The organism is Bacteroides sp. B1-V-101 (genome assembly GCF_023656585.1).
Lineage (GTDB): Bacteria > Bacteroidota > Bacteroidia > Bacteroidales > Bacteroidaceae > Bacteroides > Bacteroides thetaiotaomicron.
In genome coordinates this window covers 1-55919 of record NZ_JAMOKH010000022.1, presented here as the reverse complement: position 1 = coordinate 55919, position 55919 = coordinate 1, and the positions used below count along the sequence as shown (strand labels likewise).

At 41.3% G+C, this 55919-nt stretch carries 63 protein-coding genes and 5 tRNA genes (1 of these 68 running past the window's edge); 61 read left to right on the top strand and 7 right to left on the bottom strand.

Going from position 1 to position 55919, the window contains the following annotated elements:
* The 6 genes from NBH01_RS16475 to NBH01_RS16450 all read left to right on the top strand — a co-directional run.
* Positions 1 to 755, top strand: partial view of an FAD-dependent oxidoreductase gene (locus tag NBH01_RS16475; protein WP_225679192.1) — the 3' portion only. Its footprint begins 616 nt before the window's first position; the window shows 755 of its 1371 coding nt (coding positions 617–1371); the start codon falls outside the window, past its left edge; its stop codon occupies positions 753 to 755.
* Positions 756 to 891: 136 nt separating this feature from the next.
* Complete coding sequence (locus tag NBH01_RS16470) at positions 892 to 1872, top strand: SMI1/KNR4 family protein (RefSeq protein ID WP_011108459.1); 981 nt, start codon at positions 892 to 894, stop codon at positions 1870 to 1872.
* A gap of 58 nt (positions 1873 to 1930) precedes the next feature.
* Positions 1931 to 2521, top strand: a complete 591-nt coding sequence (locus tag NBH01_RS16465; protein WP_008765414.1) for a porin family protein — start codon at positions 1931 to 1933, stop codon at positions 2519 to 2521.
* A 201-nt stretch (positions 2522 to 2722) separates the two neighbouring features.
* On the top strand, positions 2723 to 5179 hold the full coding sequence (gene priA, locus NBH01_RS16460; RefSeq protein ID WP_225679194.1) for a replication restart helicase PriA: 2457 nt from the start codon (positions 2723 to 2725) through the stop codon (positions 5177 to 5179).
* Between the two features lie 55 nt (positions 5180 to 5234).
* Complete coding sequence (locus tag NBH01_RS16455; protein WP_225679206.1) at positions 5235 to 7031, top strand: DUF4091 domain-containing protein; 1797 nt, start codon at positions 5235 to 5237, stop codon at positions 7029 to 7031.
* 42 nt (positions 7032 to 7073) lie between these two features.
* Positions 7074 to 7544 (top strand): low molecular weight protein-tyrosine-phosphatase, encoded by a 471-nt coding sequence (locus NBH01_RS16450; RefSeq protein WP_008765417.1) that lies wholly within the window; start codon positions 7074 to 7076, stop codon positions 7542 to 7544.
* Here the strand turns inward: NBH01_RS16450 and NBH01_RS16445 are convergent.
* On the bottom strand, positions 7519 to 9591 hold the full coding sequence (locus NBH01_RS16445) for an HD family phosphohydrolase (RefSeq protein WP_113748871.1): 2073 nt from the start codon (positions 9589 to 9591) through the stop codon (positions 7519 to 7521). The genes NBH01_RS16450 and NBH01_RS16445 overlap by 26 nt on opposite strands.
* A 94-nt stretch (positions 9592 to 9685) precedes the next feature.
* On the opposite strand from NBH01_RS16445, the gene gltX reads away from it, so the two are divergent.
* Positions 9686 to 11200, top strand: a complete 1515-nt coding sequence (gltX, locus tag NBH01_RS16440; protein WP_113748106.1) for a glutamate--tRNA ligase — start codon at positions 9686 to 9688, stop codon at positions 11198 to 11200.
* Positions 11201 to 11216: 16 nt separating this feature from the next.
* Positions 11217 to 12440: a 3-deoxy-D-manno-octulosonic acid transferase gene (locus tag NBH01_RS16435; protein ID WP_113748107.1), complete on the top strand. Its 1224-nt coding sequence runs from the start codon at positions 11217 to 11219 to the stop codon at positions 12438 to 12440.
* A gap of 272 nt (positions 12441 to 12712) precedes the next feature.
* Here the strand turns inward: NBH01_RS16435 and NBH01_RS16430 are convergent, their stop codons facing one another.
* From NBH01_RS16430 to NBH01_RS16415, 5 genes are all read right to left on the bottom strand, one after another.
* Positions 12713 to 14341, bottom strand: coding sequence for a TlpA family protein disulfide reductase (locus tag NBH01_RS16430; protein ID WP_113748108.1), 1629 nt, complete (start codon positions 14339 to 14341; stop codon positions 12713 to 12715).
* Positions 14338 to 15552, bottom strand: coding sequence for a peroxiredoxin family protein (locus tag NBH01_RS16425; protein ID WP_225679208.1), 1215 nt, complete (start codon positions 15550 to 15552; stop codon positions 14338 to 14340). Before NBH01_RS16425 ends, NBH01_RS16430 begins: the two co-directional genes overlap by 4 nt.
* A gap of 426 nt (positions 15553 to 15978) precedes the next feature.
* The gene (locus NBH01_RS26585; protein WP_256365422.1) at positions 15979 to 16113 is read right to left on the bottom strand and encodes a hypothetical protein; all 135 of its coding nucleotides are present in this window, start codon (positions 16111 to 16113) and stop codon (positions 15979 to 15981) included.
* Between the two features lie 34 nt (positions 16114 to 16147).
* The gene (locus NBH01_RS16420) at positions 16148 to 16660 is read right to left on the bottom strand and encodes a gamma carbonic anhydrase family protein (RefSeq protein ID WP_118307142.1); all 513 of its coding nucleotides are present in this window, start codon (positions 16658 to 16660) and stop codon (positions 16148 to 16150) included.
* A 149-nt stretch (positions 16661 to 16809) separates the two neighbouring features.
* The gene (locus tag NBH01_RS16415) at positions 16810 to 18591 is read right to left on the bottom strand and encodes an aminopeptidase P family protein (protein ID WP_225679210.1); all 1782 of its coding nucleotides are present in this window, start codon (positions 18589 to 18591) and stop codon (positions 16810 to 16812) included.
* Between the two features lie 191 nt (positions 18592 to 18782).
* Here NBH01_RS16415 and rpsU point away from each other — a divergent pair, with 191 nt between their 5' ends.
* The 53 genes from rpsU (at position 18783) to NBH01_RS16150 (ending at position 53317) form a co-directional block, all read left to right on the top strand.
* Positions 18783 to 18974 (top strand): 30S ribosomal protein S21, encoded by a 192-nt coding sequence (gene rpsU, locus NBH01_RS16410; protein ID WP_002558090.1) that lies wholly within the window; start codon positions 18783 to 18785, stop codon positions 18972 to 18974.
* 73 nt (positions 18975 to 19047) lie between these two features.
* Complete coding sequence (gene xerC, locus NBH01_RS16405) at positions 19048 to 19929, top strand: tyrosine recombinase XerC (protein ID WP_225679213.1); 882 nt, start codon at positions 19048 to 19050, stop codon at positions 19927 to 19929.
* 17 nt (positions 19930 to 19946) lie between these two features.
* Positions 19947 to 20246, top strand: a complete 300-nt coding sequence (gene hpf / locus NBH01_RS16400; protein WP_008762025.1) for a ribosome hibernation-promoting factor, HPF/YfiA family — start codon at positions 19947 to 19949, stop codon at positions 20244 to 20246.
* Positions 20247 to 20343: 97 nt separating this feature from the next.
* Positions 20344 to 20420 (top strand) — tRNA-Thr (locus tag NBH01_RS16395).
* Positions 20421 to 20577: 157 nt separating this feature from the next.
* A tRNA-Tyr gene (locus NBH01_RS16390) sits at positions 20578 to 20660 on the top strand.
* Between the two features lie 28 nt (positions 20661 to 20688).
* Positions 20689 to 20761 (top strand) — tRNA-Gly (locus NBH01_RS16385).
* Between the two features lie 12 nt (positions 20762 to 20773).
* Positions 20774 to 20845: transfer RNA gene (locus NBH01_RS16380), tRNA-Thr, on the top strand.
* Between the two features lie 50 nt (positions 20846 to 20895).
* Positions 20896 to 22080 (top strand): elongation factor Tu, encoded by a 1185-nt coding sequence (gene tuf / locus NBH01_RS16375; RefSeq protein WP_008762026.1) that lies wholly within the window; start codon positions 20896 to 20898, stop codon positions 22078 to 22080.
* 54 nt (positions 22081 to 22134) lie between these two features.
* A tRNA-Trp gene (locus tag NBH01_RS16370) sits at positions 22135 to 22207 on the top strand.
* A gap of 14 nt (positions 22208 to 22221) precedes the next feature.
* Positions 22222 to 22413, top strand: a complete 192-nt coding sequence (secE, locus tag NBH01_RS16365; protein ID WP_004296363.1) for a preprotein translocase subunit SecE — start codon at positions 22222 to 22224, stop codon at positions 22411 to 22413.
* A gap of 17 nt (positions 22414 to 22430) precedes the next feature.
* Positions 22431 to 22973, top strand: a complete 543-nt coding sequence (nusG, locus tag NBH01_RS16360; protein WP_004296362.1) for a transcription termination/antitermination protein NusG — start codon at positions 22431 to 22433, stop codon at positions 22971 to 22973.
* Positions 22974 to 23034: 61 nt separating this feature from the next.
* On the top strand, positions 23035 to 23478 hold the full coding sequence (gene rplK, locus NBH01_RS16355) for a 50S ribosomal protein L11 (protein WP_008762027.1): 444 nt from the start codon (positions 23035 to 23037) through the stop codon (positions 23476 to 23478).
* 15 nt (positions 23479 to 23493) lie between these two features.
* A complete protein-coding gene (rplA, locus tag NBH01_RS16350) occupies positions 23494 to 24192 on the top strand; it encodes a 50S ribosomal protein L1 (protein WP_004310894.1) in 699 nt (232 codons plus the stop codon).
* Positions 24193 to 24207: 15 nt separating this feature from the next.
* Positions 24208 to 24726 carry a 50S ribosomal protein L10 gene (gene rplJ / locus NBH01_RS16345; RefSeq protein ID WP_008762028.1) on the top strand — a complete coding sequence of 173 codons (519 nt, stop codon included), beginning with the start codon at positions 24208 to 24210 and terminating at the stop codon, positions 24724 to 24726.
* A 47-nt stretch (positions 24727 to 24773) separates the two neighbouring features.
* Positions 24774 to 25148 (top strand): 50S ribosomal protein L7/L12, encoded by a 375-nt coding sequence (rplL, locus tag NBH01_RS16340; protein ID WP_002558082.1) that lies wholly within the window; start codon positions 24774 to 24776, stop codon positions 25146 to 25148.
* A 104-nt stretch (positions 25149 to 25252) separates the two neighbouring features.
* Complete coding sequence (gene rpoB, locus NBH01_RS16335) at positions 25253 to 29065, top strand: DNA-directed RNA polymerase subunit beta (protein ID WP_008762029.1); 3813 nt, start codon at positions 25253 to 25255, stop codon at positions 29063 to 29065.
* A gap of 106 nt (positions 29066 to 29171) precedes the next feature.
* The gene (gene rpoC / locus NBH01_RS16330) at positions 29172 to 33455 is read left to right on the top strand and encodes a DNA-directed RNA polymerase subunit beta' (protein ID WP_008762030.1); all 4284 of its coding nucleotides are present in this window, start codon (positions 29172 to 29174) and stop codon (positions 33453 to 33455) included.
* Positions 33456 to 33598: 143 nt separating this feature from the next.
* Positions 33599 to 33904: a DUF3467 domain-containing protein gene (locus NBH01_RS16325; RefSeq protein WP_008762031.1), complete on the top strand. Its 306-nt coding sequence runs from the start codon at positions 33599 to 33601 to the stop codon at positions 33902 to 33904.
* Positions 33905 to 34040: 136 nt separating this feature from the next.
* Positions 34041 to 34442, top strand: coding sequence for a 30S ribosomal protein S12 (gene rpsL, locus NBH01_RS16320; protein WP_055221655.1), 402 nt, complete (start codon positions 34041 to 34043; stop codon positions 34440 to 34442).
* 143 nt (positions 34443 to 34585) lie between these two features.
* On the top strand, positions 34586 to 35062 hold the full coding sequence (gene rpsG / locus NBH01_RS16315; RefSeq protein ID WP_008762032.1) for a 30S ribosomal protein S7: 477 nt from the start codon (positions 34586 to 34588) through the stop codon (positions 35060 to 35062).
* Between the two features lie 55 nt (positions 35063 to 35117).
* Entirely contained in the window at positions 35118 to 37235 is a 2118-nt protein-coding gene (gene fusA, locus NBH01_RS16310; protein ID WP_008762033.1) for an elongation factor G, read from the top strand.
* 84 nt (positions 37236 to 37319) lie between these two features.
* Positions 37320 to 37625 carry a 30S ribosomal protein S10 gene (gene rpsJ / locus NBH01_RS16305; RefSeq protein ID WP_002558075.1) on the top strand — a complete coding sequence of 102 codons (306 nt, stop codon included), beginning with the start codon at positions 37320 to 37322 and terminating at the stop codon, positions 37623 to 37625.
* An 18-nt stretch (positions 37626 to 37643) separates the two neighbouring features.
* A complete protein-coding gene (rplC, locus tag NBH01_RS16300; protein ID WP_008762034.1) occupies positions 37644 to 38261 on the top strand; it encodes a 50S ribosomal protein L3 in 618 nt (205 codons plus the stop codon).
* On the top strand, positions 38261 to 38887 hold the full coding sequence (rplD, locus tag NBH01_RS16295) for a 50S ribosomal protein L4 (RefSeq protein ID WP_008762035.1): 627 nt from the start codon (positions 38261 to 38263) through the stop codon (positions 38885 to 38887). Before rplC ends, rplD begins: the two co-directional genes overlap by 1 nt.
* A 16-nt stretch (positions 38888 to 38903) precedes the next feature.
* The gene (gene rplW, locus NBH01_RS16290) at positions 38904 to 39194 is read left to right on the top strand and encodes a 50S ribosomal protein L23 (RefSeq protein WP_234141660.1); all 291 of its coding nucleotides are present in this window, start codon (positions 38904 to 38906) and stop codon (positions 39192 to 39194) included.
* 5 nt (positions 39195 to 39199) lie between these two features.
* Positions 39200 to 40024, top strand: a complete 825-nt coding sequence (gene rplB, locus NBH01_RS16285; RefSeq protein ID WP_008765427.1) for a 50S ribosomal protein L2 — start codon at positions 39200 to 39202, stop codon at positions 40022 to 40024.
* Between the two features lie 20 nt (positions 40025 to 40044).
* Positions 40045 to 40314 carry a 30S ribosomal protein S19 gene (gene rpsS, locus NBH01_RS16280; protein ID WP_008762037.1) on the top strand — a complete coding sequence of 90 codons (270 nt, stop codon included), beginning with the start codon at positions 40045 to 40047 and terminating at the stop codon, positions 40312 to 40314.
* Positions 40315 to 40349: 35 nt separating this feature from the next.
* Positions 40350 to 40760, top strand: a complete 411-nt coding sequence (rplV, locus tag NBH01_RS16275; protein ID WP_004296344.1) for a 50S ribosomal protein L22 — start codon at positions 40350 to 40352, stop codon at positions 40758 to 40760.
* Positions 40761 to 40765: 5 nt separating this feature from the next.
* Positions 40766 to 41497, top strand: a complete 732-nt coding sequence (gene rpsC, locus NBH01_RS16270) for a 30S ribosomal protein S3 (RefSeq protein WP_008762038.1) — start codon at positions 40766 to 40768, stop codon at positions 41495 to 41497.
* A 23-nt stretch (positions 41498 to 41520) separates the two neighbouring features.
* Complete coding sequence (gene rplP, locus NBH01_RS16265; protein ID WP_002558067.1) at positions 41521 to 41955, top strand: 50S ribosomal protein L16; 435 nt, start codon at positions 41521 to 41523, stop codon at positions 41953 to 41955.
* Positions 41956 to 41960: 5 nt separating this feature from the next.
* Positions 41961 to 42158, top strand: coding sequence for a 50S ribosomal protein L29 (rpmC, locus tag NBH01_RS16260; RefSeq protein ID WP_008762039.1), 198 nt, complete (start codon positions 41961 to 41963; stop codon positions 42156 to 42158).
* Complete coding sequence (gene rpsQ / locus NBH01_RS16255) at positions 42155 to 42424, top strand: 30S ribosomal protein S17 (protein ID WP_008762040.1); 270 nt, start codon at positions 42155 to 42157, stop codon at positions 42422 to 42424. Before rpmC ends, rpsQ begins: the two co-directional genes overlap by 4 nt.
* Before the next feature lie 2 nt (positions 42425 to 42426).
* Positions 42427 to 42792, top strand: coding sequence for a 50S ribosomal protein L14 (gene rplN / locus NBH01_RS16250; RefSeq protein ID WP_004296340.1), 366 nt, complete (start codon positions 42427 to 42429; stop codon positions 42790 to 42792).
* 20 nt (positions 42793 to 42812) lie between these two features.
* Entirely contained in the window at positions 42813 to 43130 is a 318-nt protein-coding gene (gene rplX, locus NBH01_RS16245) for a 50S ribosomal protein L24 (RefSeq protein WP_008762041.1), read from the top strand.
* Between the two features lie 2 nt (positions 43131 to 43132).
* Complete coding sequence (gene rplE / locus NBH01_RS16240) at positions 43133 to 43690, top strand: 50S ribosomal protein L5 (RefSeq protein WP_005675434.1); 558 nt, start codon at positions 43133 to 43135, stop codon at positions 43688 to 43690.
* Between the two features lie 6 nt (positions 43691 to 43696).
* Entirely contained in the window at positions 43697 to 43996 is a 300-nt protein-coding gene (gene rpsN, locus NBH01_RS16235; RefSeq protein ID WP_008762042.1) for a 30S ribosomal protein S14, read from the top strand.
* A 52-nt stretch (positions 43997 to 44048) separates the two neighbouring features.
* Positions 44049 to 44444 carry a 30S ribosomal protein S8 gene (gene rpsH / locus NBH01_RS16230; RefSeq protein ID WP_008762043.1) on the top strand — a complete coding sequence of 132 codons (396 nt, stop codon included), beginning with the start codon at positions 44049 to 44051 and terminating at the stop codon, positions 44442 to 44444.
* Between the two features lie 17 nt (positions 44445 to 44461).
* Positions 44462 to 45031 (top strand): 50S ribosomal protein L6, encoded by a 570-nt coding sequence (gene rplF, locus NBH01_RS16225; RefSeq protein ID WP_008765429.1) that lies wholly within the window; start codon positions 44462 to 44464, stop codon positions 45029 to 45031.
* Positions 45032 to 45052: 21 nt separating this feature from the next.
* On the top strand, positions 45053 to 45397 hold the full coding sequence (gene rplR, locus NBH01_RS16220) for a 50S ribosomal protein L18 (protein WP_008765430.1): 345 nt from the start codon (positions 45053 to 45055) through the stop codon (positions 45395 to 45397).
* A 5-nt stretch (positions 45398 to 45402) separates the two neighbouring features.
* Positions 45403 to 45921, top strand: a complete 519-nt coding sequence (gene rpsE / locus NBH01_RS16215) for a 30S ribosomal protein S5 (protein ID WP_008762045.1) — start codon at positions 45403 to 45405, stop codon at positions 45919 to 45921.
* Between the two features lie 9 nt (positions 45922 to 45930).
* The gene (gene rpmD, locus NBH01_RS16210) at positions 45931 to 46107 is read left to right on the top strand and encodes a 50S ribosomal protein L30 (protein ID WP_004296332.1); all 177 of its coding nucleotides are present in this window, start codon (positions 45931 to 45933) and stop codon (positions 46105 to 46107) included.
* 31 nt (positions 46108 to 46138) lie between these two features.
* Positions 46139 to 46585 carry a 50S ribosomal protein L15 gene (gene rplO / locus NBH01_RS16205; RefSeq protein ID WP_008762046.1) on the top strand — a complete coding sequence of 149 codons (447 nt, stop codon included), beginning with the start codon at positions 46139 to 46141 and terminating at the stop codon, positions 46583 to 46585.
* Between the two features lie 4 nt (positions 46586 to 46589).
* A complete protein-coding gene (gene secY, locus NBH01_RS16200; protein ID WP_008762047.1) occupies positions 46590 to 47933 on the top strand; it encodes a preprotein translocase subunit SecY in 1344 nt (447 codons plus the stop codon).
* Positions 47934 to 47948: 15 nt separating this feature from the next.
* Positions 47949 to 48746, top strand: a complete 798-nt coding sequence (gene map / locus NBH01_RS16195; protein ID WP_011108453.1) for a type I methionyl aminopeptidase — start codon at positions 47949 to 47951, stop codon at positions 48744 to 48746.
* A 1-nt stretch (position 48747) separates the two neighbouring features.
* Positions 48748 to 48966, top strand: a complete 219-nt coding sequence (infA, locus tag NBH01_RS16190; RefSeq protein WP_002558052.1) for a translation initiation factor IF-1 — start codon at positions 48748 to 48750, stop codon at positions 48964 to 48966.
* A 9-nt stretch (positions 48967 to 48975) separates the two neighbouring features.
* Complete coding sequence (gene ykgO / locus NBH01_RS16185) at positions 48976 to 49092, top strand: type B 50S ribosomal protein L36 (protein WP_002558051.1); 117 nt, start codon at positions 48976 to 48978, stop codon at positions 49090 to 49092.
* Positions 49093 to 49125: 33 nt separating this feature from the next.
* On the top strand, positions 49126 to 49506 hold the full coding sequence (gene rpsM / locus NBH01_RS16180) for a 30S ribosomal protein S13 (RefSeq protein ID WP_004296328.1): 381 nt from the start codon (positions 49126 to 49128) through the stop codon (positions 49504 to 49506).
* Between the two features lie 11 nt (positions 49507 to 49517).
* Positions 49518 to 49907, top strand: a complete 390-nt coding sequence (rpsK, locus tag NBH01_RS16175; RefSeq protein ID WP_004296327.1) for a 30S ribosomal protein S11 — start codon at positions 49518 to 49520, stop codon at positions 49905 to 49907.
* 116 nt (positions 49908 to 50023) lie between these two features.
* Positions 50024 to 50629, top strand: coding sequence for a 30S ribosomal protein S4 (gene rpsD / locus NBH01_RS16170; RefSeq protein ID WP_008762050.1), 606 nt, complete (start codon positions 50024 to 50026; stop codon positions 50627 to 50629).
* Between the two features lie 11 nt (positions 50630 to 50640).
* Positions 50641 to 51633 (top strand): DNA-directed RNA polymerase subunit alpha, encoded by a 993-nt coding sequence (locus NBH01_RS16165; RefSeq protein WP_008762051.1) that lies wholly within the window; start codon positions 50641 to 50643, stop codon positions 51631 to 51633.
* Between the two features lie 3 nt (positions 51634 to 51636).
* On the top strand, positions 51637 to 52128 hold the full coding sequence (rplQ, locus tag NBH01_RS16160; protein WP_008762052.1) for a 50S ribosomal protein L17: 492 nt from the start codon (positions 51637 to 51639) through the stop codon (positions 52126 to 52128).
* A 147-nt stretch (positions 52129 to 52275) separates the two neighbouring features.
* Positions 52276 to 52671: a DUF8440 family protein gene (locus tag NBH01_RS16155; protein WP_250700194.1), complete on the top strand. Its 396-nt coding sequence runs from the start codon at positions 52276 to 52278 to the stop codon at positions 52669 to 52671.
* 106 nt (positions 52672 to 52777) lie between these two features.
* Positions 52778 to 53317 (top strand): DUF8460 domain-containing protein, encoded by a 540-nt coding sequence (locus NBH01_RS16150; protein ID WP_008765432.1) that lies wholly within the window; start codon positions 52778 to 52780, stop codon positions 53315 to 53317.
* A 190-nt stretch (positions 53318 to 53507) separates the two neighbouring features.
* Here NBH01_RS16150 and NBH01_RS16145 read toward each other — a convergent pair whose 3' ends face one another.
* Entirely contained in the window at positions 53508 to 55322 is a 1815-nt protein-coding gene (locus NBH01_RS16145) for a MutS family DNA mismatch repair protein (RefSeq protein WP_070750136.1), read from the bottom strand.
* Positions 55323 to 55919 lie beyond the last annotated feature (597 nt).

Genomic DNA, 55919 nt, shown 5'->3' with positions numbered 1-55919 from the left:
TTGCGCGCGAAGATCGTGACATTGCTGCCAGCGTAAAGGAAACATTGGAGAAGAAAGGCATTGTTTTCCGGATGAACGCCAAGGTGCAGTCCGTAAACCATACATCAGAAAAAGCAATTGTTGCTTTCACGGACTCGCAAATGAACGAGGCATTTGAATTGGAAGCCGATGCCGTGCTGTTGGCTACAGGACGCAGACCAAATACGCAAGGTCTTCATTTGGAAGCTGCCGGAGTAGAGGTGGATGCACGTGGAGCCATCATCGTAGATGAATATCTGAAAACAACGAATCCCGCTATCCGTGCGGTGGGTGATGTGAAAGGTGGTTTGCAGTTTACGTATATCTCATTGGATGACTATCGGATTATCAGAGAAGACTTATTCGGAGACGCGGAGCGGAAGACAAGCGACCGTAATCCGGTCAGCTATTCTGTATTTATTGACCCGCCTTTGGCTCGCATCGGTCTGAATGAAGAGGAAGCACGCAAGCAGGACCTCGATATTATCGTGAAGAAATTGCCCGTTATGTCAATACCGAGAGCTAAGACTTTGGGAGAAACAGACGGGCTGTTAAAGGCGATTATTGACAAGAAGACAGGACTGATTTTGGGATGTATGCTGTTTGCACCCGATTCAAGCGAGGTGATAAATACTGTTGCACTCGCTATGAAGACAGGGCAGGACTATACTTTTCTTCGCGACTTCATTTTTACTCACCCCAGCATGAGCGAAGCATTAAATAATTTGTTTGCGTAGTAGCATTTTTCCATATACTCGTAAAAAAAATAAATAAAGGAAACAAATTGATCATGTCTGTTTTTTAGTATATTCGTGAAAAGTAGTATATACATACAAAGCAAAACTAAAAGAATACAAATTAAAAACAGCGATTATGAAAAACAAACCTTTTGAGAATTTTGACTTTATAGACTTCTGGGATGATGATGAATATGCTATGAATGAATATATTGGCGCACCTCCTACAGAAGAGATGATAGAAGAAACAGAACGTGAACTGGGATACAAACTCCCCGAATCTTATATTTGGCTGATGAAGCAGCATAACGGTGGAATACCTTTCAATGTTTGTTTTCCTTGCGACGAACCTACCAGTTGGGCGGACGACCATGTGGCTATCACTGGCATTATGGGAGTCGATAAGGATAAGATTTATTCTCTTTGCGGACAGCTCGGCAGCCGTTTCATGATTGAAGAATGGGGGTATCCGGACATTGGAGTGGCTATCTGCGACTGTCCTTCTGTGGGACATGATATGATTTTCCTTGATTATCGGGAGTGTGGTCCGCAGGGCGAACCGAAAGTCGTTCATGTCGATCAGGAAGATGATTATTATGTTACTTTCCTTGCCGATAACTTTGAAGAATTTATTCGGGGACTTGTCAACGAAGAAGTCTTTGATACGTCGGAAGAAGATGAAAGAATGGAGCTGGAAAAAGTTCGGAACGCAGCTTTCTCACCGCTCTTGTCCGATTTGTGCGCAAAGTGTGATCATCCCGTGGATACGGAGCGATGGATTCGGAAGATATCGGAAGAGATAGTAACCGATAAAGGATTCTTTGCGCTTCATGCCGACGAACGTTCTTATCTGCTTTACGACATCCAGTTGTGGCTTTACACCAACGTTTATCCCGATACGACGGAAGAAGATTACCTGTCTGCTTATAAAAAGATAATAGCGCTGGACGGTGAGTTCAGTACGGGAGGATATGCTTCGGACTTTGTTACCGATTGGCTGACACGACGCAAGGAGAGCGGTATGGTTACGTGTAATGACGGTATTCTTTCGATGGCAGCGGGAACTAAGGAGGCCTTGCTGGCAAATCGGGAGTTGATTTCGAACAAAGAGCAATAATTTGTGTTTATTTATTATAAATATATATCTTTGTCCCGAATTATAAACACGTAGATTTATGAAAAAGATTTTTGGTGCTTTAATGATTGCCGTATGTATCGGTATGGCGATGCCTGCCCAGGCACAATTACATTTTGGTGTAAAGGGTGGTTTAAACTTGTCTAAAGCAAGCTTTTCTGATGTGAAAGAAAACTTTAAAAAGGATAATTTTACAGGTTTCTTTATCGGTCCGATGGCGGAATTCAATATTCCGGTTGTGGGATTAGGAGTCGATGCGTCTTTGCTTTTTGCTCAAAGAGGTATAAAAATCTCTGATGGAGGTGAAGAAGCTACTGTCAAGCAGAATGGCTTGGATATTCCGGTCAATTTGAAATATAACATCGGTCTGGGAAGTCTGGTAGGTCTTTATGTGGCTGCCGGTCCTGATTTTTACTTTGATTTTGCCGGTAATAAGACAATAGACGGAGTAAAAACCGATAAAAAGAAAGCTGAAGTCGGTATCAATGTCGGTGCAGGTGTGAAGTTGCTGAATCATCTGCAAGTAGGAGCTAATTATAATATTCCGTTGGGCAAGACTGCCAGCTTTGAAGACATTGAAGGCTCATACAAAACCAAGACTTGGCAAGTATCCGTTGCTTATATTTTCTAAGCCATCCGTTACATTCAATCATACAAAGAAAGAGCTTCCGATAAAGGAGGCTCTTTTTTTATTCAAGGTATTTTGTTTAAGGTACTGGTCTGTAAACCTGAATCTATTTTATCAGATTCCGGTGTGCAGACTATTTTTCTTATCAGTGTTCCCTCTTCCTCTTTTAAATCCCCATTTTTTTATTGTACTTTTGTGCTTGCAATGAAAAAGTATGTAGATGTCATATTACCATTACCGCTTCCGAAGTACTTTACCTATTCCCTGCCGGATGAATGTGCGGAAGAGGTTGAGATTGGATGCCGTGTGATAGTTCCTTTCGGACGGAAGAAATTTTATACAGCTATCGTTCGTAATGTTCATTATTGTGCTCCGACGGAGTATGAGGTGAAGGATATATCTGCATTGCTGGATGCTTCTCCTATTTTATTGTCCACTCAATTTAAGTTTTGGGAGTGGCTGGCGGATTACTATCTCTGTACACAAGGAGACGTTTATAAAGCGGCACTTCCTTCTGGTTTGAAGTTGGAGAGTGAAACGATTGTAGAATATAATCCCGATTTTGAGGCGGATGCACCATTATCGGAAAGAGAGCAGCGTATTCTTGATTTGCTTTCAGTAGATTCTCAGCAATGTGTCACGAAACTGGAGAAGGAGAGTGGCATGAAAAATATCCTCACAGTCATCAAATCTCTGCTGGATAAAGAAGCCATCTTTGTGAAAGAGGAATTGCGCCGTACTTACAAGCCGAAAACAGAGGCGAGAGTACGATTAGCCGGTTCTGCTGATGAAAAGCGGCTTCATATCTTATTTGATATCCTGTCCCGTGCTCCGAAGCAGTTGGCGTTGCTGATGAAATATGTCGAGTGTTCGGGAATCCTTGGAAGAGAAACACCGAAAGAAGTTTCGAAAAAAGAGCTGTTGCAACGTGCAGGGGTGTCTCCTTCTATTCTGAATGGCTTGGTGGAGAAAAAGATATTTGAGATTTACTTTCATGAAGTCGGCCGGCTGAATCAGGAAATGAAGGAGGTCGTAGAGTTGAATGCCTTGAACGAGTTTCAGCAGCGGGCGCACGATGAGATCGTGCAATCCTTTCAGGAAAAAAATGTCTGCCTGCTTCATGGAGTTACATCCAGTGGAAAGACAGAAGTATACATTCATCTGATAGAAGAAACGATTCGTCAAGGGAAACAAGTATTGTATCTCTTGCCTGAAATAGCATTAACCACTCAAATCACAGAGCGCCTGCAACGGGTATTCGGTTCTCGTTTGGGGATTTATCATTCCAAGTTTCCGGATGCCGAGAGGGTAGAGATATGGCGGAAGCAACTGGGAGATAAAGGATATGATATCATCCTTGGAGTCCGTTCTTCCGTATTTCTTCCTTTCCGTGATCTGGGCCTGGTGATTGTAGATGAAGAGCATGAGAACACCTATAAGCAACGGGACCCTGCTCCTCGCTATCATGCACGGAATGCGGCTATTGTACTGGCTGCCATGTATGGAGCAAAAACGCTTCTCGGCACTGCTACCCCCTCCATAGAAACATGGCAGAACGCAAGGAATGGAAAATATGGATTTGTACAACTGAAAGAACGATATAAAGAAATTCAGCTGCCGGAGATTATTCCGGTGGATATCAAAGAACTGCATCGCAAGAGGCGGATGGTCGGACAGTTCTCGCCGTTACTGATACAATATATGAAAGAAGCACTGGAACAGAAAGAACAAGTCATTCTCTTCCAGAACCGTCGCGGATTTGCACCGATGATAGAATGCCGTACTTGCGGCTGGGTACCGAAATGTAAGAACTGCGATGTGAGTCTGACTTATCATAAAGGTATCAACCAACTGACCTGCCATTATTGCGGCTATACCTATCAACTGCCGAAGTTCTGTCCCGCCTGTGAAGGAACAGAACTGGTCAATCGTGGCTTTGGTACGGAAAAGATTGAAGATGACATCAAAGTCCTTTTCCCGGAAGCGGCTGTTGCCCGAATGGATTTAGACACTACCCGTACCCGCGCTGCCTACGAGAAGATTATCGCTGATTTTGAGCAGGGAAAGACGGACATACTGATCGGTACGCAAATGGTATCGAAAGGTCTGGACTTTGACCACGTAAGTATAGTGGGCATCTTGAACGCGGACACCATGCTCAATTATCCGGATTTCCGTTCTTACGAACGTGCTTTCCAACTGATGGCACAAGTAGCAGGACGAGCCGGGCGTAAAAATAAACGCGGGCGGGTGGTACTGCAAACGAAAAGCATTGATCACCCCATTATCCATCAGGTTATCGGTAATAACTATGAAGAAATGGTAGACGGTCAACTCGCTGAACGACAAATGTTTCATTATCCCCCTTACTATCGGTTGGTGTATGTCTATCTGAAAAACCATAATGAAGCATTGCTGGACCAGATGGCTGCGGTCATGGCAGAGAAACTAAGAACTGTGTTCGGAAACCGGGTATTGGGGCCGGACAAACCTCCCGTTGCTCGTATCCAGACATTATTCATCAAAAAGATAGTGTTGAAGATCGAACAGAATGCCCCGATGGGACGTGCGCGGGAATTGCTACAACGTATCCAGAAAGAGATGCTGGAAGATGAGCGCTATAAATCCTTGATTGTCTATTATGATGTAGACCCGATGTAGCACTTGATACAGACCTAATATTTTCCTTATAATAACCTTTATAAATTAACTAACCATGAAACGACTTACGATTTATTGCTTAACATGTCTTATTGGTGTGAGTCCTCTTTTTGCCCAGCAAGGAGTGACGCAGTGTGGAACCCCTACGGGGCAACCGAAATTTCCAATTGAAACTTATCAGGAACTGCCCGATCCTTCTTCCCCCTCTGATAAAGACTGGGCAGCAGTTACCATCCCTCAGATTTCCTGGGGAACAATTGACACCCGCTATGCGAAGCATCGGCTTCCCCAGCTGAAAAAGCAGCAGCTTACCACTTTAAAAGGCTGGCGTGGCGAACGTGTAAACGCGCAGGCTGTTGTCTGGACCGGCACTGAGGTGAAAGATCTGAACTTCAGCTTTACCGATTTTAGAGATAAAAAAGGAAATAGTCTTTCGGATGAGGCGTTTAAAGCCGGTTTCATCCGTTATGTAATGACCGATGAACTGAATAAAGATGGCAGAGGCGCGTGCGGTCACCGTCAAGCAGTGGATTACGATTCGTTGTTGGTAGCCGACCCGATTGATACGAACTTGAAATCAATGTCTGTTCCGGCACGTACCGTTCAGCCTATCTGGGTGCAATGCTGGATTCCTCAATCGGCTACTCCCGGAAGCTACAAGGGTGCTTTGCTGGTAAAAGACGGTTCCCGTCTGTTGCAGCAGCTTAATCTCGAAATCCTCGTTTCTTCCCGTGAACTTCCTGCACCGTCCGAATGGGCTTATCATCTGGATTTGTGGCAGAGCCCGTTTGCCGTAGCCCGTTATTATCAGGTTCCCTTGTGGAGCCAGGAGCATCTGGACGCTATGCGCCCGCTGATGAAAATGCTGGCAGATGCCGGTCAAAAGATTATCACAGCCACTTTGACACATAAACCCTGGAACGGTCAGACTGAAGATTATTTCGAGACGATGGTTACATGGATGAAACGTGCCGACGGTACTTGGGCTTTCGACTATACGGTTTTTGATCGCTGGGTAGAGTTTATGATGAGTGTCGGTATCGATCAGCAGATTAACTGTTACTCTATGGTTCCCTGGGAATTATCTTTCCAGTATTTTGATCAGGCAACAAATTCATTGAAGTTTGTAAAGACAGCACCGGGAGAACCTGCTTATGAAGAAATGTGGGTTGCGATGCTTACTTCTTTTTCCAAGCATCTGAGAGAAAAAGGATGGTTTGATATTTGTGCGATTGCGATGGATGAGCGTCCGATGGATGTAATGCAGAAAACGTTGAAAGTAATCCGTAAGGCAGATCCGGAGTTTAAAGTTTCACTGGCCGGTAATTATCATGCTGAGATAGAGCCGGACTTGTACGATTATTGCATTGTTATCGGACAGAACTTCCCGGAAGAAGTGCGTCTCCGCCGTGCGGCCGAGAATAAACGTACCACCTATTATACTTGTTGTACGGAAGCACATCCCAATACATTCACTTTTTCCGACCCTGCTGAGGCTGCATGGGTGAGTTTCTATTCTTCGAAGAAGCATCTGGACGGCTATCTGCGTTGGGCATACAATAGTTGGCCTTTGGAGCCGTTGCTCGATTCACGTTTCCGCACGTGGGCGGCTGGAGATACTTATCTTGTGTATCCGGGAGCCCGTAGCTGTATCCGTTTCGAACGTCTGATCGAAGGTATTCAGGCACATGAGAAAATAACGATTCTTCGTCAGGAATTTGAGAAGAAGGGAAATAAAGCCGGATTAAAGAAGATAGAGAAAATGCTGGCCCCGTTCAATTTGGGTAATATGCCGGAAATACCGGCAGCCGTTACCGTAAACCGGGCCAATCAGATACTTAATTCGTTTTGATAATAGAAACGAATGAAGCCTGTCAATTATTAAACGTAAATTATGAAGAAAATATTATTTGTCTGCCTCGGAAATATCTGCCGTAGCTCTACGGCGGAAGGAGTAATGCTTCACCTGATCAAAGAAGCCGGACTGGAAAAAGAATTTGTGATTGATTCCGCCGGAATCCTGTCTTATCATCAAGGCGAATTGCCGGATAGCCGGATGCGTGCACACGCTGCCCGTCGGGGCTATCAACTGGTTCATCGCTCCCGTCCGGTGCGGACAGAGGACTTTTATAATTTTGATCTGATTATTGGCATGGACGACCGTAACATAGATGATCTGAAAGAAAAAGCTCCTTCTACGGAAGAGTGGAAAAAGATTCATCGTATGACGGAGTACTGTACCCGCATTCCCGCCGACCATGTCCCCGACCCCTACTATGGAGGGGCCGAAGGATTTGAATATGTGCTGGATGTACTCGAAGACGCTTGCGCTGGTCTGCTTACTTCTTTAACTCAGGATAACTGATCCGTGTGTGATAAGCGATCTTCAGTTTTTCTTTGAATACCGTCTTGATGGTCGCAATGTCCTTGAAAGTGATAGGGCATTCTTTGAAATAACCTTCAGCAACTTGGGAGTCTATGATTTTGTCGACCAGGTTGCTGATAGTTTCTTCCGTATATTCCGGCAGACTGCGTGACGCTGCTTCAACAGCATCCGCCATCATCAGAATAGCTGTCTCCTTTGAGAAAGGATTAGGACCCGGATAGGTGAACAGTTCTTCATTCGGTTCCTCGTCGGGGTGCTCGTTCTTCCATGAGATATAGAAGAACTTCGTTTTTCCCCGTCCATGATGGGTGCTGATAAAGTCTTTGATTACTTTCGGCAGATTATGCTTGTCCGCCAGTTTTAATCCGTCTGTCACATGACTGATCACGACCTGGGCACTTTGCTCGTAATTCAGATTCTTATGAGGATTGACGCCTCCCGACTGATTTTCCGTAAAGAAAGCGGGATTCTCCATCTTGCCGATGTCATGATACAAAGCTCCGGTACGTACTAATTGACTTTTCGCTCCGATACGGATCGCTGCTTCTGCCGCCAGATTGGCTACCTGCATAGAGTGCTGGAAAGTTCCGGGCACGGTTTCGGACATCTGCCGGAGAAGATCACTGTTGATATTGGAAAGTTCGACCAAAGTCACATTAGAGGTAAAGCCGAACGTCTTTTCCAGCAGAAACAGCAACGGATATGTAAACAGCAGCAGAATACCATTAATAAAGAAATAGGTATACATCCGTGCATTCAGCTTAGAGAAGTCATTGGCAAGTCCATTCTCGGTCATTAGCTCGAATGCGAAGTAAATAGCCGCGTAAGTCAGTATCACCAATAAGGCCGTGCGGAAGAGCTGTGACCTCTGCGAAAGTTCCCTTAAACTGAAAATGGCAACTAATCCGGCAGCCAACTGCGTCAGAATGAACTCATGCGGAAAACGCAGGGATATAGAGCAGATTAATATCGTAATGACATGCGTTAGGAAGGCAGTTCGTGAATCGAGGAAAACCCGTATGATAATGGGCAGCATCGCGTACGGAATCATATATACATTAAATATATTATGTGATACCATGAAAGCTGTTACTACACTATAAAATACAATCAGTGTAAACAGTAACGACAGGCTGCCTTTGCGCTCATAATAATCTTTTCGGAACAGGTCGAGATAGAGCATAAAGCAAAGCATCAGCATACCGACAAACAAAATCTGCCCGCCAAGAATCAAGCGGCTCTGATCAATGGATTCACTTCGCTTGATAGACTCTTTGCGTAATGATTCCAGAATATTGTACGTTTCCGGGCTGATGATTTCTCCACGGTCTATAATTTTCTGTCCGCTGACGACTAATCCGTTGGCCCAGGAATAGTTGTTCAGCATTTCCTCTTTGGCGGTCTGTGTCCGTTGCTGGTCGAATGTGAGATTGGGTGTGATATATTCGTTTAAAGAACATTGTCTCAGAATCTCACGGTTGAAGTGGGTCGTATCTGCGGAAAGCAAGTACTCATAAGCTTTTTTGACCGTATATATATGATCGGTAGGCTTGGAGTTGGCGAGTTTATCGTCGATGATCATGATTGCCGAAGTACTGTCCTTGTGGAGTTCTTGTATGTTTTCTGTCGAAACGATGCCCTCTCCGTATATTTCTTTTAATGTCCGTTCGATGTATCGCAGATAATCTACGGTAGGAAGTATACCTTTCAGGTGAGTATGGTAATTCTCTTTCAGCTTGGCGATTGCGTCTTTCTCTACTTGTTTGTCAAGCAGATAATAAGGTTGGAAGGAAGCCAGCAAACTATCCTGTTCCCGGTTCACCACTGCGTCGTCTTTATAGATTGGAAAGTCAAAAGTGGCTATCAGCTGCCCGTACTTCCAGGGCTTGTTTATGTCAAACTGATAGTTGAATTTTCCGTCACGTGGCAGGAAATAGACAATCAGTGTCACTGTCGCTACAAACAGCAATGATTTATATAATATATCTCTTCTTGAGAACCTCTTTTTCTTCTTCATATGTTCCATACGCATTGAAATTTTTGCGAAAAGTACAAAAAAAAACAATAGTGTGGAAAAAAAGGTTTAATTTTGCCACGATTTACCTATACTAACCCAAATTATGGCAGAAAGAAAAGTAAGAGTTCGTTTTGCTCCGAGTCCTACGGGAGCATTGCACATCGGTGGTGTGCGTACAGCTTTGTATAATTATCTATTTGCGCGTCAACACGGCGGAGACCTCATTTTCCGTATTGAAGATACTGACTCCAACCGGTTCGTGCCGGGAGCGGAAGAGTATATACTTGAGTCATTCAAGTGGTTGGGTATCCACTTTGACGAAGGAGTGAGCTTCGGTGGAGAACACGGCCCGTACCGTCAGTCCGAACGTCGCGAAATCTATAAGAAATACGTGCAGATTTTGTTGGATAATGACAAGGCATACATCGCTTTTGATACTCCCGAGGAACTGGACGCTAAGCGTGCGGAAATTGCTAACTTCCAATATGATGCATCGACCCGCGGGATGATGCGTAATTCTCTGACAATGTCGAAAGAAGAAGTGGACGCATTGATTGCTGAAGGAAAGCAATATGTGGTTCGCTTTAAGATCGAGCCGAACGAGGATGTTCACGTGAATGACTTGATTCGTGGCGAAGTCGTTATTAATTCATCTATTCTGGATGACAAGGTGCTTTATAAGTCGGCTGACGAACTGCCTACTTATCATCTCGCAAACATTGTGGATGACCATTTGATGGAAGTGTCTCATGTAATCCGTGGCGAAGAATGGTTGCCTTCGGCACCGTTGCACGTACTTTTGTACCGTGCATTCGGCTGGGAAGACACGATGCCGGAATTTGCCCACTTGCCTTTGCTGCTGAAGCCGGAAGGAAACGGTAAACTAAGCAAGCGTGACGGCGACCGTTTGGGATTCCCTGTATTCCCGTTGGAATGGCGTCCGGAATCGGGAGAAGTGTCTTCCGGATATCGTGAATCGGGTTATTTGCCCGAAGCGGTGATTAACTTCCTGGCTTTGTTGGGATGGAATCCGGGCAACGATCAGGAAGTGATGTCTATGGACGAGATGATAAAACTGTTCGACATTCATCGTTGCAGCAAGTCCGGAGCTAAATTCGACTATAAAAAAGGTATTTGGTTCAATCATCAGTATATCCAGCTTAAACCGAATGAAGAAATTGCCGAACTGTTTTTGCCTGTGCTGAAAGAGCATGGGGTAGAGGCTCCTTTCGAGAAGGTCGTTACGGTAGTCGGCATGATGAAAGACCGTGCAAGTTTTATCAAGGAACTGTGGGATGTTTGTAGCTTCTTCTTTGTGGCTCCTGCTGAATATGACGAAAAGACAGTGAAGAAACGCTGGAAAGAAGACTCGGCAAAATGTATGACTGAGTTGGCGGAAGTAATTGCCGGCATCGAGGATTTCAGCATTGAAGGTCAGGAGAAAATAGTGATGGACTGGATTGCTGAAAAAGGTTACCATACAGGTAATATAATGAATGCTTTCCGTCTGACACTGGTGGGCGAAGGAAAAGGTCCGCATATGTTCGATATTTCCTGGGTGTTGGGCAAGGAAGAGACATTGGCTCGTATGAAGCGCGCCGTAGAGGTACTTAAATAATTAGGATTTGTAAATTATGCTTTACAATCTGGCAATAGTTATTTATGACCTTTTGGTTCATTTTGCTGCTCCGTTCAGCCGTAAGCCCCGAAAAATGATGAAAGGGCATTGGGTGGTGTATGAACTTCTACGACAGCAAGTGGAGAAAGGGGAGCAGTATATTTGGTTTCACGCTGCTTCGCTTGGCGAGTTTGAACAAGGGCGTCCATTAATAGAAATGATCAGGGAAAAATATCCCGATTATAAGATATTGCTTACATTTTTCTCTCCGTCCGGTTACGAAGTGCGCAAGCATTACCGGGGAGCGGACATTGTTTGCTATCTGCCGTTTGATAAACCGCGGAATGTGAAGAAGTTCCTGGATATCGCAAACCCGTGCATGGCATTCTTTATCAAGTACGAATTTTGGAAGAATTACCTGGATGAGCTTCATAAGCGTCGCATCCCGGTGTATAGTGTTTCTTCCATTTTCCGTCGCGATCAGATATTCTTTAAATGGTATGGTGGGACTTATCGCAATGTGCTGAAGGATTTCGATCATTTGTTTGTGCAGAATGAGGCTTCCAAACGCTATTTGTCGAAGATTGGCATTAGTCGTGTGACAGTGGTGGGAGATACCCGTTTCGACCGTGTGTTGCAGATTCGGGAAGAGGCCAAAGACCTTCCGTTGGTGAAAATGTTTAAAGGAGACAATGCCTTTACGTTTGTAGCCGGCAGTTCTTGGGGACCGGATGAAGATTTATTTCTGGAGTACTTCAACACCCATCCGGAAATGAAGTTGATCATCGCTCCGCATGTGATTGATGAAAATCATCTGGTGGAGATTATCAGTAAACTGAAACGTCCTTATGTACGCTATACTCGTGCTGACGAAAAGAATGTACTGAAAGTTGATTGCTTGATTATCGATTGCTTCGGACTGTTATCTTCTATTTACCGCTATGGAGAAGTGGCTTATATCGGAGGTGGTTTTGGCGTCGGTATTCATAATACGCTGGAAGCTGCTGTATATGGCATCCCTGTTATCTTCGGACCGAAATATCAGAAGTTTATGGAAGCAATCCGGTTGCTCGAAGCTAAAGGCGCATACTCAATTAAAGACTATCACGAGTTGAAAACCTTGCTGGACCGTTTTCAGGCAGATGACGTTTTCATGCGTGAGACTGGTGCGAATGCCGGTTATTATGTGACCAGTAATGCCGGAGCTACGGAGAAGATCATGCACATGATTAACTTTTAGAGACGGATAAGGTTGGGCGTCGCCTGAAAAACAGGTAAGCCCTATCATTTCGCTCTGCTGTTCTGAGCTTGTCGTCTCGTTTTTCTTAAAGAAGAGAGATTCGTCAATGAACTCAGAATATAACAGAATAAGATAAGAATAAGGAGATGTGTCAGAACTCCCCTTTTAACGAATTCATCTTTGCCACAACTATCTGTAGCGAAGATGAATTTTAATTTATAAAGGTTTCGATACACCCGCTTACCAGTACATCTTTTGAAAATGTTGGTATTCTATTTGTTTATTTCCTGTTTTAGTAACTCTTCCAGTTCTTTTCGTGTCACATGGGTGAATCGTTTCACTATATTTCCTTGCTTATCTATCACCAAATACATGGGCAAACCTTTCATCTGAAAATGTTTCCAAAGATAACCCCATTGCTTTTCGTTTAACCAATAATGTTCACCGACAATGTCTTGTATGAGTATTTTCCAAGTCTTTTCGATGGAACTGGGGCCAGTTAGGTAGACAAAAGCTACGTTTTCGCCTAATTCTTTTTTAATAGGTTCATATTCTTTAATCGTCCTTCGGCAGCCACCGCACCAGGTAGCCCAAAAGTCAATGAATTGTACTTTTCCTTTATGGCGGTCGACGAGAGCAGACAGTAATTCTTCTTCTGATACTTTAGGTGCTTCGCAGACAGAGTATTTCTTTGTTGTCGCTTTTGCGCGTGGTTGCATCTGTCGGTTCATGTCTTGAATGATTCCTAAGAAAATCGGGTTTGTAATTTCCGTTGCCATAGCTTCTTGTTGAGTGGTTAGTGGTTTTAAATTATATAGGCTGGAGCGCATATAGATTGCCCGTATATAATCGACCATTAAACAAGTGCTGTCTTGCATGATATGGCTCAGATACTCCTTCGCTTTGGTGAATAGTTTCTGACTGAATTCATTATATTCTTTGGGGTATTTTGCAATAAGCGAGATCAGCTCGCTGCCTTGTTGGAAGGGGATACCTGTTTTGAGAGCTGTCTCGTATTGGCGAATAAGCGCTTGTTCCTCCTTTGTAAGCGCTGCTTTTGATAGTAAATACTTCTCAAATTTTAAAGGATCATGATGTAGCTCATAGAGTTCTCCTGAGATCACGTTGCGGTAATTGTAGCAATAGAGCGCTAAGGGATGATTGACAGGGAAATTCTTTAGGAAATCATAGAAATTGGCAGGAAAATCAAAATTGGCAAAGGCTGTACTGGCTTGTTCACGCGTGATGTTTTCCTTCTTCTGATAAGCCGTTTGCAGACAATAACGGGTTGCATTCAGATTCTCTATGCAATCGAACGCACATGAGAGATTGGCAAGTGTGCGGGTATCTTCACTAAATTGCGTTTTTGTGTTGTTGTGTGCCACGCACTGTTTGTATTGGTCGATGCAGCGTTTCTTAAATTCATTGGCGCTGATGCCTGCAATAGAATCCAGTATGTCGCCATTTCTATAAACCGGAGCTATTCTTGTAATCAATTCTGGCTGGCACCATTCATTATTGATGGTAGCATATTGTCCGCTGAATACAAATTGTTTTCCTTGCGGATTGCTTAGATTGACCGCTACATTAGTTTCTTTATCGGGACTTAGCAGAATGACTATATCGGCTTTCCCTATCGTCATCCGTACTTGTGTGTTATGATAGAGAGGAATATTGATTTTGAAGCTTCCGTCTGCTTCGATAGTCGGGAAGAGGGTTTCGGCTGCCCCCATCACAATATTAGGAGCTCCGATTTTGAGGTCCGGATGATCATCAGGGCTATAATTAGCTATTGTGCCGCTTAGTATGGCTTTTCCTTTTTGATATTCGGGACTCCGTAATTGTGCTTGTACTATGTTGAATAGCAGAGACAAGAAAAGGAAGGTAAACAGTCTGTTCATAATAGTTCTTTGATTGCATTTATAATTTCTTTATCTGTATTCTCTGTGCTATATCCTCTGATTATTTTTCGTATGATTCGTTTCTGGTCCAGTATGAAAAAGAAGGGTGCAGCACCACCTGTCTGGTATTGTTTGATAACTTCGTTCGTGGCATTTAGAATCGTATAATTCAAATCTTTCCGCTTGGCGTAGTTTCGGATGGCGGATGCATTGTGGCTCCAGGATTCTATAGCAATGAGATCAAACTCCTCGTTGCTGAATAACTCTTTTAACTTTTTCAGAAAAGGTACAGCTGCCTGGCAGGCGCCACAGCCAATGCCGGTGAAATTGATTAGTATGACTTTGCTTTTGCAGTTGGCAAGTGATAGAGACTGTCCATCTATATTTTCTAATATCCATCCCGGAGCTTTTTTGCCTGTGAGTCCGGATGTGGATGGCGAGTCTCCGCTTTTCTTGTGGAGATCGCTGTATTTAACTGTTTCATAATCTTTGGGGAAATAATCATTGATGTTAAAGTCTCTGATGTTGAGCTTGTTAATCTGAAGGTTGGAACAAGTTGAAACGGAAATATCATGTGACATTTCCCTTCGCTCCTTAAAAGGTAAATTATCCGATTTATTAATCCATAATTCATAAATAGAAGTCGTATTGCCGATATCGAATGGGGGAAGAGGCATGTGGAAGGCTTTTCCAAAGAATTCAACCTGTTGTTCCTCATTGATTGTTAGTTTGAAATAGTAATCATTACCCTCGTCATTCAGTTCTATGGTGATATTATCATCAGTGGTAAGCGCATACTTGATGATGTTCTTTGCGAAATTGAAGAATGGAGGTCTTACTAGCCTGAAAGGGAGTGGTTTGAATATGAAGTCATCAATTACTAACTTTTTATTATCGTGATAGGCTTCTACTCTTACGTTGCCATCATAACAAAAGTTTAGCTTTGTAGTATCCTTGGCATCCAGTGAAACATAGCTTGCGCCGATGGTTGAATCTATGGGGTGATTATATTCTTTGATGAATCCATGTAGAATGGATAATGCGGTGGAGTCCCCGGGTTGCCAGCTTTCGTTAGCAACATAATATGTTGCGGATTCAATTTTCTCTAGATTGGCAAATACCTTTTTTAAATAGTCTCTCTCTCTGTTTTGAGCATTGACTGCCGGCATTGTTGCAAAAAGGAGAGTAATAAGCAGTAGTTTTGTTTTCATGATTGATCGTGGAGTAGTATGTTTTCTATAGTTAGATGTTTTTATTCTGTTTGATTACAAATCTACGAATAATTCGTAAATTAGAGGCAGGCAATTGGTTAAATAAAACAAATGAATACATGAACTCCTTCATGGATATTAGCTGATCCAATACGCTCCTTTGCTAATTTTTCAAAGATCAGAGATGCATTGAATATAGTACCCTGAAAACACATGAACTTACTAATGATCTGGAACCTGATATTTATATTATTCATGTGAATCAGTAGTTGAATGTTGTTCATTTCTTTGCGGTTTTGAACTAAATGATAGTCAATAGTATCTTAAATGGGCTGTCTAAAAAGTCAATAGTATCTTAACTCTCCTCCTTCTGGAAGGAGGAGTACCCGTAGGGGGAGGTGGTAGGTGAATACATAATCCTATCATTTACAAAGAAATAGGAACAAACATTATCTCTCCTACCACCTCGGTCTTCGACCACTCCTCCTTCCCGAAGGAGGAGATTCGAGATAGAATCGACTTTTTAGTCACCCCCAATGGAGATACTACTGTTTGATTCATTCCTTTGCAATTTTGAATCAACTACTGATTCACATTATTTATACCATTGGGAATACATCAGGTAATTGTGAGCGATTTTTTGGTTTAGCTCCTTTGCTTGCTCCGGGTCTACCTTCTTAATAAATTTAGCCGGTACCCCTCCCCAAATGCTTCCGGGCTCGATTACTGTATTGCTTAATACCAAAGAACCAGCGGCAACGATGGCTCCTTCGCCTACTACGGCATGATCCAATATGGTAGACCCCATCCCGATAAGTGCATAATCTTTGACGGTTGCTCCGTGAATCGTCACATTATGTCCTACGGAAACATGATCACCAATTTCGATGGTTGACTTCTCATATAAAGTATGTAGCACGCTTCCATCCTGAATATTGACTCCATTGCCTATCCGTATGGAATTAACGTCACCGCGCAATACGGTACAAAACCAGATGCTACAGTCATTTCCTATTTTTACATCTCCTATGATAGTTGCATTGTCTGCGAGAAAACAGTTCTCTCCAATTTCGGGGGTAAAGCCCCGCACTGATTTGATTAAAGCCATAAAATATATTGTTTCTAATGATGTTTTTATTGAATATGATTGGGGATTGTCTGACACCCGGGTCTCGTACCGTCTGACACCCGGGTCTCAAGCAGCCTGACACCCGGGTGTCGGTATGCTCAACACCCGGGTGTCAGACAAAAGCTGTTTTAAATAGCTTTTGTTGCTTCTAGCAGCCACTTCTTTTCTTCTTCGTTCAGACTTGGAGAAAGTTTTTCGTAAACATTTCGATGGTAGTCATTGAACCACTTGACTTCCTCTGCCGTCAGCATTTCTTTGATGATGCCTTTTTTGCAGATTGGGCATAGGGTGATCGTCTCAAATTTGAAATATTCTCCGAACATGCCTTCCTTATCTTTGCAGACCAATGTCAGATTCTCGGTGCGTATCCCGTGGCTGCCTGCTTTATAAACACCAGGTTCATTGGATGTAACCATACCGGGTTGCAGCACAATGGGATTTTCGTTCATACGGATACTTTGCGGACCTTCGTGTACGCTCAGAAAATGTCCTACGCCATGTCCGGTACCATGAAGGAAGTTCATGCCATGACTCCAGATTGGCATACGAGCCAATACATCGAGTTGGGCGCCGCGGGTTCCGGCTGGGAATTTAGCCATTGCCAACGCAATATGGCCTTTTAATATTAAGGTATAGTCTGTTTTTTCTTCCTCCGTCAGTTCGCCTAATGCAATAGTACGTGTGATGTCAGTTGTTCCGTCCAGATACTGCGCTCCCGAATCTAACAGCAAGAAACCTTTAGGCTGAAGCGTGACATCACTCTCCTCCGTTGCGGAATAGTGCACGATTGCTCCATGTTCTTTATATCCGGCGATTGTGTCGAAACTTTCTCCCATATACAAAGGTTGGGCTGCTCTGAACTCATGCAGCTTCCGGTCTACGCTCAGTTCGGTTTCTTTGCCCGAAGGCACTGATTGTTCCAGCCATTTGAGGAACTTGACAAGCGCCACGCCATCCCGCTGCATTGCGTGATGGATGCCGACGATCTCCTGCTCATTGCGAATGGCTTTCAGCAATGTCACGGGAGATTCTTCACGAACAATCTTACATACAGGGTTGATAGCCGAATAAATCGCATAGTTCGTTTTCTTTGGATCGATAAGTATGTTTTCTCCTGCAAAAGAATTCAGGAAAGATTCAGCTTCGTCATATTTTCTCAGGCTGACTTGCTGTTCTTGCAAGTATTCATTTACCTCTTGGGTAATCTTCTCCGGCGAAATAAAGTAGACTACTTCATCTTGAGTAACCAGTAGATAACTTACTATAACCGGATTGCAATGCACATCACTTCCTCTCAGATTGAGAGTCCATGCTATTTCGTCCAGACTGGATAAAAATAAAGCATAGATGCCTTTCTTTTTCAGCTCGGCACGAATGGCGGCAACTTTTTCTCCACAACTTTTTCCTGCATATTTAACATCGTAGATGAAAGCCGGAGCATCAGGCATGGATGGACGGTCCTTCCAGATGTTTTTCAGCGGATCGCCAAACAGGTTGACCTGTAACTGGTAGGGGGCAAGATCTTCTTTCATTTGTTCCACCTGTTGTACGGAGAACATTTTCCCATCAATACTCACAGATTCTCCCGGCTTTAGATTCTGACAGAGGAACTTTGTGATACTAGGAGTTTCTGGCAGCATCTCTTTATATAATGTAATGCCGCTGCCTTCCAGTTCCTTTTCCGCTTGCAGGAAATAACGGGAATCTGTCCATAGTCCGGCTTTATCCATTAAGATGACGACTGTTCCGGCGGAACCCGTGAAACCGGAAATCCATTCACGGGACATCCAATAAGGAGCTACATACTCACTCAGGTGAGGATCGGTGCTGGGAATGATGAACGCTTTGATATTGTTAGGGCGGAATGCCATCCGTAGTGCGTGTATACGCTCTTTTATGCTCTGCTTCATACCTTATTATATTATTTATAGACATATTTAAGAGTCTCAAAGGTACTAACTTTTCGCGGTTAATGATTTGTTTATGAATAGTTTTTGAGAAATATTTGCCGAAAGTTTTGTGAATAAAGAAAGTATGTGTAATTTTGCGGCGCAATTTGACTGCGGAAATTTTTAACCAATAACATATTAATAATAACAAAATGATTGTAGTACCTGTAAAAGAAGGCGAAAACATTGAAAAAGCGCTGAAGAAGTTTAAAAGAAAATTTGAGAAAACTGGCATCGTGAAAGAATTAAGAAGCAGACAGCAATTTGATAAACCGTCTGTAACTAAAAGACTTAAGAAAGAACGTGCAGTTTATGTACAACAACTTCAGCAAGTAGAAGATTAATAATTCGTAATTTCCTTTGAATTATTGAATTCTTTTCATACATTCGTTGCACGATTTTAGATGTAGCGATATTATGTTAATTAAATCTTTTCTGGATTACCTCCGGTATGAGCGGAACTATTCCGAAAAAACCGTTCTGGCGTATGGCGAGGATATAAAGCAACTACAGGAGTTTGCTCAGGAAGAGTACGGAAAGTTTGATCCGTTGGAAGTGGAAGGTGAACTGATTCGTGAATGGATTGTTTCATTAATGGATAGGGGATATACTTCAACTTCTGTAAATCGAAAGCTAAGTTCGCTCCGGTCGTTCTATAAGTATCTTTTAAGGCAAGGAGAGGTGATAGTAGATCCGTTACGAAAAATAACAGGACCTAAAAATAAGAAACCGTTACCTGCTTTTCTGAAAGAAAGCGAAATGGACAAGTTGCTGGATGATACGGATTTTGGCGAAGGTTTTAAAGGTTGTCGTGATCGGTTGATTATTGAAGTGTTTTATGCTACAGGCATAAGACTTTCGGAATTGATAGGTCTGGATGATAAGGATGTAGATTTTTCCGCTTCTCTTTTGAAAGTAACCGGGAAAAGAAACAAGCAGCGGCTAATACCGTTCGGTGATGAACTGAAAGAGTTGATGCTTGAATATATTAATGTAAGAAACGAAATGATTCCGGAAAGGTCGGAAGCTTTCTTTGTTAAAGAGGGTGGTGAGCGGCTTTATAAGAATCTGGTCTATAATTTAGTGAAACGGAACCTGTCAAAGGTGGCGACGCTGAAAAAAAGAAGTCCTCACGTGCTGAGGCATACTTTTGCTACCACAATGCTGAATAATGATGCAGAACTGGGTGCGGTAAAAGAACTTTTGGGTCACGAGAGTATTGCAACTACCGAGGTCTATACGCATGCCACATTTGAAGAACTTAAAAAAGTGTATAAACAAGCTCATCCAAGAGCTTAAAAAAAAAGGAGGTAAGTATGGATATTAGAATTCAATCAATTCACTTTGATGCGTCAGAGCAATTGCAGGCATTTATTCAGAAGAAAGTGTCTAAGTTGGAAAAATATTACGAAGATATAAAGAAAGTAGAGGTGTCATTAAAGGTAGTTAAGCCGGAAGCTGCTGAAAATAAAGAGGCGGGCATAAAGATTCTTATCCCTAATGGTGAGTTTTATGCAAGTAAAGTGTGTGATACATTCGAGGAAGCAGTTGATTTGGATGTGGAGGCGCTTGAAAAACAACTGGTGAAATACAAGGAAAAACAGCGTAGCAAATAAAAAAATCGCAAATATTTTGCGGGAAAGAAATAAATAACTAAATTTGCAGCCGTTTCGCTCGCGTTAGAACGTGACGGTTGCATTTTTTAGCTAGAACGCCTCTTTAGCTCAGTTGGCCAGAGCACGTGATTTGTAATCTCGGGGTCGTTGGTTCGAATCCGACAAGAGGCTCCAAGGATGAATGAGGATCATCCGGTTTTAGCGAAAGGGATGACGGTAGTCAATTCGGTTCGCGTGGCGGGGGAAGAATTAGAAGAAGAACTGAGAATAAAACATCTATGTTCAGAGTATTGTTCGCTATTTGATTTTAATTCTTTGTTTGAAATATTAAGGGCAAATACCAGAGTGGCCAAATGGGGCAGACTGTAAATCTGCTGTCTTTCGACTTCGGTGGTTCGAATCCATCTTTGCCCACAATCAGAGTGACAACTTTGGCAAGAATGCGGAAGTAGCTCAGTTGATAGAGCATTAGCCTTCCAAGCTGAGGGTCGCGGGTTTGAGCCCCGTCTTCCGCTCTTTTTTTTCTTGCTGTTATAGCTCAGCGGTAGAGCACTTCCTTGGTAAGGAAGAGGTCCCGGGTTCAAGTCCCGGTAACAGCTCATAAAGATGTAAATGCTGATTATTAATCAAATAAATAACAAGTAAAGCTATGGCTAAAGAGAAATTTGAACGTACCAAACCGCACGTAAACATTGGTACAATCGGTCACGTAGACCACGGTAAGACAACGTTGACAGCTGCTATCACTACTGTGTTGGCAAAAAAAGGTCTTTCTGAATTGCGTTCTTTCGATTCTATCGACAACGCTCCTGAAGAAAAAGAAAGAGGTATTACTATCAATACTTCACACGTTGAGTACGAAACAGCTAACCGTCACTACGCACACGTTGACTGTCCGGGACACGCCGACTACGTAAAGAACATGGTAACTGGTGCTGCTCAGATGGACGGTGCTATCATCGTTTGTGCTGCAACTGATGGTCCGATGCCTCAGACTCGCGAACATATCCTGTTGGCTCGTCAGGTAAACGTACCTCGTCTGGTTGTATTCTTGAACAAGTGCGATATGGTAGACGACGAAGAAATGTTGGAACTCGTTGAAATGGAAATGAGAGAACTTCTTTCATTCTATGATTTCGATGGTGACAATACTCCTATCATCCAGGGTTCTGCTCTTGGCGCATTGAACGGTGTTGAAAAATGGGAAGACAAAGTTATGGAACTGATGGATGCAGTTGATAACTGGATTCCACTTCCTCCGCGCGATGTTGATAAACCATTCTTGATGCCGGTTGAAGACGTGTTCTCTATCACAGGTCGTGGTACTGTAGCAACAGGTCGTATCGAATCTGGTATCATCCACGTAGGTGATGAAGTTGAAATCCTTGGTTTAGGTGAAGATAAGAAATCAGTTGTAACTGGTGTTGAAATGTTCCGTAAACTGTTGGATCAGGGTGAAGCTGGTGACAACGTAGGCTTGTTGCTCCGTGGTGTTGACAAGAACGAAATCAAACGTGGTATGGTTCTTTGTAAACCGGGTCAGATTAAACCGCACTCTCGCTTCAAAGCTGAGGTTTATATCCTGAAGAAAGAAGAAGGTGGTCGTCACACTCCGTTCCACAACAAATACCGTCCTCAGTTCTACTTGCGTACTATGGACTGTACAGGTGAAATCACTTTGCCGGAAGGAACAGAAATGGTAATGCCGGGTGATAACGTAACTATCACTGTAGAGTTGATCTACCCAGTAGCATTGAACCCAGGTCTTCGTTTCGCTATCCGCGAAGGTGGACGTACAGTAGGTGCTGGTCAGATTACTGAAATTATCGACTAATACACAATAATTAATCAGTTCCCGGTTTTACTATCGGGAACTGATTATGTACAAACGGGAGTAGCTCAGTTGGTAGAGCACCGGTCTCCAAAACCGGGTGTCGGGAGTTCGAGCCTCTCCTCCCGTGCTAATATTATTGAAATGAAAAAGGTAATAGCTTATATTAAAGAATCTTACGACGAACTTGTTCATAAAGTATCGTGGCCTACGTATTCCGAACTTGCTAACAGTGCAGTAGTTGTTTTATATGCTTCCCTGCTTATTGCATTGGTAGTATGGGGTATGGATGTCTGTTTCCAGAACTTCATGGAAAAAATTGTTTATCCACATTAAAAAATTAGGAATTGAAAATGGCTGAGATTGAAAAGAAATGGTACGTTCTGCGTGCTATTAGCGGAAAAGAAGCTAAGGTAAAGGAATATCTTGAAGCTGACCTTAAAAACAGCGACCTTGGTGAATATGTATCTCAGGTATTGATTCCAACTGAAAAAGTGTATCAGGTTCGCAATGGTAAAAAAATTGTGAAAGAGAGAAGTTATCTCCCTGGTTACGTTTTGGTGGAGGCTGCTTTGGTTGGTGAGGTCGCTCATCATCTGCGCAATACTCCGAATGTGATAGGCTTTTTAGGCGGCTCCGAGAAACCGGTGCCTCTCAGACAATCAGAAGTGAATCGTATACTTGGTACAGTAGACGAACTACAGGAAACGGGTGAAGAACTCAATATTCCGTATGTAGTGGGTGAGACTGTGAAAGTTACTTTTGGTCCTTTCAGCGGATTCAGTGGTATCATTGAAGAAGTGAATAGTGAAAAGAAGAAACTAAAGGTCATGGTGAAGATATTCGGGCGCAAAACGCCGCTTGAATTAGGCTTTATGCAAGTGGAAAAAGAATAACGCGGAATTGTTACGCTGTTGTTGTTCTTCGTTTAATGTTTATATATAAATCAATAAAAAAATGGCTAAAGAAGTTGCTGGACTAATCAAGTTACAGATTAAAGGAGGCGCTGCAAATCCATCACCCCCAGTTGGACCTGCTTTGGGTTCCAAGGGTATTAATATCATGGAATTTTGCAAGCAATTCAATGCCAGAACCCAAGACAAGGCAGGTAAGATTTTGCCTGTTATCATTACTTACTACGCAGATAAGTCTTTCGATTTTGTAATCAAGACTCCTCCCGTTGCTATTCAATTGCTTGAAGTAGCTAAGGTAAAGAGTGGTTCTGCTGAGCCTAACCGTAAGAAAGTTGCCGAGCTTACTTGGGAGCAGATTCGTACGATTGCTCAGGACAAAATGGTTGACTTAAACTGTTTTACTGTGGATGCTGCCATGAGAATGGTTGCTGGTACAGCTAGAAGTATGGGTATCGCTGTAAAAGGGGAGTTCCCGGTTAATAACTAATAAACTTCAATTGTAATGGGTAAACTGACAAAAAATCAAAAGTTAGCTGCAGAAAAAATTGAAGCAGGGAAAGCATACTCACTGAAAGAAGCTGCATCTTTAGTAAAAGAAATTACTTTCACTAAATTTGATGCCTCACTGGATATTGACGTACGTTTAGGTGTAGACCCACGTAAAGCTAACCAGATGGTGAGAGGTGTTGTTTCACTTCCTCATGGTACTGGTAAAGAAGTACGTGTTTTGGTACTCTGTACACCGGATGCTGAAGCTGCTGCAAAAGAAGCTGGTGCTGACTATGTTGGTCTTGACGAATATATTGAAAAGATCAAAGGTGGATGGACTGATATTGATGTAATCATCACTATGCCATCTATCATGGGTAAAATTGGTGCACTCGGTCGTGTACTCGGTCCTCGTGGATTGATGCCTAACCCGAAGAGTGGTACTGTAACTATGGATGTTGCTAAAGCTGTAAAAGAAGTAAAACAAGGTAAGATTGACTTTAAAGTTGATAAGAGCGGTATTGTTCATACTTCTATCGGTAAGGTATCATTCAGTCCTGATCAGATTCGCGACAACGCGAAAGAGTTCATCTCTACTCTGAACAAACTGAAACCGACCGCAGCAAAGGGTACATATATTAAGAGTATTTATCTTTCTAGTACAATGAGTGCGGGTATCAAAATCGACCCGAAATCAGTGGATGAAATCTAATAAAACAGAGAAATAATGAGAAAGGAAGATAAAAATTCGATTATAGAGCAAATTGCTGCTACAGTAAAGGAATATGGCCACTTCTATTTGGTAGACGTTACAGCGATGAACGCTACTGCTACAAGTGCATTGAGAAGAGATTGTTTCAAGTCTGACATCAAATTGATGGTAGTTAAGAATACATTGCTTCACAAAGCTCTTGAAAGCCTGGAAGAAGACTTTTCTCCTCTTTACGGTTCTTTGAAAGGTACAACTGCTGTTATGTTTTGCAATACTGCAAACGTACCTGCTAAACTGATCAAGGACAAAGCTAAAGACGGAATTCCCGGACTGAAAGCTGCATATGCAGAAGAAAGCTTCTACGTTGGTGCAGACCAATTGGATGCTCTCGTTGCTATCAAGAGTAAGAACGAAGTTATCGCCGATATCGTTGCATTGTTGCAATCTCCGGCCAAGAATGTTATTTCTGCTCTTCAATCAGGTGGTAACACCCTTCACGGAGTTCTCAAAACTCTTGGTGAGAGACCCGAATAATTTTCAAAAAACAACAAAGTATTTAAACAATTAAAATCATACAAAAAATGGCAGATTTGAAAGCTTTTGCAGAACAATTAGTTAACTTGACAGTAAAAGAAGTTAATGAACTTGCAACTATCCTTAAAGAAGAATACGGTATTGAACCTGCTGCTGCAGCTGTTGCTGTTGCTGCTGGTCCTGCAGCTGGTGCTGCTGCTGTAGAAGAAAAAACTTCTTTCGACGTAGTATTGAAGAGCGCTGGTGCAGCTAAACTTCAGGTTGTTAAGGCCGTTAAGGAAGCTTGTGGTCTTGGTTTGAAAGAAGCTAAGGACATGGTAGACGGTGCTCCTAGTGTAGTAAAAGAAGGTTTGGCTAAAGACGAAGCAGAATCATTGAAGAAAACATTGGAAGAAGCTGGAGCTGAAGTTGAACTTAAATAACATTAGCCTGGTAATCAGGTAATTCGGTTAGGAATCCTTCGCAAGAGGATTCTTAACCTTTTTGTGTATATATTTCAAATTAAGTTCTCCAAATTCATTCACAGATGTCTTCAAATACTGTAAATCAAAGAGTTAATTTTGCTTCGACTAAGAATCCGCTTGAATATCCGGATTTCCTGGAAGTACAATTGAAGTCATTCCAAGACTTTCTACAATTAGATACCCCACCTGAAAAGCGCAAGAATGAGGGTTTGTATAAAGTATTTGCTGAAAACTTCCCTATTGCCGATACAAGAAACAATTTTGTTCTTGAGTTTTTGGATTATTATATTGATCCGCCGCGCTATACCATCGATGATTGTATAGAGCGTGGGCTCACATATAGTGTTCCTTTGAAAGCGAAACTTAAGCTGTACTGTACCGACCCCGATCACGAGGATTTTGATACAGTTATTCAGGACGTATTCCTCGGCCCGATCCCTTACATGACTGATAAGGCTACTTTCGTCATTAACGGTGCCGAACGTGTAGTTGTGTCACAGCTTCACCGTTCTCCGGGTGTGTTCTTCGGTCAGAGTGTACATGCCAATGGTACGAAACTTTACTCGGCTCGTATTATTCCGTTTAAAGGTTCGTGGATTGAGTTTGCTACCGACATCAATAATGTGATGTACGCATACATCGACCGTAAGAAGAAATTGCCGGTAACTACTTTGTTACGCGCGATTGGCTTCGAGAACGATAAGGATATTCTTGAGATTTTCAACCTTGCAGAAGATGTTAAGGTAAACAAAACAAATCTGAAGAGAGTTCTGGGTCGTAAGTTAGCTGCACGTGTTTTGAAAACATGGATTGAAGATTTCGTTGATGAAGATACCGGTGAAGTGGTTTCTATCGAACGTAACGAGGTTATTATCGACCGTGAAACCGTACTGGAGGAAGTACATATTGATGAAATTCTGGAATCGGGAGTTCAAAACATCCTTTTGCATAAGGACGAGCCGAATCAATCTGATTTCTCTATTATATATAATACTCTGCAGAAGGACCCGAGTAACTCGGAAAAAGAAGCTGTGTTGTATATCTATCGTCAGTTGCGTAACGCTGATCCGGCCGATGATGCAAGTGCACGTGAAGTTATCAACAACTTGTTCTTCTCAGAAAAACGATATGACCTTGGTGATGTAGGTCGTTACAGAATCAACAAGAAGCTGAATCTGACGACTGATATGGACGTGCGTGTCCTCACGAAGGAAGATATCATTGAAATCATCAAATATCTGATTGAGTTGATTAACTCAAAAGCAGATGTGGATGATATTGACCACTTGAGCAACCGTCGTGTACGTACAGTAGGTGAACAGCTTTCTAACCAGTTTGCTGTTGGTCTGGCTCGTATGTCTCGTACGATTCGTGAACGTATGAACGTTCGTGACAATGAAGTATTTACTCCGATTGATTTGATCAATGCGAAGACTATTTCTTCTGTGATCAATTCTTTCTTTGGAACAAATGCTTTGTCACAGTTCATGGACCAGACGAACCCGTTGGCTGAAATTACGCACAAGCGTCGTATGTCTGCACTGGGGCCTGGTGGTCTTTCTCGTGAACGTGCCGGATTTGAGGTTCGTGACGTTCACTATACACACTACGGTCGTCTTTGTCCGATTGAGACTCCTGAAGGTCCGAATATCGGTTTGATTTCTTCCTTGTGTGTATTCGCTAAAATTAATGAGCTGGGATTCATTGAAACTCCGTACCGTAAGGTGGAAAACGGAAAAGTGGATCTTTCTGATAATGGTCTGGTTTATCTGACTGCTGAAGAAGAAGAAGAAAAGATTATTGCACAGGGTAATGCTCCGTTGAATGATGACGGTACATTTGTCCGCAATAAAGTTAAATCTCGTCAGGATGCTGACTTCCCGGTTGTAGAACCGTCTGAAGTAGATTTGATGGACGTTTCTCCTCAGCAGATTGCATCGATTGCTGCTTCACTGATTCCGTTCCTGGAACATGATGATGCTAACCGTGCATTGATGGGATCAAACATGATGCGCCAGGCAGTTCCTTTATTGAGAAGTGAAGCTCCGATTGTAGGTACAGGTATCGAACGTCAGTTAGTGAGAGACTCTCGCACGCAGATTACTGCAGAAGGCGATGGTGTTGTTGACTTCGTTGATGCTACTACGATCCGTATTTTGTATGACCGTACAGAAGACGAAGAATTTGTAAGCTTCGAGCCTGCTTTGAAAGAATATAGAATTCCGAAGTTCCGTAAGACGAACCAGAACATGACAATTGACTTGCGTCCGATTTGTGACAAAGGTCAGCGCGTGAAGAAGGGTGATATCCTGACTGAAGGTTATTCTACCGAAAAGGGTGAATTAGCTTTGGGTAAAAACCTGTTGGTTGCTTATATGCCATGGAAGGGATATAACTATGAGGATGCTATCGTATTGAACGAACGCGTGGTTCGCGAGGACTTGTTGACTTCTGTTCACGTAGAAGAATACTCTCTGGAAGTTCGTGAAACGAAGCGCGGTATGGAAGAATTGACTTCTGATATTCCGAATGTAAGTGAGGAAGCTACTAAAGACCTGGATGAAAACGGTATCGTAAGAATTGGTGCGCGTATCGAACCGGGTGATATCATGATCGGTAAGATTACTCCGAAAGGTGAATCTGATCCTTCTCCGGAAGAAAAACTACTTCGTGCTATCTTCGGTGATAAGGCAGGTGATGTGAAAGATGCTTCTTTAAAAGCTTCTCCTTCTTTGAAAGGTGTTGTTATTGATAAGAAACTTTTCTCACGTGTAATCAAGAACCGTAGCTCTAAACTGGCGGATAAAGCATTGTTGCCTAAGATTGACGATGAGTTTGAATCAAAGGTTGCAGACTTGAAGCGTATTCTGGTTAAGAAACTGATGACTTTGACTGAAGGCAAGGTTTCTCAGGGTGTGAAAGACTACTTAGGAGCAGAAGTTATTGCTAAGGGATCTAAGTTCAGTGCTTCTGATTTTGATTCACTTGACTTTACTTCTATTCAGCTGAGTAACTGGACTAGTGATGACCATACTAATGGTATGGTTCGTGATCTGGTTATGAACTTTATCAAGAAATACAAAGAGCTGGATGCTGAATTGAAGCGTAAGAAGTTTGCTATCACTATCGGTGATGAACTTCCGGCTGGTATCATTCAGATGGCTAAAGTATATATTGCTAAGAAACGTAAGATTGGTGTAGGTGATAAGATGGCAGGTCGTCACGGTAACAAGGGTATCGTGTCACGTGTTGTGCGTCAGGAAGATATGCCGTTCTTGGCAGATGGTACTCCGGTTGACATTGTACTGAATCCGTTGGGTGTGCCTTCTCGTATGAACATTGGTCAGATTTTTGAAGCTGTATTAGGTCGTGCCGGAAAAACTTTGGGCGTGAAATTTGCAACTCCTATTTTTGACGGTGCTACGATGGACGACTTGGATCAGTGGACAGACAAAGCGGGATTGCCACGTTACTGTAAAACTTATCTTTGTGATGGTGGTACAGGTGAGCAATTTGACCAGGCAGCAACCGTAGGTGTGACTTATATGCTGAAGCTGGGGCACATGGTTGAAGACAAGATGCACGCTCGTTCTATCGGTCCGTACTCATTGATTACTCAGCAACCTCTTGGTGGTAAAGCACAGTTCGGTGGTCAGCGTTTCGGAGAAATGGAGGTTTGGGCACTCGAAGGCTTCGGTGCTGCTCATATCCTGCAGGAAATCTTGACTATTAAGTCTGACGACGTAGTAGGACGTTCTAAGGCTTATGAAGCAATTGTGAAAGGTGAACCGATGCCGCAACCCGGTATTCCGGAATCCTTGAACGTATTGTTACACGAGTTGAGAGGTTTAGGCTTGAGTATCAACCTAGAATAAAATAATGAAAGAATGCAGGATGTCAATAGGCCGATGAAGGTCTGTTGACATTCGCATCTTCTTTAATTTCCAATGATTCAATTATCAAATCTCAATTATATAGAGTATGGCTTTTAGAAAAGAAAATAAGACGAAAAGCAATTTCTCGAAGATCTCAATTGGTCTGGCTTCTCCGGAAGAAATCCTAGAGAATTCGAGTGGTGAAGTTTTGAAGCCTGAAACCATAAATTACCGTACGTACAAACCCGAACGCGATGGTTTGTTCTGCGAGCGCATTTTTGGTCCTATTAAGGATTACGAATGCCATTGCGGTAAATATAAGCGTATCCGTTATAAAGGTATCGTCTGCGACCGTTGTGGTGTAGAAGTTACAGAAAAGAAAGTACGCCGTGAACGTATGGGACATATACAGTTGGTGGTGCCGGTGGCACACATCTGGTATTTCCGTTCGCTTCCAAATAAGATCGGTTATTTGCTCGGACTGCCGACAAAGAAGCTGGATTCGATTATATATTACGAACGTTATGTTGTTATTCAGCCGGGTGTAAAGGCTGAAGATGGCATTGCCGAATATGATTTACTTTCTGAAGAAGAATATCTGGATATTCTGGATACACTTCCGAAGGACAATCAATATCTGGAGGATAATGATCCGAATAAGTTCATCGCTAAGATGGGAGCTGAAGCAATTTATGATTTGCTGGCTCGTTTGGATCTGGATGCTCTGTCTTATGAATTGCGTCACCGTGCAGGCAATGATGCTTCACAGCAACGTAAGAATGAGGCATTGAAACGTCTTCAGGTTGTAGAATCGTTCCGTGCATCACGTGGACGTAACAAGCCGGAATGGATGATTGTACGTATCGTACCGGTTATTCCGCCCGAACTCCGTCCATTGGTTCCATTGGATGGTGGTCGTTTTGCTACTTCCGACTTGAATGACCTTTATCGTCGTGTTATCATTCGTAACAACCGTCTGAAGAGATTGATCGAAATCAAAGCTCCGGAAGTAATCTTGCGTAATGAGAAACGTATGCTTCAGGAATCTGTAGACTCATTGTTCGATAATTCACGTAAATCAAGTGCAGTGAAGACGGATGCTAACCGCCCGTTGAAATCACTGTCTGATAGCTTGAAAGGTAAACAAGGACGTTTCCGTCAGAACTTGCTGGGTAAACGTGTTGACTACTCTGCACGTTCGGTAATTGTCGTTGGTCCGGAACTGAAGATGGGTGAGTGCGGTATTCCTAAATTGATGGCTGCCGAACTTTATAAGCCGTTTATTATCCGTAAACTCATTGAACGTGGTATCGTTAAGACGGTGAAATCTGCAAAGAAGATTGTAGATCGTAAGGAAGCTGTGATCTGGGATATTCTGGAACACGTAATGAAAGGACATCCTGTACTGTTGAACCGTGCTCCGACATTGCACCGTTTGGGTATCCAGGCATTCCAGCCGAAGATGATTGAAGGTAAAGCTATCCAGTTGCACCCGTTGGCATGTACGGCATTCAACGCCGACTTCGACGGTGACCAGATGGCTGTTCACTTGCCTTTGAGTAACGAAGCAATTCTTGAAGCTCAGATGTTGATGCTTCAGTCACATAATATCCTGAATCCGGCAAACGGTGCGCCTATTACTGTACCTGCACAGGATATGGTTCTTGGTTTGTATTACATTACCAAGTTGCGTGCCGGTGCTAAGGGAGAAGGACTTACATTCTACGGACCGGAAGAAGCATTAATCGCTTATAATGAAGGTAAGGTAGATATTCATGCTCCGGTAAAGGTGATCGTGAAAGACGTTGATGAAAATGGTAACATTGTTGACGTTATGCGTGAAACTTCTGTAGGACGTGTGATTGTTAATGAAATTGTTCCTCCTGAAGCAGGTTATATCAATACGATTATTTCTAAGAAATCTCTTCGTGATATCATTAGTGATGTAATCAAGGTTTGTGGTGTGGCTAAAGCTGCAGACTTCTTGGATGGAATCAAGAACTTAGGTTACCAAATGGCCTTTAAGGGTGGTTTGTCATTCAACTTGGGTGATATTATTATCCCGAAAGAAAAAGAGACATTGGTACAAAAAGGTTACGACGAAGTTGAACAAGTCGTAAACAACTATAATATGGGTTTCATTACCAACAACGAACGTTATAATCAGGTAATTGATATCTGGACACATGTGAACTCTGAGTTGTCTAACATCTTGATGAAAACTATTTCTTCGGATGATCAAGGATTTAACTCTGTATACATGATGCTGGATTCGGGTGCCCGTGGTTCTAAAGAACAGATTCGTCAGTTGTCCGGTATGCGTGGTTTGATGGCTAAGCCCCAGAAAGCTGGTGCTGAAGGTGGTCAGATTATTGAAAACCCGATCTTGTCAAACTTTAAAGAGGGACTTTCTGTGTTGGAGTACTTTATCTCTACTCACGGTGCCCGTAAAGGTTTGGCGGATACCGCTTTGAAGACTGCCGATGCCGGATATTTGACTCGTCGTCTGGTAGACGTTTCTCACGACGTGATCATCACGGAAGAAGACTGCGGTACACTTCGTGGATTGGTTTGTACAGACTTGAAGAATAACGATGAAGTAATCGCTACCCTGTATGAACGTATCTTAGGGCGTGTTTCTGTACATGATATTATTCATCCTACTACAGGCGAATTACTTGTTGCCGGTGGTGAAGAAATCACAGAAGAAGTTGCTAAGAAGATTCAGGATTCTCCGATTGAAAGCGTTGAAATCCGTTCTGTATTGACTTGTGAAGCGAAGAAGGGTGTTTGTGCTAAGTGTTACGGACGTAACCTGGCAACAAGCCGCATGGTTCAGAAGGGTGAGGCTGTCGGTGTAATTGCTGCTCAGTCAATCGGTGAGCCGGGTACACAGTTGACATTGCGTACATTCCACGCCGGTGGTACTGCTGCGAATATTGCGGCAAATGCAAGTATTGTGGCTAAGAACAGTGCTCGTCTGGAATTTGAAGAACTTCGTACGGTAGATATCGTAGACGAAATGGGTGAAGCTGCAAAAGTAGTGGTAGGCCGTTTGGCTGAAGTTCGTTTTGTGGACGTAAATACTGGTATCGTTCTTTCTACGCACAATGTACCTTATGGTTCTACATTATATGTATCGGATGGTGATCTGGTTGAAAAGGGTAAGTTAATTGCTAAATGGGACCCGTTCAATGCCGTTATTATAACTGAAGCAACTGGTAAGATTGAATTCGAAGGTGTAATTGAGAATGTTACTTATAAGGTGGAATCGGATGAAGCAACCGGTCTTCGTGAAATCATCATTATTGAATCTAAGGATAAAACGAAAGTTCCTTCGGCTCATATCCTGACAGAAGACGGTGATCTGATTCGTACTTATAACTTACCGGTAGGTGGTCACGTGATTATTGAAAATGGTCAGAAAGTGAAAGCCGGTGAAGTAATCGTGAAGATTCCGCGTGCTGTAGGTAAGGCGGGTGACATCACGGGTGGTCTTCCTCGTGTTACTGAGTTGTTTGAAGCACGTAATCCGTCTAATCCTGCTGTCGTTTCTGAAATTGACGGTGAGGTTACAATGGGTAAGATCAAGCGTGGTAACCGTGAAATCATCGTAACTTCGAAAACAGGTGAAGTGAAGAAGTATCTTGTTGCATTGTCCAAACAGATTCTGGTTCAGGAGAACGACTATGTGCGTGCTGGTACTCCATTATCTGATGGTGCTACTACTCCGGCTGATATCCTGGCAATTAAAGGTCCTACGGCTGTACAGGAATATATTGTGAATGAAGTTCAGGATGTATACCGTCTGCAGGGTGTGAAGATCAATGATAAGCATTTTGAGATTATCGTTCGCCAGATGATGCGTAAGGTTCAGATCGATGAGCCGGGTGATACTCGCTTCTTGGAACAACAGGTAGTGGATAAGCTTGAGTTTATGGAGGAAAACGATCGTATCTGGGGTAAGAAAGTGGTTGTTGATGCAGGTGATTCTCAGAATATGCAGCCGGGACAGATTGTGACTGCTCGTAAGTTGCGTGATGAGAACAGTATGCTGAAGCGCCGTGACTTGAAACCTGTTGAGGTACGTGATGCTGTAGCTGCAACTTCGACTCAGATTCTTCAGGGTATTACGCGTGCTGCACTGCAGACTTCAAGCTTTATGTCAGCTGCATCCTTCCAGGAAACAACGAAGGTGTTGAATGAGGCTGCTATCAATGGCAAGACAGATAAACTTGAAGGAATGAAGGAAAACGTAATTTGCGGTCACTTAATTCCGGCAGGTACAGGTCAGCGTGAATTTGAAAAGATTATCGTTGGTTCAAAAGAAGAGTATGATCGTATCTTGGCGAACAAGAAGACAGTACTTGATTACAATGAAGTAGAATAATACAATTCAATTGACTATATGAAAAAGGAGCGATTGCTGTAGCAGGCAGTTGCTCCTTTTTTTTGTTTCTTTTACCTGACTGTATCATTCTTATCTCGATAAAATTTTGTTATTTTGCAAAAAAACATTTTATCTTATTTAATATGGAAGAACAAAATAACAACCAGTTACAGATCGAGTTGAAAGAAGAAGTAGCGCAAGGAACTTATGCGAATCTTGCAATCATTACTCATTCAAGCTCTGAGTTTATTCTAGACTTTGTACGGGTTATGCCAGGAGTGCCGAAAGCAGGAGTGCAATCTCGTATTATAGTAGCTCCAGAACACGCAAAACGCTTGTTGCGGGCATTGGAGGATAACATAGCAAAGTATGAACGTGCTTTTGGACCTATTCGTATTTCTGAAGAGTCACCGATGCCTCCGCTAAGTGTTGTAAAAGGCGAAGCATGAGGTTGATATAAAAACATTAAAAAAGAAAAAAAAGTTGTAGCGCATTGAATATTCAAATATTATTCGTATTTTTGCAGCCCAAAATGTATAGTTACGAAATTAATATAACAATAATATAAATCAAAAAACAATTAAAATGCCTACAATTCAGCAATTAGTAAGAAAAGGACGCGAAGCGCTGGTGGAGAAAAGTAAATCTCCAGCCTTGGATTCATGTCCTCAAAGACGTGGCGTTTGCGTGAGAGTATATACTACTACTCCGAAGAAGCCGAACTCTGCAATGCGTAAAGTAGCTCGTGTACGTTTGACTAACCAAAAAGAGGTTAACTCATACATTCCGGGAGAAGGACACAACTTGCAGGAACACTCAATCGTTTTGGTACGTGGCGGTCGTGTAAAAGACCTTCCTGGTGTACGTTATCACATTGTACGTGGTACACTTGATACAGCAGGTGTTGCTGGTCGTACTCAAAGACGTTCTAAATACGGAGCTAAGCGTCCGAAACCAGGACAAGCTGCACCGGCTAAGAAAAAATAAGGATTAAAACCTAATTAGAATTAAAGTAATAACTTACGTTTTAGTTTGTTGGAAATGCTAAAGGTTGAGTAAATTCTCCGGTGGGAGAGTTGAAGAAGTCAAGAAGTAGACAACCAAGAACAAAAACATTATTTTTCAAACAAATGAGAAAAGCAAAACCAAAAAAACGCGTAATCCTTCCGGATCCCGTTTTTAATGACCAAAAGGTTTCTAAGTTTGTAAACCATTTGATGTATGATGGTAAAAAGAATGCGTCTTATGAAATCTTTTATGCCGCTCTGGAAACAGTGAAAGCAAAACTTCCTAACGAAGAAAAATCAGCTCTCGAAATCTGGAAAAAGGCTTTGGATAATGTAACTCCGCAAGTAGAAGTAAAATCTCGTCGTGTAGGTGGTGCTACCTTCCAGGTTCCTACTGAAATCCGTCCTGATCGTAAAGAATCGGTTTCAATGAAAAACTTGATTCTGTTTGCTCGCAAAAGAGGTGGTAAATCTATGGCAGACAAATTGGCTGCTGAAATCATGGATGCCTTTAACGAACAGGGTGGCGCATACAAACGTAAAGAAGATATGCATAGAATGGCTGAAGCTAACCGTGCATTTGCTCATTTCAGATTCTAATACTATAAGAATATAACCGATTTAGATTAAAAACTTAAAGTAAAGGAATAAGAAAATGGCAAAGACAGATTTACATTTGACTCGTAATATCGGTATCATGGCTCACATTGATGCCGGAAAAACAACAACTTCTGAACGTATCCTGTTCTACACTGGATTGACTCACAAAATTGGTGAGGTACACGATGGTGCTGCAACAATGGACTGGATGGAACAGGAGCAAGAACGTGGTATTACTATTACATCTGCTGCAACAACAACAAGATGGAAATATGCTGGTGATACTTATAAAATCAACTTGATTGATACTCCGGGACACGTTGACTTTACTGCTGAAGTAGAACGTTCGTTACGTATTCTGGATGGTGCTGTGGCTGCTTACTGTGCAGTAGGTGGTGTAGAACCTCAATCAGAAACTGTATGGCGTCAAGCTGATAAGTATAATGTGCCACGTATTGCGTACGTAAACAAAATGGACCGTTCGGGTGCTGACTTCTTTGAGGTTGTACGCCAGATGAAAGCTGTTTTGGGTGCTAATCCTTGTCCAATCGTTGTTCCTATTGGTGCTGAAGAAACCTTCAAAGGTCTGGTAGACTTGATTAAAATGAAAGCTATCTATTGGCATGATGAAACAATGGGAGCTGACTATACAGTTGAAGAAATACCGGCAGATCTCGTTGATGAAGCAAATGAATGGAGAGATAAAATGCTTGAAAAGGTAGCTGAGTTTGACGATGCTTTGATGGAGAAATATTTCGACGATCCTTCTACTATTACAGAAGAAGAAGTGTTGAGAGCCCTCCGCAATGCAACAGTTCAGATGGCAGTTGTACCAATGTTGTGTGGCTCTTCATTTAAGAATAAGGGTGTTCAGACATTGTTGGACTATGTTTGTGCTTTCTTGCCTTCTCCATTGGATACTGAGAATGTGATTGGTACAAATCCGAATACAGGTGCAGAAGAAGATCGTAAACCGAGTGATGATGAGAAAACATCAGCTTTGGCATTTAAGATTGCTACTGACCCTTATGTAGGTCGTTTGACTTTCTTCCGTGTATATTCGGGTAAGATTGAAGCTGGTTCTTATATCTATAATTCTCGCTCTGGTAAGAAAGAACGTGTTTCTCGTCTGTTCCAGATGCATTCAAACAAGCAGAATCCGGTTGAAGTAATCGGTGCTGGTGATATTGGTGCAGGTGTAGGTTTTAAAGATATTCATACTGGTGATACGCTTTGTGATGAAACAGCTCCGATCGTATTAGAGTCTATGGACTTCCCGGAACCGGTAATCGGTATTGCAGTTGAGCCTAAAACTCAGAAAGACATGGATAAATTGTCTAACGGTTTGGCTAAGCTCGCTGAAGAAGATCCGACATTTACAGTTAAGACTGATGAGCAAACTGGACAGACTGTAATCTCTGGTATGGGTGAGTTACACTTGGATATCATTATTGACCGTTTGAAACGTGAATTTAAAGTAGAATGTAACCAAGGTAAACCTCAGGTTAATTATAAAGAAGCTATCACTAAGACAGTTGATCTTCGTGAAGTTTATAAGAAACAGTCTGGTGGTCGTGGTAAGTTTGCAGATATCATCGTTAAGATCGGTCCTGTTGATGAAGATTTCAAAGAAGGCGGATTGCAGTTTATCGATGAAGTGAAGGGCGGTAATATTCCTAAAGAATTTATTCCTTCAGTTCAGAAAGGTTTCACAAGCGCAATGAAGAACGGTGTGTTGGCCGGATATCCGTTGGATTCAATGAAGGTAACTTTGATTGATGGTTCATTCCATCCGGTTGACTCTGACCAGTTGTCTTTCGAAATTTGTGCTATTCAGGCATATAAGAATGCATGTGCTAAAGCAGGTCCGGTATTGATGGAGCCTATCATGAAGCTGGAGGTTGTTACTCCGGAAGAAAACATGGGTGATGTGATCGGTGACTTGAATAAGCGTCGTGGTCAGGTTGAAGGTATGGAATCTAGCCGTTCCGGTGCTCGTATTGTGAAAGCAATGGTGCCACTGGCTGAAATGTTTGGTTATGTAACAGCGTTACGTACTATTACATCTGGTCGCGCAACTTCATCAATGGTATATTCTCATCACGCTCAAGTTTCTAACTCTATTGCTAAGGCAGTATTGGAAGAAGTAAAAGGACGTGCTGATTTACTCTAAAAGAATATCAAAAGCAGCAGGCTAGCGAATGACTCTTAGCCTGCCGCTTTCTCTTATTTATAAATATATTAATTTAAAACCATAATGAGTCAGAAAATTAGAATTAAATTGAAATCTTACGACCACAACTTGGTTGACAAGTCAGCTGAGAAGATTGTAAGAACCGTAAAGGCTACGGGTGCTATTGTTAGTGGTCCAATTCCTCTGCCTACGCACAAGCGTATCTTTACAGTGAACCGCTCGACTTTCGTTAACAAGAAGTCACGTGAACAGTTTGAACTCTCTTCTTATAAGAGATTGATCGACATCTATAGCTCAACTGCTAAGACGGTAGATGCTCTTATGAAGCTTGAGTTGCCGAGTGGTGTGGAAGTAGAAATTAAAGTTTGATAATTAAAAATTAGTGAAATGCCAGGATTATTAGGAAAAAAAATCGGAATGACATCCGTTTTCAGTGCTGATGGTAAGAATGTACCATGCACTGTTATCGAAGCAGGTCCTTGTGTTGTTACTCAGGTTAAAACTGTCGAAAAAGATGGCTATGCAGCTGTTCAGTTGGGTTTCCAGGACAAAAAGGAAAAACATACAACTAAACCGTTGATGGGCCACTTCAAGAGAGCTGGAGTAACACCGAAGAGACACTTGGCCGAGTTCAAAGAATTTGAGACAGAGTTGAATCTGGGTGATACTATTACTGTAGAGATGTTCAATGACGCTACTTTCGTAGACGTTGTCGGAACTTCTAAAGGTAAAGGTTTCCAGGGTGTAGTTAAGAGACATGGTTTCGGTGGTGTAGGCCAAGCTACTCACGGTCAGCACAACCGTGCTCGTAAGCCGGGTTCTATCGGTGCTTGTTCTTATCCAGCTAAAGTATTCAAAGGAATGCGCATGGGCGGACAGCTCGGTGGTGACAGAGTTACTGTTCAAAACTTGCAGGTATTAAAAGTAATCGCGGATCATAACCTTCTTTTGATCAAAGGTTCTATCCCGGGTTGCAAAGGTTCAATCGTAATAATTGAGAAATAATGGAAGTTAACGTATATAACATTAAAGGTGAAGACACTGGGAGAAAGGTTACGTTAAACGAATCTATCTTCGGAATTGAGCCCAACGACCACGCTATCTATTTGGATGTAAAGCAATTTATGGCCAACCAGCGTCAGGGTACTCATAAGTCAAAAGAAAGAAGTGAAATCAGTGGCTCTACTCGTAAGATCGGTCGCCAGAAAGGTGGTGGTGGAGCACGTCGTGGTGATATGAATTCACCGGTACTCGTTGGTGGTGCTCGTGTTTTTGGTCCGAAACCAAGAGACTACTTCTTCAAGTTGAATAAAAAAGTTAAGACATTGGCTCGTAAGTCAGCATTGTCTTATAAAGTTCAGAACAACGCGCTTATTGTTGTTGAAGACTTCGTTTTTGAAGCTCCTAAGACAAAAGATTTCGTTGCTATGACAAAAAATCTTAAAGTTTCCGATAAAAAGCTACTTGTAATTTTACCGGAAGCAAATAAAAACGTATATTTGTCAGCTCGTAACATAGAGGGTGCAAACGTGCAGACTGTCTCAGGATTAAATACTTACAGAGTATTGAATGCTGGGGTTGTTGTGCTTACAGAAAACTCTCTGAAGGCTATTGACAATATCTTAATTTAAAAAGGAGGCTTAAATAATGGGAATTATTATTAAACCGTTGGTAACAGAGAAAATGACTGCAATCACTGATAAGCTGAATCGTTTCGGCTTTGTTGTATGTCCTGATGCTAACAAACTGGAAATTAAGAAGGAAGTTGAAGCTCTTTATAATGTTACTGTAGTTGATGTGAATACAGTGAAGTATGCTGGCAAAAATAAAAGCCGTTATACTAAAGCAGGTATCATCAATGGCCGTACGAATGCATTCAAAAAAGCAATCGTAACATTGAAAGAAGGAGATACTATTGATTTTTATAGTAATATTTAATAAAAATGGCAGTACGTAAATTAAAGCCCACAACACCGGGGCAAAGACATAAAATTATTGGTACTTTCGAAGAAATTACTGCATCAGTACCAGAAAAGTCTCTTGTATATGGTAAGAAATCATCTGGTGGTCGTAACAACGAAGGTAAGATGACTATGCGCTACATTGGTGGCGGTCATAGAAAGGTGATTAGAATTGTTGATTTCAAGAGAAACAAAGACGGTGTACCAGCAGTGGTTAAGACAATTGAATACGATCCGAATCGTTCGGCTCGTATCGCTTTGTTATATTACGCTGATGGAGAAAAAAGATATATTATTGCTCCCAATGGATTGCAAGTTGGTGCGACTCTGATGTCGGGTGAAACAGCAGCGCCAGAGATTGGTAATACTCTTCCCCTTCAGAATATTCCGGTTGGTACTGTAATTCACAATATTGAGTTACGTCCGGGACAGGGTGCTGCTCTGGTTAGATCAGCTGGAAACTTTGCTCAGTTAACTTCTCGTGAGGGTAAGTATTGTGTGATTAAATTGCCTTCAGGTGAAGTAAGACAGATTCTTAGCACTTGTAAAGCTACTATCGGTAGTGTTGGTAACTCAGATCATGGATTGGAACGCTCAGGTAAGGCTGGACGCTCTCGTTGGCAAGGTCGTCGTCCTCGTAACCGTGGTGTTGTAATGAACCCGGTTGATCACCCGATGGGTGGTGGTGAAGGACGTTCTTCCGGAGGACATCCAAGATCTCGTAAGGGATTGTACGCTAAGGGACTTAAGACTAGAGCTCCTAAGAAACAATCGTCTAAGTACATTATTGAGAGAAGAAAAAAGTAATCTGATTAATTGAGTAAACTATGAGTCGTTCATTAAAAAAAGGTCCATATATTAACGTAAAGCTTGAAAAGAGAATTTTTGCCATGAATGAATCTGGCAAAAAAGTCGTAGTAAAGACATGGGCCAGAGCTTCAATGATTTCGCCTGATTTTGTAGGCCATACAGTTGCAGTTCACAATGGAAATAAATTTATTCCTGTATATGTTACCGAAAATATGGTAGGACACAAGTTGGGCGAATTTGCTCCAACTCGTACATTCAGAGGACACGCTGGTAACAAGAAAAGATAACAGGAATTATTTGAAATAATAAAGTAATAAATATAATGGGAGCAAGAAAAAAAATATCGGCTGAAAAAAGAAAAGAAGCCCTTAAGACCATGTATTTTGCTAAATTGCAAAATGTTCCTACTTCTCCACGTAAGATGCGCTTAGTCGCTGATATGATTCGTGGTATGGAAGTGAACAGAGCACTTGGTGTTTTGAAATTTTCTTCAAAAGAAGCTGCTGCAAGAGTGGAAAAATTGCTTCGCTCTGCAATTGCTAACTGGGAACAGAAAAACGAACGTAAAGCAGAAAGCGGCGAGTTGTTCGTAACGCAGATTTTTGTTGATGGTGGCGCTACACTCAAAAGAATGAGACCGGCACCGCAGGGTAGAGGTTATAGAATTCGCAAACGTTCAAATCACGTAACATTGTTCGTTGGTGCTAAAAGTAATAACGAAGATCAAAATTAAGGTAGATGGGACAAAAAGTTAATCCAATAAGCAACCGTTTAGGAATTATCAGAGGATGGGATTCTAACTGGTATGGTGGAAATGATTACGGTGATTCTTTGCTGGAAGATAGCAAAATCCGTAAATATCTTAATGCAAGACTTGCAAAGGCAAGTGTATCAAGAATCGTAATTGAACGTACGCTGAAGCTCGTTACTATTACTGTTTGCACTGCTCGCCCGGGTATTATCATCGGTAAAGGTGGCCAAGAAGTTGATAAGTTAAAAGAAGAGTTGAAGAAGGTTACCGACAAAGATATTCAGATTAATATCTTTGAAGTGAAAAGACCGGAACTGGATGCTGTAATTGTTGCTAACAACATTGCTCGCCAGGTAGAAGGTAAAATTGCCTACCGCCGTGCCATTAAAATGGCTATCGCAAATACAATGCGTATGGGTGCTGAAGGTATCAAAATTCAGATTTCAGGACGTTTGAATGGAGCTGAAATGGCTCGTTCTGAAATGTATAAAGAAGGAAGAACTCCGTTGCACACTTTCAGAGCTGATATCGACTACTGTCATGCTGAAGCATTGACTAAAGTGGGTCTTTTAGGTATCAAAGTTTGGATTTGTAGAGGTGAAGTGTTTGGTAAGAAAGAATTAGCTCCGAACTTTACACAAAGCAAAGAAAGTGGTCGTGGAAACAATGGTGGAAACAACGGCGGAAAGAACTTCAAAAGAAAGAAAAATAATCGCTAAACGAATTTGAATTTTAGGAAACTATGTTACAACCGAAAAAGACAAAATTCAGAAGACAACAAAAAGGCCGTGCAAAAGGTAATGCCCAGAGAGGTAACCAGCTGGCTTTCGGTTCTTTTGGCATTAAGGCTTTGGAAACTAAATGGATTACAGGCCGTCAGATCGAAGCTGCTCGTATTGCAGTAACAAGATATATGCAACGTCAAGGACAGATCTGGATCCGTATATTCCCGGATAAACCAATTACTAGAAAACCTGCCGATGTGCGTATGGGTAAAGGTAAAGGTGCTCCCGAGGGATTTGTGGCTCCTGTAACTCCAGGTAGAATCATTATTGAAGCTGAAGGAGTATCTTACGAAATCGCGAAAGAAGCATTGCGCTTAGCTGCTCAAAAGCTTCCTATTACAACGAAGTTTGTCGTAAGACGTGATTATGATATTCAAAATCAAAATGCGTAAGGTTTATGAAAATTGCAGAAATTAAAGAAATGACTACTAATGATTTAGTAGAAAGAGTAGAGGCAGAAACAGCTAATTATAACCAGATGGTTATCAATCATTCTATTTCTCCTTTGGAAAATCCTGCTCAAATCAAACAATTACGCAGGACTATTGCGCGTATGAAAACAGAATTACGCCAAAGAGAACTTAACAATAAATGATCAGCTTGATGGAAGCAAGAAATTTAAGAAAAGAAAGAACAGGGGTTGTATTGAGCAACAAGATGGAAAAAACTATCACAGTTGCTGCCAAGTTTAAAGAAAAACACCCTATATATGGTAAGTTCGTTAGTAAAACGAAGAAGTACCATGCTCATGATGAAAAGAATGAATGCAATATCGGTGATACTGTACGCATCATGGAAACTCGTCCTTTGAGCAAGACTAAAAGATGGAGATTAGTAGAAATAATTGAAAGAGCTAAGTAATTATGATACAAGTAGAATCCAGACTTACAGTATGTGATAACAGTGGAGCTAAAGAAGCTTTGTGTATCCGTGTATTGGGTGGCACAGGTCGTCGTTACGCTTCAGTAGGAGATGTTATTGTAGTTTCCGTAAAGAGTGTTATCCCTTCGAGTGATGTTAAAAAAGGTGCAGTATCAAAGGCTTTGATTGTACGTACGAAGAAAGAAATCCGTCGTCCTGATGGTTCTTATATACGTTTTGATGATAATGCTTGCGTGTTGCTTAATAATGCAGGTGAAATTAGAGGAAGTCGTATTTTCGGTCCTGTAGCAAGAGAACTTCGTGCTACAAACATGAAGGTTGTGTCACTTGCGCCTGAGGTACTTTAATTTTGTAAAAGATTTGAGTAATGAGTAAATTACATATTAAAAAAGGCGATACAGTTTACGTAAATGCTGGCGAAGATAAGGGCAAAACTGGTCGTGTATTGAAGGTTCTTGTTAAAGAAGGTCGTGCAATTGTTGAGGGTATCAATATGGTATCTAAGAGCACTAAGCCGAATGCAAAGAATCCGCAGGGTGGTATTGTGAAGCAAGAAGCTTCTATCCACATTTCAAACTTGAACCCGGTTGATCCAAAAACTGGTAAAGCAACGCGTATTGGGAGAAGAAAGAGTTCTGAAGGAACTTTAGTGCGTTATTCTAAAAAATCAGGAGAGGAGATTTAGTAATGAGTAATACTGCTAGCCTAAAGAAAGAATATGCAGATCGTATTGCACCTGCATTGAAATCACAATTCCAGTATTCTTCAACGATGCAGGTACCCGTACTTAAGAAGATTGTTATCAATCAAGGTTTAGGTATGGCTGTTGCTGATAAGAAGATTATTGAAGTAGCAATCAATGAAATGACAGCTATCACAGGTCAGAAGGCCGTAGCTACCATTTCTCGTAAAGATATCGCAAACTTTAAGTTACGTAAAAAAATGCCGATTGGCGTTATGGTAACTTTGCGCCGTGAGAGAATGTATGAATTCTTGGAAAAACTAGTTCGTGTAGCTCTTCCTCGTATTCGTGACTTCAAAGGTATCGAAAGTAAGTTTGATGGTAAAGGTAACTATACCCTTGGTATTCAGGAACAAATCATTTTCCCTGAAATAAATATCGATAGTATTACAAGAATTCTCGGAATGAATATTACCTTTGTAACCTCTGCGGAGACAGATGAAGAAGGTTATGCCTTGTTGAAGGAATTCGGTTTACCTTTTAAAAACGCTAAAAAAGATTAATAGAATATGGCAAAGGAATCAATGAAGGCACGTGAAGTAAAGCGTGCTAAATTAGTAGCCAGATACGCCGAGAAAAGAGCCGCTTTGAAACAAATCGTGAGAACAGGTGAACCTGCCGATGCTTTTGAAGCTGCACAGAAATTGCAAGAGTTGCCTAAGAATTCAAATCCAATTCGTATGCACAACCGTTGCAAACTGACTGGTCGTCCAAAAGGTTATATCCGTCAGTTCGGAATTTCAAGAATCCAGTTCCGTGAGATGGCATCTAACGGTCTGATCCCGGGCGTAAAGAAAGCAAGCTGGTAATTATTGTTTAAATATTGTCAGGGAAGTCCTGATTAATTTAATTTATTTTTATATGACTGATCCAATAGCAGATTATTTGACGAGGTTGCGGAACGCAATTGGTGCTAAGCACAGAGTTGTAGAAGTTCCCGCTTCGAACTTGAAAAAAGAAATCACTAAGATTCTTTTTGAAAAAGGCTACATTCTTAACTATAAGTTTGTAGAAGATGGTCCTCAAGGAACTATCAAGGTTGCCTTGAAGTATGATTCTGTTAACAAAGTTAACGCAATCAAAAAATTAGAAAGAGTATCTTCTCCGGGTATGCGTAAGTATACTGGTTACAAAGATATGCCGCGTGTTATTAATGGGCTGGGTATTGCTATAATATCTACTTCCAAAGGTGTAATGACTAACAAAGAAGCTGCTGAACTGAAAATCGGTGGTGAAGTCTTGTGTTACGTATATTAATTTAGGAGGAATAAGCAATGTCAAGAATAGGAAAATTACCCATTAGTATCCCTGCTGGAGTGACAGTCACTCTGAAGGATGATGTGGTTACCGTTAAGGGACCCAAAGGCGAACTTAGCCAATATGTGAATCCTGCTATCAATGTTGCCATTGAAGACGGACACGTGACTTTAACAGAAAACGAAAAAGAAATGATTGATAACCCGAAGCAAAAGCATGCTTTCCACGGTTTGTATCGTTCTTTAGTTCATAACATGGTTGTGGGCGTGTCTGAAGGATATAAAAAGGAACTGGAACTTGTCGGTGTAGGTTACCGTGCTTCTAACCAAGGTAACATCATTGAACTGGCTTTAGGTTATACACACAATATTTTCATTCAATTGCCTGCTGAGGTGAAAGTTGAAACTAAGTCTGAAAGAAATAAGAATCCTCTTATTATATTGGAATCGTGTGACAAACAATTGCTTGGTCAAGTTTGCTCTAAAATACGTTCTTTCCGTAAACCTGAACCATATAAGGGTAAAGGTATTAAGTTTGTTGGCGAAGTAATTCGTAGAAAGTCTGGTAAATCAGCCGGCGCTAAGTAAATCATATAAAATTAGATTATTATGACAACAAAAATAGAAAGACGAGTTAAGATCAAATATAGAGTACGCAATAAGATTTCAGGTACTGCTGAACGTCCGCGTATGAGTGTATTTAGAAGTAACAAGCAAATTTATGTCCAGATTATCGATGATCTTTCTGGTAAGACACTGGCTGCTGCTTCTTCTTTAGGTATGGCTGAGAAAGTCGCAAAGAAAGAACAAGCTGCTAAAGTTGGTGAAATGATTGCTAAAAAGGCTCAGGAAGCAGGTATAACTACTGTTGTTTTCGACCGTAATGGTTACTTGTATCATGGGAGAGTAAAAGAAGTAGCTGATGCTGCTCGTAACGGTGGACTTAAATTTTAATCATTATGGCAGGAGTTAATAATAGAGTTAAGGTTACTAACGATATAGAACTGAAGGATAGATTGGTTGCTATTAATCGTGTTACTAAAGTTACCAAAGGTGGTAGAACTTTTAGTTTCTCTGCAATCGTTGTTGTAGGTAACGAAGAAGGTATTATCGGTTGGGGACTTGGTAAAGCAGGTGAAGTAACAGCTGCTATCGCTAAAGGCGTAGAATCAGCTAAAAAGAACCTGGTGAAAGTACCTGTTTTGAAAGGTACTGTTCCTCATGAACAATCAGCTAAGTTTGGTGGTGCTGAAGTATTCATCAAACCTGCATCTCACGGAACCGGTGTAGTAGCTGGTGGTGCTATGCGTGCTGTATTGGAAAGTGTTGGTATTACTGACGTTTTGGCAAAATCTAAAGGTTCTTCAAATCCGCACAACCTTGTTAAAGCTACAATTGAAGCTTTGAGTGAGATGCGTGATGCAAGAATGATTGCTCAGAACAGAGGTATTAGTGTTGAAAAAGTATTTAGAGGATAAGGAGGAGATATGTCAACTATAAAGATTAAACAAGTTAAAAGTAGAATTGGTGCTCCAGCTGATCAGAAAAGAACTCTTGATGCACTGGGACTTCGCAAACTGAACCGTGTGGTTGAACACGAAAGCACTCCTTCAATTCTTGGAATGGTAGATAAAGTAAAACACTTGGTTGCCATTGTTAAGTAATTATTTGTTGAATAAAAAAACGAATTACAATATGAACTTAAGTAATTTAAAACCTGCAGAAGGATCTACTAAGACAAGAAAGAGAATAGGACGTGGTGCCGGTTCTGGTTTGGGTGGTACTTCTACAAGAGGTCATAAAGGAGCTAAATCAAGATCTGGATACTCTAAGAAAGTTGGCTTTGAAGGTGGTCAGATGCCTCTTCAACGTCGAGTACCTAAATTTGGTTTTAAGAATATCAATCGTGTAGAATATAAGGCTATCAACTTGGATACAATTCAGACGCTTGCAGATGCTAAGAATCTGACAAAAGTTGGTATTAGCGACTTTATTGAAGCAGGATTTATTTCTTCAAATCAATTGGTTAAAGTATTGGGTAACGGAGCTCTGACTAACAAGCTGGAAGTAGAAGCTAACGCATTCTCTAAGAGTGCTGCTGCTGCTATTGAAGCTGCTGGTGGAACTGTAGTAAAACTCTGATTCAATGAGAAAAGCTATTGAAACATTAAAGAATATATGGAAGATTGAGGATCTGAGACAGCGGATCCTCATCACCATATTGTTTGTGGCAATTTACCGTTTCGGATCATATGTCGTATTACCGGGTATTAATCCGGCAATGCTGGCAAAATTGCACGAACAAACAAGTGAAGGCCTTTTAGCCTTGTTAAATATGTTCTCTGGAGGAGCATTTTCTAATGCCTCTATTTTTGCATTAGGAATCATGCCTTATATCTCTGCATCTATCGTTATTCAGCTATTGGGAATCGCTGTGCCGTATTTCCAAAAGTTGCAGCGCGAAGGTGAGAGCGGCAGAAGAAAAATGAATCAATATACTCGTTATCTGACGATTGCTATATTGTTAGTTCAGGCCCCTTCTTATTTGCTCAATCTTAAAATGCAGGCTGGCCCTTCCTTAAATGCTTCATTAGATTGGACTCTGTTTATGGTTACCTCTACCATTATTTTGGCAGCAGGTAGTATGTTTATTTTGTGGCTTGGTGAAAGAATAACTGATAAAGGTATTGGTAACGGTATTTCATTTATCATCCTGATCGGTATTATCGCTCGTTTCCCTGATGCTTTGATACAAGAAGTTGTATCCAGAGTAGCAAATAAGAGTGGTGGTCTGATTATGTTTATAATTGAAGTCGTATTCTTATTGTTAGTGATTGGTGCTGCAATCTTGTTGGTACAAGGTACAAGAAAGATTCCTGTACAATATGCTAAAAGAATCGTAGGTAATAAACAATATGGTGGTGCAAGACAGTATATTCCTTTGAAGGTGAATGCTGCTGGTGTAATGCCTATAATCTTTGCTCAGGCAATCATGTTTATTCCAATTACATTTATCGGTTTTTCCAATAATGTAAATAACGCAGGTGGTTTCTTGCATGCGTTTACAGATCATACAAGTTTCTGGTATAATTTTGTTTTTGCGGTAATGATTATATTATTTACATATTTCTATACTGCAATTACAATCAATCCGACTCAGATGGCTGAGGATATGAAGAGAAATAATGGTTTCATCCCTGGTATCAAACCGGGAAAGAAAACAGCAGAGTATATTGATGATATCATGTCTCGTATTACTTTACCGGGTTCTTTCTTCTTGGCATTGGTTGCTATTATGCCTGCTTTTGCTGGTATATTTGGGGTTCAAGCTGGATTTGCTCAATTCTTCGGCGGTACATCTTTGTTAATTCTTGTAGGTGTTGTTCTTGATACACTGCAACAGGTTGAAAGTCATTTGTTGATGAGACATTATGATGGTCTGTTGAAATCAGGTCGTATTAAGGGACGCGCTGGTGTAGCGGCATATTAATTCTTTAGAATAGAAATGATATTTCTTAAGACAGAAGATGAAATAGAATTGCTCCGTCAGAGTAACCTGCTTGTCGGTAGAACTCTAGCTGAGGTTGCCAAAGTGGTGAAGCCTGGTGTAACTACACGTGAGTTGGATAAAGTTGCTGAAGAATTCATTAGAGATAATGGGGCAACTCCAACTTTTAAAGGATTCCCGAATCAATATGGAGACCCGTTTCCTGCATCCATCTGTACTTCTGTAAATGAGCAGGTAGTACATGGAATCCCGGGGGATATTGTTCTGAAAGACGGCGATATCGTATCTGTGGATTGCGGAACTTATATGAATGGTTTTTGTGGAGATTCTGCTTATACTTTTTGTGTAGGAGAGGTAGACGAAGAAATTCGTACCTTGTTGAAGGTAACTAAAGAAGCGTTATATATCGGTATTCAGAATGCAGTACATGGAAAAAGAATCGGAGATATCGGATATGCTATTCAGCAATATTGTGAGTCTCATTCTTATGGTGTAGTGCGTGAGTTTGTCGGTCACGGCATCGGTAAGGAAATGCACGAAGATCCCCAGGTACCTAATTATGGTAAAAGAGGATATGGTCCTTTGATGAAAAGAGGTCTTTGCATTGCAATTGAGCCGATGATAACGTTGGGAGACAGACAAGTGATTATGGAAGGTGACGGATGGACTGTGAGGACCAGAGATCGTAAATGTGCTGCGCACTTTGAGCATACGGTAGCTGTTGGAGCTGGTGAGGCTGATATTTTGTCTTCATTCAAATTCATAGAAGAAGTTTTAGGAGATAAAGCAATATAATATGGCAAAGCAATCTGCAATAGAACAAGATGGAGTTATAGTTGAAGCATTGTCTAATGCAATGTTTCGTGTTGAATTAGAAAACGGACATGAGATTACTGCACATATTTCAGGTAAGATGCGTATGCATTACATCAAGATCTTGCCGGGAGATAAAGTGAGAGTCGAAATGTCTCCTTACGACTTATCGAAAGGAAGAATTGTGTTTAGATATAAATAAAATTAAGATATGAAAGTAAGAGCATCATTAAAGAAACGCACGCCAGAATGTAAGATCGTTAGACGTAATGGCCGTTTGTATGTTATTAACAAGAAAAATCCTAAGTATAAACAACGTCAAGGATAATTTGTTATTTTTGCAAAAAAAATAATTTAGTATATGGCTATAAGAATAGTTGGTGTAGATTTACCTCAGAATAAAAGAGGTGAAATTGCGTTGACCTATGTATATGGAATAGGTCGCAGTAGTTCAGCAAAAATTTTAGATAAAGCTGGTGTAGATAAAGATCTGAAGGTTAAAGACTGGACAGATGATCAAGCTGCTAAGATTCGTGAGATTATCGGTGCAGAGTATAAAGTAGAAGGTGATCTTCGTTCTGAAATCCAATTGAACATTAAGCGATTAATGGATATTGGTTGTTACCGTGGTGTACGTCATCGTATTGGTCTGCCGGTTAGAGGTCAGAGCACTAAGAACAATGCACGTACTCGTAAGGGTAGAAAGAAAACCGTTGCTAATAAGAAAAAAGCTACTAAATAATAATTGTTGATATGGCAAAAAAAACAGTTGCAGCTAAGAAGAGAAATGTGAAAGTAGACGCTAATGGACAGTTACACGTTCATTCATCTTTCAACAATATTATTGTTTCTCTTGCAAACAGTGAAGGGCAGATTATCTCTTGGTCATCTGCAGGAAAGATGGGATTTAGAGGTTCAAAAAAGAATACTCCTTATGCAGCTCAGATGGCTGCCCAGGATTGTGCAAAAATTGCATTTGATCTTGGCCTGAGAAAGGTAAAAGCATATGTGAAGGGTCCAGGTAACGGACGTGAGTCTGCTATTAGAACTATCCACGGAGCTGGTATTGAGGTTACAGAGATCATCGACGTAACTCCGCTTCCACACAATGGTTGTCGTCCTCCGAAAAGACGTAGAGTTTAATTTACCTTTAACTTAAAATGATCTTGATTTTGTTTTTGGATTGCAATAATTTCTTCTCTGCAATCGCGGCTGCAACAAATTGAGTTCATGAATAAACAATTAAATATTTAAAAGAAATGGCTAGATATACTGGACCAAAATCAAGAATAGCCCGTAAATTCGGTGAAGGCATCTTTGGAGCTGATAAAGTTTTGTCAAAGAAGAACTATCCTCCCGGACAACACGGAAATTCAAGAAAAAGAAAAACTTCTGAATATGGTGTGCAACTTCGTGAAAAGCAGAAAGCGAAATACACTTATGGAGTTTTAGAAAAACAATTCCGCAATTTGTTTGAAAAAGCCGCTACCGCTAAAGGTATTACCGGTGAGGTGCTTCTTCAATTGCTGGAAGGCCGTCTTGACAACGTAGTATTCCGTTTGGGTATTGCTCCTACACGTGCTGCTGCTCGTCAGTTGGTTAGTCACAAGCATATTACTGTAGATGGTGAAGTGGTAAACATTCCTTCATTCGCAGTAAAACCAGGACAATTGATTGGTGTTCGTGAAAGATCTAAATCTTTGGAAGTAATTGCTAACTCTCTTGCAGGTTTCAATCACAGCAAATACGCTTGGTTGGAGTGGGATGAAACTTCTAAGGTCGGTAAAATGTTGCATATACCTGAAAGAGCAGACATTCCTGAGAACATTAAAGAACATTTGATCGTTGAATTGTATTCTAAATAATAATTAATTTCATGGCGATATTAGCATTTCAAAAACCTGATAAAGTATTAATGTTGGAGGCGGACTCCAGATTCGGTAAATTCGAATTTCGTCCGTTGGAACCGGGGTTTGGTATTACCGTAGGTAATGCATTACGCCGTATCCTGCTCTCTTCATTAGAGGGTTTTGCTATCACTACTATCAGAATAGATGGTGTGGAGCATGAATTTTCTAGTGTACCTGGAGTAAAAGAGGATGTTACCAACATTATCTTGAATCTGAAACAAGTGAGATTCAAGCAAGTAGTTGAAGAATTCGAGAGCGAAAAAGTGAGCATCACTGTCGAGAATTCAAGTGAATTTAAAGCAGGTGACATAGGTAAGTATTTGACTGGATTTGAAGTGTTAAATCCGGAATTAGTTATTTGTCATTTAGATTCTAAGGCAACTATGCAGATTGATATTACTATTAACAAAGGTCGTGGATATGTTCCTGCTGATGAAAATCGCGAATATTGCACGGATGTTAATGTAATTCCAATCGACTCTATTTATACACCGATACGTAATGTCAAGTATGCTGTAGAAAACTTCCGTGTAGAACAGAAGACTGACTACGAAAAGCTAGTGCTTGAGATTAGTACCGACGGTTCTATACACCCGAAGGAAGCGCTGAAAGAAGCTGCAAAAATTCTGATCTACCACTTCATGTTGTTCTCTGATGAGAAGATCACGCTTGAAAGTAACGATACTGATGGCAATGAAGAGTTTGACGAAGAAGTATTGCATATGCGTCAGCTGTTGAAGACTAAGCTTGTTGATATGGACTTGTCAGTTCGTGCCCTCAACTGTTTGAAGGCTGCTGATGTAGAAACTCTCGGCGACTTGGTACAATTCAACAAAACTGACCTGTTGAAGTTCAGAAACTTCGGAAAGAAATCGCTTACCGAGCTTGATGATTTGCTGGAAAGTCTGAATCTATCGTTTGGAACCGACATTTCTAAATATAAATTAGATAAAGAATAAAAAATGAGACATAATAAAAAATTCAATCATTTAGGTCGTACTGCTTCTCACAGAAGCGCTATGTTATCTAACATGGCTTGCTCCTTGATCAAGCACAAAAGAATCACTACGACTGTGGCAAAGGCAAAAGCTTTGAAGAAGTTTGTTGAGCCTTTGATTACAAAGTCTAAAGAAGATACTACGAATTCTCGTCGTGTTGTATTTAGCAACCTGCAAGATAAGATTGCAGTAACAGAATTGTTCAAAGAAATCTCGGTTAAGATTGCTGACCGTCCGGGTGGTTATACTCGTATCATCAAGACTGGTAATCGTTTAGGTGACAATGCAGAAATGTGTTTCATTGAGTTGGTTGACTACAATGAAAACATGGCTAAAGAAAAAGTTGCTAAGAAAGCTACTCGTACTCGTCGTTCTAAGAAGAGTGCTGAAGCTGCTGCTCCTGCTGCTGTTGAAGCTCCTGCAACTGAAGAACCAAAAGCTGAATCAGCTGAATAATTTTAAAGTTATTCGTATACATATAAAAAAGGCTACTCACACGGGTAGCCTTTTTTGTATCTTTATATTTTAGTTATACTAAGATACATTAAAAGATTTACCGAATGAACTTTTCGTAAGAATTATCTGTTATATTTGCAGGAGAATATGGCAAAATTTGTAAAGGTAATATTGTTTCTGTTGCTGGCAGTTGCCCTTCATGGGGTCGCAGGCAATGTTTTCACTGAAAAACAGGTGGAACAACCAGAGCATGCTATTACATATTCTATGAAACCGCAGGGGCAGATTAATGCTCCAGAATCTCCTTATCTTCCTGTGGCTGAATTAACTAATTTGCAAAGCCATCAGATATCGGTGACACGCATCCAACGTGTGCAAATCGGTGAATACTTCTCTTCTCTGAGAAACGTGCTGCAATGTTGTGCAGACCGTGATAACTCGCTGTCACAGCATTGGGGAAGGATTTATAATACTACAACTTCCTATTATTGCCAGCCTGCAAGTGAATATTATGTATTTACTTTAAGGCATATTATTATTTAGACGTTTATTTATTGGTATTATTTTACAGATTGCTGGCGTTAATTATATAGTGCCGGTCAGTCTTTATTATCTTCATATTTTTACTAATAATTTAAACTTCAATATTATGGCAACTCAAGCTATTGATGCTACTATATTTGCATCTTCACATCCCGATATCGCTAAACGTACAAGTATCTCCGGTCTTTTAATTTCTTGTGTAATGTTACTGATTGGTATTTTATCTTTTGCTTCTACATTTGAACTGGAAGATAAATCGTCTACTGTCAGTATGGCTCTGATGGTCTTTGGAACAGGATTGTTCCTTTTAGGTATTTTCCGGCTTTTCTGGAAATCAAAAGAAGTGGTCTATGTACCGACAGGAAGCATAGCGAAAGAGCGTAGTATTTTCTTTGATCTGAAGCATATGGACAAGTTGACTGACCTTGTTAATTCCGGTTCATTTTCTGCGGATTCAAAGATTAAGAGTGAGGCAAGTGGTAATATACGTATGGACGTGATACTATCTGCTGATAATAAATTTGCAGCTGTACAGCTATTCCAGTTTGTACCTTATACATATCAGCCGGTGACTGCTGTACATTATTTTACCAATGATGCAGCTGCAGCTGTTGCTGCGTTTCTGACTAAAAGTCAATTGAATTAAAGGTGCTTAATGTCAAATGGTATTCATGTTGATGGCGGACTGTCATCCATCAGAAGACCATTTCTAAGATAGTGAAGTGCGGGAATGCAGGGATAAATGGATAATGGATTGATAATTACTGAATATCGCACTTCCATGTCTTAATAGCTTAGATACAAGCAGGCTTTAAGGAATAACTGACATATGGGGATTAACCGTCGATGACGGCAATCCCCATTTTTTTCATTAAGAAGCACGCATTCATGTTCTGTGCGACTCCGCTTCTCATCTGGTATGAGAATGTCAGTTCGTTGTTGGTAATGTCCGCTTCGAAACAATAATTCCGGATATTTTGTGGAAAAGCATCTATTAGTGTGCCTAACAGCAAGTCATGAGTAGCGATAATGCCATTGGCGTCCATGCTCATAAATTGTTTGATCAAGGCAAAAGAACCTTTCTGTTTGTCCATTGAGTTAGTTCCTTTCAGGATTTCATCAAGGATGATAAATAAATCTTCTCCGGCTTTGAGCTTATCAATGATTAGTTTTAGTCGTTTGAGTTCGGCAAAGAAGTAAGATTCGTTGTCGGTGAGTGAATCACTTGTCCGGAGGCTGGTGACAAGACGAGCGGGAAATATTTCCATTTTCGAAGCCCATACAGGAGCGCCAATGCAAGCTAAGAGATAGTTAACACCTACGGTGCGCAGGTAAGTACTTTTGCCTGCCATGTTGGCGCCGGTAATAATGATAAAGAACGGACGTTTCTCCATATCGATTCCATTGCGGACACATTTATTGCGGTCCATGAGCGGATGCCCTAAGGCTTCGGCTTGCAGGTGGAAAGACTGAGAAGTTATTTGAGGATAGATGTAATCCGGATGGTTGTATGAGAATGTTGCAAGAGAACAATAAGCATCGATTGCTCCGATAGCTTCAATCCAGCGGGGGAGGTCTGCGGAGTGTGCTTCTTTCCATTTCTCGATTTGCATGACCTGGCGGAGTTCCCAAAATAGGAGACCGTTCAAGATAGTGCTCATTAGCAGGTTGCCTCGTTGGTCAAGTGCATTCATGAGTTTAGCCAGGCGGTGTACGGACTGGGAAGCTGTTTGATTTCGGCTTGTAAGTTCGGCTTTCAGTTGTTGCAGTGCAGGGCTGTGCATCTCTTTTTTCTCGGTGATGAGAATCTGGTCGGCGTAAGTAGACAGAATTTGTAGTTTTTCGCCATACGTCGCTTGTATTTTGGTTATTCCTTTTGAGAAGATAAAACTGAATACGACAAAGCACGCAAATATTATCCCGCTGATGCTTGCAGGGAGAAATCCCAGAATCGTTGCGCCAATACACAGGAGGTTGATAATACCTACTGCTGTCGGGAGGATACGGAGGAAAGCGTGTTTCCGATAGTCGCTCGGACTGTTTACCCATTCTTTAATTTCAGAGGTGTCGGATGGCTTGCCTTTATAAAGTAATCCGAGCAGGCGGAATTGTTGCCGAAACTCAAGTTCTGAGGATAGTTCCCGAATCGCTTCCTGACGTTGTTCGATAGCTTCCTTTTCTTCTAGATGCGCATTGAACCAGTTGGCAAGACGCTGTTTGCCGATGGGGGTTGAAGTACGATTGATATACTGGAATAGTGAGTGCTCGCCAAATATGTCCAAGTCGAAAGTATAGAGGTGAGACGGATCGATGTATTCCTTTCCGTTGTCGAAGTCGGAAAAGTCATATTGCAGTGCTCGTAGCTCCTGCTGATTGATTTCTATTTTCTTTTTGAGATAATCTTTCCAGTAAAACCATCGGTTGTGGCTTTGCACCAGCCAAATGAAAGCGATGATGGGAAGTACGGTAAGTACGATGAGTTTTAACCATCCATCGGACCAAAAAATAATGGCGGAGGCTACTGCTTCTACGAATAAGATCAGTCTCAGAAGGCTGATATAGCGAATGCGTTTCCGCGCTTTTTGTAGTTGTTGTTCTGTTTCCTGAATGATTTGTTGATAGGTTGCTATAATATTTTCTTGTTTTTCCATACGATTATATTGCTTTTCGGACAAAGGTAATATAATTCGTAAAAGGCAGAATGGGAGCGTGTTTTTGTAAAGAGCAGATTTACTCTTTATTAACGGTCATTCAGTAATCGGTGATGAAGCAAGTTGTGATGGTTTAGAGCAAAGTTACATAGGAAATAAACACACTTTGTTATTGTCACTTGTCACCTTTGCGTGATAAGTGTCTTATAATTAGTCAAGTAATGGTGATAATAACCGGTGATAATAAGGTGATAATAGATGTTTTTCTGCTTTCTATTATCACCTGTTTTTAATAGATAATACGGTTAATTTGCTGATTATCAGTGGTAAGCGCACTGTTTTAAAGCCTTTGCCTATTTATGTTAAGAACTCCCTTTTAGGCATGAATGTACGTTGTTTATGCCATATATTACTTCCTGTATGCCGCCTATATTAAGACAAGACTCGGCAACCTTAGCCTGTAAACAAGGTTTGTGTCTTACCCTGGATTTGGTTGACTACTATAAGTATCAACTAAAATGAATAAAAGATGAAAAAGAGTGACATGACCTTTAGTCCTTATCAGCTTGAACTTCTTGGCGATTTCTATCGTTCGAA

What these genes read in the sequence shown, in the direction of transcription:
- gltX (WP_113748106.1), top strand. Translation starts at nt 9,686, where the DNA reads ATGGCAGAAAGAAAAGTAAGAGTTCGTTTTGCTCCGAGTCCTACGGGA.
- NBH01_RS16435 (WP_113748107.1), top strand. Translation starts at nt 11,217, where the DNA reads ATGCTTTACAATCTGGCAATAGTTATTTATGACCTTTTGGTTCATTTT.
- NBH01_RS16155 (WP_250700194.1), top strand. Translation starts at nt 52,276, where the DNA reads ATGGCAAAATTTGTAAAGGTAATATTGTTTCTGTTGCTGGCAGTTGCC.
- rplV (WP_004296344.1), top strand. Translation starts at nt 40,350, where the DNA reads ATGGGAGCAAGAAAAAAAATATCGGCTGAAAAAAGAAAAGAAGCCCTT.
- rplA (WP_004310894.1), top strand. Translation starts at nt 23,494, where the DNA reads ATGGGTAAACTGACAAAAAATCAAAAGTTAGCTGCAGAAAAAATTGAA.
- NBH01_RS16465 (WP_008765414.1), top strand. Translation starts at nt 1,931, where the DNA reads ATGAAAAAGATTTTTGGTGCTTTAATGATTGCCGTATGTATCGGTATG.
- NBH01_RS16450 (WP_008765417.1), top strand. Translation starts at nt 7,074, where the DNA reads ATGAAGAAAATATTATTTGTCTGCCTCGGAAATATCTGCCGTAGCTCT.
- rpsL (WP_055221655.1), top strand. Translation starts at nt 34,041, where the DNA reads ATGCCTACAATTCAGCAATTAGTAAGAAAAGGACGCGAAGCGCTGGTG.
- rplE (WP_005675434.1), top strand. Translation starts at nt 43,133, where the DNA reads ATGAGTAATACTGCTAGCCTAAAGAAAGAATATGCAGATCGTATTGCA.
- NBH01_RS16455 (WP_225679206.1), top strand. Translation starts at nt 5,235, where the DNA reads ATGAAACGACTTACGATTTATTGCTTAACATGTCTTATTGGTGTGAGT.
- rpoB (WP_008762029.1), top strand. Translation starts at nt 25,253, where the DNA reads ATGTCTTCAAATACTGTAAATCAAAGAGTTAATTTTGCTTCGACTAAG.
- NBH01_RS16425 (WP_225679208.1), bottom strand. Translation starts at nt 15,552, where the DNA reads ATGAAAACAAAACTACTGCTTATTACTCTCCTTTTTGCAACAATGCCG.
- tuf (WP_008762026.1), top strand. Translation starts at nt 20,896, where the DNA reads ATGGCTAAAGAGAAATTTGAACGTACCAAACCGCACGTAAACATTGGT.
- NBH01_RS26585 (WP_256365422.1), bottom strand. Translation starts at nt 16,113, where the DNA reads ATGAATCAAACAGTAGTATCTCCATTGGGGGTGACTAAAAAGTCGATT.
- rplN (WP_004296340.1), top strand. Translation starts at nt 42,427, where the DNA reads ATGATACAAGTAGAATCCAGACTTACAGTATGTGATAACAGTGGAGCT.
- NBH01_RS16445 (WP_113748871.1), bottom strand. Translation starts at nt 9,591, where the DNA reads ATGGAACATATGAAGAAGAAAAAGAGGTTCTCAAGAAGAGATATATTA.
- rpsH (WP_008762043.1), top strand. Translation starts at nt 44,049, where the DNA reads ATGACTGATCCAATAGCAGATTATTTGACGAGGTTGCGGAACGCAATT.
- rplX (WP_008762041.1), top strand. Translation starts at nt 42,813, where the DNA reads ATGAGTAAATTACATATTAAAAAAGGCGATACAGTTTACGTAAATGCT.
- rplL (WP_002558082.1), top strand. Translation starts at nt 24,774, where the DNA reads ATGGCAGATTTGAAAGCTTTTGCAGAACAATTAGTTAACTTGACAGTA.
- xerC (WP_225679213.1), top strand. Translation starts at nt 19,048, where the DNA reads ATGTTAATTAAATCTTTTCTGGATTACCTCCGGTATGAGCGGAACTAT.
- NBH01_RS16420 (WP_118307142.1), bottom strand. Translation starts at nt 16,660, where the DNA reads ATGGCTTTAATCAAATCAGTGCGGGGCTTTACCCCCGAAATTGGAGAG.
- rpsN (WP_008762042.1), top strand. Translation starts at nt 43,697, where the DNA reads ATGGCAAAGGAATCAATGAAGGCACGTGAAGTAAAGCGTGCTAAATTA.
- rpsS (WP_008762037.1), top strand. Translation starts at nt 40,045, where the DNA reads ATGAGTCGTTCATTAAAAAAAGGTCCATATATTAACGTAAAGCTTGAA.
- secE (WP_004296363.1), top strand. Translation starts at nt 22,222, where the DNA reads ATGAAAAAGGTAATAGCTTATATTAAAGAATCTTACGACGAACTTGTT.
- rplJ (WP_008762028.1), top strand. Translation starts at nt 24,208, where the DNA reads ATGAGAAAGGAAGATAAAAATTCGATTATAGAGCAAATTGCTGCTACA.
- NBH01_RS16430 (WP_113748108.1), bottom strand. Translation starts at nt 14,341, where the DNA reads ATGAACAGACTGTTTACCTTCCTTTTCTTGTCTCTGCTATTCAACATA.
- rplW (WP_234141660.1), top strand. Translation starts at nt 38,904, where the DNA reads ATGGGAATTATTATTAAACCGTTGGTAACAGAGAAAATGACTGCAATC.
- rplP (WP_002558067.1), top strand. Translation starts at nt 41,521, where the DNA reads ATGTTACAACCGAAAAAGACAAAATTCAGAAGACAACAAAAAGGCCGT.
- rplO (WP_008762046.1), top strand. Translation starts at nt 46,139, where the DNA reads ATGAACTTAAGTAATTTAAAACCTGCAGAAGGATCTACTAAGACAAGA.
- ykgO (WP_002558051.1), top strand. Translation starts at nt 48,976, where the DNA reads ATGAAAGTAAGAGCATCATTAAAGAAACGCACGCCAGAATGTAAGATC.
- rpmD (WP_004296332.1), top strand. Translation starts at nt 45,931, where the DNA reads ATGTCAACTATAAAGATTAAACAAGTTAAAAGTAGAATTGGTGCTCCA.
- rplR (WP_008765430.1), top strand. Translation starts at nt 45,053, where the DNA reads ATGACAACAAAAATAGAAAGACGAGTTAAGATCAAATATAGAGTACGC.
- rplD (WP_008762035.1), top strand. Translation starts at nt 38,261, where the DNA reads ATGGAAGTTAACGTATATAACATTAAAGGTGAAGACACTGGGAGAAAG.
- rpsD (WP_008762050.1), top strand. Translation starts at nt 50,024, where the DNA reads ATGGCTAGATATACTGGACCAAAATCAAGAATAGCCCGTAAATTCGGT.
- fusA (WP_008762033.1), top strand. Translation starts at nt 35,118, where the DNA reads ATGGCAAAGACAGATTTACATTTGACTCGTAATATCGGTATCATGGCT.
- rpmC (WP_008762039.1), top strand. Translation starts at nt 41,961, where the DNA reads ATGAAAATTGCAGAAATTAAAGAAATGACTACTAATGATTTAGTAGAA.
- secY (WP_008762047.1), top strand. Translation starts at nt 46,590, where the DNA reads ATGAGAAAAGCTATTGAAACATTAAAGAATATATGGAAGATTGAGGAT.
- NBH01_RS16415 (WP_225679210.1), bottom strand. Translation starts at nt 18,591, where the DNA reads ATGAAGCAGAGCATAAAAGAGCGTATACACGCACTACGGATGGCATTC.
- NBH01_RS16165 (WP_008762051.1), top strand. Translation starts at nt 50,641, where the DNA reads ATGGCGATATTAGCATTTCAAAAACCTGATAAAGTATTAATGTTGGAG.
- NBH01_RS16470 (WP_011108459.1), top strand. Translation starts at nt 892, where the DNA reads ATGAAAAACAAACCTTTTGAGAATTTTGACTTTATAGACTTCTGGGAT.
- NBH01_RS16150 (WP_008765432.1), top strand. Translation starts at nt 52,778, where the DNA reads ATGGCAACTCAAGCTATTGATGCTACTATATTTGCATCTTCACATCCC.
- rplB (WP_008765427.1), top strand. Translation starts at nt 39,200, where the DNA reads ATGGCAGTACGTAAATTAAAGCCCACAACACCGGGGCAAAGACATAAA.
- map (WP_011108453.1), top strand. Translation starts at nt 47,949, where the DNA reads ATGATATTTCTTAAGACAGAAGATGAAATAGAATTGCTCCGTCAGAGT.
- rpsM (WP_004296328.1), top strand. Translation starts at nt 49,126, where the DNA reads ATGGCTATAAGAATAGTTGGTGTAGATTTACCTCAGAATAAAAGAGGT.
- rpsU (WP_002558090.1), top strand. Translation starts at nt 18,783, where the DNA reads ATGATTGTAGTACCTGTAAAAGAAGGCGAAAACATTGAAAAAGCGCTG.
- rpsC (WP_008762038.1), top strand. Translation starts at nt 40,766, where the DNA reads ATGGGACAAAAAGTTAATCCAATAAGCAACCGTTTAGGAATTATCAGA.
- rpsE (WP_008762045.1), top strand. Translation starts at nt 45,403, where the DNA reads ATGGCAGGAGTTAATAATAGAGTTAAGGTTACTAACGATATAGAACTG.
- rpsQ (WP_008762040.1), top strand. Translation starts at nt 42,155, where the DNA reads ATGATCAGCTTGATGGAAGCAAGAAATTTAAGAAAAGAAAGAACAGGG.
- NBH01_RS16145 (WP_070750136.1), bottom strand. Translation starts at nt 55,322, where the DNA reads ATGGAAAAACAAGAAAATATTATAGCAACCTATCAACAAATCATTCAG.
- rpsG (WP_008762032.1), top strand. Translation starts at nt 34,586, where the DNA reads ATGAGAAAAGCAAAACCAAAAAAACGCGTAATCCTTCCGGATCCCGTT.
- rpsK (WP_004296327.1), top strand. Translation starts at nt 49,518, where the DNA reads ATGGCAAAAAAAACAGTTGCAGCTAAGAAGAGAAATGTGAAAGTAGAC.
- rplK (WP_008762027.1), top strand. Translation starts at nt 23,035, where the DNA reads ATGGCTAAAGAAGTTGCTGGACTAATCAAGTTACAGATTAAAGGAGGC.
- priA (WP_225679194.1), top strand. Translation starts at nt 2,723, where the DNA reads ATGAAAAAGTATGTAGATGTCATATTACCATTACCGCTTCCGAAGTAC.
- rpoC (WP_008762030.1), top strand. Translation starts at nt 29,172, where the DNA reads ATGGCTTTTAGAAAAGAAAATAAGACGAAAAGCAATTTCTCGAAGATC.
- nusG (WP_004296362.1), top strand. Translation starts at nt 22,431, where the DNA reads ATGGCTGAGATTGAAAAGAAATGGTACGTTCTGCGTGCTATTAGCGGA.
- rplQ (WP_008762052.1), top strand. Translation starts at nt 51,637, where the DNA reads ATGAGACATAATAAAAAATTCAATCATTTAGGTCGTACTGCTTCTCAC.
- NBH01_RS16325 (WP_008762031.1), top strand. Translation starts at nt 33,599, where the DNA reads ATGGAAGAACAAAATAACAACCAGTTACAGATCGAGTTGAAAGAAGAA.
- hpf (WP_008762025.1), top strand. Translation starts at nt 19,947, where the DNA reads ATGGATATTAGAATTCAATCAATTCACTTTGATGCGTCAGAGCAATTG.
- rplC (WP_008762034.1), top strand. Translation starts at nt 37,644, where the DNA reads ATGCCAGGATTATTAGGAAAAAAAATCGGAATGACATCCGTTTTCAGT.
- infA (WP_002558052.1), top strand. Translation starts at nt 48,748, where the DNA reads ATGGCAAAGCAATCTGCAATAGAACAAGATGGAGTTATAGTTGAAGCA.
- rplF (WP_008765429.1), top strand. Translation starts at nt 44,462, where the DNA reads ATGTCAAGAATAGGAAAATTACCCATTAGTATCCCTGCTGGAGTGACA.
- rpsJ (WP_002558075.1), top strand. Translation starts at nt 37,320, where the DNA reads ATGAGTCAGAAAATTAGAATTAAATTGAAATCTTACGACCACAACTTG.